The organism is Dermacoccus sp. NHGro5, assembly GCF_017565385.1.
Lineage (GTDB): Bacteria > Actinomycetota > Actinomycetes > Actinomycetales > Dermatophilaceae > Dermacoccus > Dermacoccus nishinomiyaensis.
Map to the genome: position 1 here is coordinate 1 of NZ_JAGEKQ010000019.1, position 57,671 is coordinate 57,671.

Annotated in this window: 45 protein-coding genes, 1 pseudogene and 1 riboswitch (1 of these 47 running past the window's edge); of the genes and pseudogenes, 16 read left to right on the plus strand and 30 right to left on the minus strand. The window is 69.8% G+C overall.

Annotation, left to right across the window (positions count from 1 at the left end; all coding sequences use genetic code 11):
• Window positions 1–108 precede the first annotated feature (108 nt).
• From J4Z35_RS09360 to J4Z35_RS09380, 5 genes and pseudogenes are all read left to right on the plus strand, one after another.
• Window positions 109–690, plus strand: coding sequence for a DUF3000 domain-containing protein (locus J4Z35_RS09360; protein ID WP_006945278.1), 582 nt, complete (start codon window positions 109–111; stop codon window positions 688–690).
• Window positions 691–693: 3 nt separating this feature from the next.
• Window positions 694–2,073, plus strand: coding sequence for an HRDC domain-containing protein (locus J4Z35_RS09365; protein WP_006945306.1), 1,380 nt, complete (start codon window positions 694–696; stop codon window positions 2,071–2,073).
• A gap of 227 nt (window positions 2,074–2,300) precedes the next feature.
• On the plus strand, window positions 2,301–3,518 hold the full coding sequence (locus tag J4Z35_RS09370) for a thiolase family protein (protein WP_006945282.1): 1,218 nt from the start codon (window positions 2,301–2,303) through the stop codon (window positions 3,516–3,518).
• Window positions 3,518–5,647, plus strand: a complete 2,130-nt coding sequence (locus J4Z35_RS09375; protein WP_074039205.1) for a 3-hydroxyacyl-CoA dehydrogenase NAD-binding domain-containing protein — start codon at window positions 3,518–3,520, stop codon at window positions 5,645–5,647. Before J4Z35_RS09370 ends, J4Z35_RS09375 begins: the two co-directional genes overlap by 1 nt.
• Window positions 5,648–5,953: 306 nt before the next feature.
• A pseudogene (locus J4Z35_RS09380) lies at window positions 5,954–7,300 on the plus strand (UDP-N-acetylglucosamine 1-carboxyvinyltransferase); the annotation flags it as partial.
• Window positions 7,301–7,389: 89 nt separating this feature from the next.
• On the opposite strand, the gene hutI reads toward J4Z35_RS09380, so the two are convergent.
• From hutI to hutH, 5 genes are all read right to left on the minus strand, one after another.
• Complete coding sequence (gene hutI / locus J4Z35_RS09385; RefSeq protein ID WP_074039203.1) at window positions 7,390–8,565, minus strand: imidazolonepropionase; 1,176 nt, start codon at window positions 8,563–8,565, stop codon at window positions 7,390–7,392.
• Complete coding sequence (locus J4Z35_RS09390; RefSeq protein WP_074039202.1) at window positions 8,562–9,977, minus strand: formimidoylglutamate deiminase; 1,416 nt, start codon at window positions 9,975–9,977, stop codon at window positions 8,562–8,564. Before J4Z35_RS09390 ends, hutI begins: the two co-directional genes overlap by 4 nt.
• The gene (locus J4Z35_RS09395; protein ID WP_074039201.1) at window positions 9,974–11,215 is read right to left on the minus strand and encodes an allantoate amidohydrolase; all 1,242 of its coding nucleotides are present in this window, start codon (window positions 11,213–11,215) and stop codon (window positions 9,974–9,976) included. The genes J4Z35_RS09390 and J4Z35_RS09395 overlap by 4 nt, the downstream gene beginning before the upstream one ends.
• Before the next feature lie 100 nt (window positions 11,216–11,315).
• Window positions 11,316–12,971 (minus strand): urocanate hydratase, encoded by a 1,656-nt coding sequence (gene hutU, locus J4Z35_RS09400; RefSeq protein ID WP_074039200.1) that lies wholly within the window; start codon window positions 12,969–12,971, stop codon window positions 11,316–11,318.
• Window positions 12,972–13,073: 102 nt separating this feature from the next.
• A complete protein-coding gene (gene hutH, locus J4Z35_RS09405) occupies window positions 13,074–14,636 on the minus strand; it encodes a histidine ammonia-lyase (protein WP_074039514.1) in 1,563 nt (520 codons plus the stop codon).
• Window positions 14,637–14,789: 153 nt separating this feature from the next.
• On the opposite strand from hutH, the gene J4Z35_RS09410 reads away from it, so the two are divergent.
• The gene (locus J4Z35_RS09410; RefSeq protein ID WP_074039199.1) at window positions 14,790–15,572 is read left to right on the plus strand and encodes an IclR family transcriptional regulator; all 783 of its coding nucleotides are present in this window, start codon (window positions 14,790–14,792) and stop codon (window positions 15,570–15,572) included.
• A gap of 76 nt (window positions 15,573–15,648) precedes the next feature.
• Here the strand turns inward: J4Z35_RS09410 and J4Z35_RS09415 are convergent, their stop codons facing one another.
• On the minus strand, window positions 15,649–17,577 hold the full coding sequence (locus tag J4Z35_RS09415; protein ID WP_074039198.1) for a BCCT family transporter: 1,929 nt from the start codon (window positions 17,575–17,577) through the stop codon (window positions 15,649–15,651).
• Between the two features lie 276 nt (window positions 17,578–17,853).
• Here J4Z35_RS09415 and J4Z35_RS09420 point away from each other — a divergent pair, with 276 nt between their 5' ends.
• Window positions 17,854–18,639: a glycerophosphodiester phosphodiesterase gene (locus J4Z35_RS09420; protein WP_074039197.1), complete on the plus strand. Its 786-nt coding sequence runs from the start codon at window positions 17,854–17,856 to the stop codon at window positions 18,637–18,639.
• A gap of 231 nt (window positions 18,640–18,870) precedes the next feature.
• Complete coding sequence (locus J4Z35_RS09425) at window positions 18,871–19,263, plus strand: VOC family protein (RefSeq protein ID WP_074039196.1); 393 nt, start codon at window positions 18,871–18,873, stop codon at window positions 19,261–19,263.
• A gap of 20 nt (window positions 19,264–19,283) precedes the next feature.
• On the opposite strand, the gene J4Z35_RS09430 is transcribed toward J4Z35_RS09425, so the two are convergent.
• The 3 genes from J4Z35_RS09430 to J4Z35_RS09440 form a co-directional block, all read right to left on the minus strand.
• A complete protein-coding gene (locus J4Z35_RS09430; RefSeq protein ID WP_260852921.1) occupies window positions 19,284–20,303 on the minus strand; it encodes an aminoglycoside phosphotransferase family protein in 1,020 nt (339 codons plus the stop codon).
• A 16-nt stretch (window positions 20,304–20,319) separates the two neighbouring features.
• Window positions 20,320–22,356: a 1-deoxy-D-xylulose-5-phosphate synthase gene (gene dxs / locus J4Z35_RS09435; protein ID WP_074039194.1), complete on the minus strand. Its 2,037-nt coding sequence runs from the start codon at window positions 22,354–22,356 to the stop codon at window positions 20,320–20,322.
• Window positions 22,357–22,528: 172 nt separating this feature from the next.
• A complete protein-coding gene (locus J4Z35_RS09440) occupies window positions 22,529–22,906 on the minus strand; it encodes a hypothetical protein (protein ID WP_074039193.1) in 378 nt (125 codons plus the stop codon).
• Window positions 22,907–23,018: 112 nt separating this feature from the next.
• Window positions 23,019–23,124: riboswitch (TPP riboswitch) on the plus strand.
• On the opposite strand from J4Z35_RS09440, the gene J4Z35_RS09445 reads away from it, so the two are divergent.
• From J4Z35_RS09445 to J4Z35_RS09465, 5 genes are all read left to right on the plus strand, one after another.
• Window positions 23,118–24,446 (plus strand): MFS transporter, encoded by a 1,329-nt coding sequence (locus J4Z35_RS09445; protein WP_171969808.1) that lies wholly within the window; start codon window positions 23,118–23,120, stop codon window positions 24,444–24,446. It overlaps the preceding riboswitch by 7 nt.
• An 89-nt stretch (window positions 24,447–24,535) precedes the next feature.
• On the plus strand, window positions 24,536–25,168 hold the full coding sequence (locus J4Z35_RS14535; protein ID WP_006945283.1) for a hypothetical protein: 633 nt from the start codon (window positions 24,536–24,538) through the stop codon (window positions 25,166–25,168).
• A 1,226-nt stretch (window positions 25,169–26,394) separates the two neighbouring features.
• A complete protein-coding gene (locus J4Z35_RS09455) occupies window positions 26,395–27,102 on the plus strand; it encodes a phenylalanine--tRNA ligase beta subunit-related protein (protein WP_074039191.1) in 708 nt (235 codons plus the stop codon).
• 179 nt (window positions 27,103–27,281) lie between these two features.
• Window positions 27,282–28,781, plus strand: coding sequence for an AMP-binding protein (locus J4Z35_RS09460; RefSeq protein ID WP_074039190.1), 1,500 nt, complete (start codon window positions 27,282–27,284; stop codon window positions 28,779–28,781).
• The gene (locus J4Z35_RS09465; protein WP_074039189.1) at window positions 28,778–29,737 is read left to right on the plus strand and encodes a phosphotriesterase; all 960 of its coding nucleotides are present in this window, start codon (window positions 28,778–28,780) and stop codon (window positions 29,735–29,737) included. The genes J4Z35_RS09460 and J4Z35_RS09465 overlap by 4 nt, the downstream gene beginning before the upstream one ends.
• Before the next feature lie 121 nt (window positions 29,738–29,858).
• On the opposite strand, the gene J4Z35_RS09470 is transcribed toward J4Z35_RS09465, so the two are convergent.
• From J4Z35_RS09470 to J4Z35_RS09485, 4 genes are all read right to left on the minus strand, one after another.
• A complete protein-coding gene (locus tag J4Z35_RS09470) occupies window positions 29,859–30,602 on the minus strand; it encodes a VOC family protein (RefSeq protein ID WP_074039188.1) in 744 nt (247 codons plus the stop codon).
• Window positions 30,599–30,751: a CopG family transcriptional regulator gene (locus tag J4Z35_RS09475; protein ID WP_062255911.1), complete on the minus strand. Its 153-nt coding sequence runs from the start codon at window positions 30,749–30,751 to the stop codon at window positions 30,599–30,601. Before J4Z35_RS09475 ends, J4Z35_RS09470 begins: the two co-directional genes overlap by 4 nt.
• 145 nt (window positions 30,752–30,896) lie before the next feature.
• A complete protein-coding gene (acnA, locus tag J4Z35_RS09480; RefSeq protein ID WP_074039187.1) occupies window positions 30,897–33,701 on the minus strand; it encodes an aconitate hydratase AcnA in 2,805 nt (934 codons plus the stop codon).
• 253 nt (window positions 33,702–33,954) lie between these two features.
• Complete coding sequence (locus tag J4Z35_RS09485; protein WP_074039186.1) at window positions 33,955–35,238, minus strand: class I SAM-dependent RNA methyltransferase; 1,284 nt, start codon at window positions 35,236–35,238, stop codon at window positions 33,955–33,957.
• Window positions 35,239–35,322: 84 nt separating this feature from the next.
• On the opposite strand from J4Z35_RS09485, the gene J4Z35_RS09490 reads away from it, so the two are divergent.
• Window positions 35,323–36,063, plus strand: coding sequence for a TrkA family potassium uptake protein (locus tag J4Z35_RS09490; protein WP_074039185.1), 741 nt, complete (start codon window positions 35,323–35,325; stop codon window positions 36,061–36,063).
• A 41-nt stretch (window positions 36,064–36,104) separates the two neighbouring features.
• Window positions 36,105–36,806 carry a TrkA family potassium uptake protein gene (locus J4Z35_RS09495; RefSeq protein WP_074039184.1) on the plus strand — a complete coding sequence of 234 codons (702 nt, stop codon included), beginning with the start codon at window positions 36,105–36,107 and terminating at the stop codon, window positions 36,804–36,806.
• Window positions 36,807–36,837: 31 nt separating this feature from the next.
• Here the strand turns inward: J4Z35_RS09495 and J4Z35_RS09500 are convergent, their stop codons facing one another.
• The 8 genes from J4Z35_RS09500 to J4Z35_RS09535 form a co-directional block, all read right to left on the minus strand.
• On the minus strand, window positions 36,838–37,611 hold the full coding sequence (locus J4Z35_RS09500) for a DUF3159 domain-containing protein (protein ID WP_074039183.1): 774 nt from the start codon (window positions 37,609–37,611) through the stop codon (window positions 36,838–36,840).
• On the minus strand, window positions 37,608–38,006 hold the full coding sequence (locus J4Z35_RS09505; protein ID WP_074039182.1) for an OB-fold nucleic acid binding domain-containing protein: 399 nt from the start codon (window positions 38,004–38,006) through the stop codon (window positions 37,608–37,610). The genes J4Z35_RS09500 and J4Z35_RS09505 overlap by 4 nt, the downstream gene beginning before the upstream one ends.
• Entirely contained in the window at window positions 38,006–38,851 is an 846-nt protein-coding gene (locus tag J4Z35_RS09510) for a DUF3710 domain-containing protein (RefSeq protein WP_074039181.1), read from the minus strand. The genes J4Z35_RS09505 and J4Z35_RS09510 overlap by 1 nt, the downstream gene beginning before the upstream one ends.
• Before the next feature lie 2 nt (window positions 38,852–38,853).
• The gene (dut, locus tag J4Z35_RS09515) at window positions 38,854–39,339 is read right to left on the minus strand and encodes a dUTP diphosphatase (RefSeq protein ID WP_074039180.1); all 486 of its coding nucleotides are present in this window, start codon (window positions 39,337–39,339) and stop codon (window positions 38,854–38,856) included.
• A 2-nt stretch (window positions 39,340–39,341) separates the two neighbouring features.
• A complete protein-coding gene (locus tag J4Z35_RS09520) occupies window positions 39,342–39,638 on the minus strand; it encodes a DUF4193 domain-containing protein (RefSeq protein WP_006945221.1) in 297 nt (98 codons plus the stop codon).
• A 99-nt stretch (window positions 39,639–39,737) separates the two neighbouring features.
• A complete protein-coding gene (locus J4Z35_RS09525; protein ID WP_074039179.1) occupies window positions 39,738–40,616 on the minus strand; it encodes an inositol monophosphatase family protein in 879 nt (292 codons plus the stop codon).
• 4 nt (window positions 40,617–40,620) lie between these two features.
• Window positions 40,621–41,739, minus strand: coding sequence for a ferrochelatase (locus tag J4Z35_RS09530; protein WP_074039178.1), 1,119 nt, complete (start codon window positions 41,737–41,739; stop codon window positions 40,621–40,623).
• On the minus strand, window positions 41,736–42,374 hold the full coding sequence (locus tag J4Z35_RS09535) for a trimeric intracellular cation channel family protein (RefSeq protein ID WP_038567845.1): 639 nt from the start codon (window positions 42,372–42,374) through the stop codon (window positions 41,736–41,738). Before J4Z35_RS09535 ends, J4Z35_RS09530 begins: the two co-directional genes overlap by 4 nt.
• 87 nt (window positions 42,375–42,461) lie before the next feature.
• Here J4Z35_RS09535 and sepH point away from each other — a divergent pair, with 87 nt between their 5' ends.
• A complete protein-coding gene (gene sepH / locus J4Z35_RS09540) occupies window positions 42,462–44,177 on the plus strand; it encodes a septation protein SepH (protein ID WP_074039177.1) in 1,716 nt (571 codons plus the stop codon).
• Here the strand turns inward: sepH and J4Z35_RS09545 are convergent.
• The 9 genes in view from J4Z35_RS09545 to J4Z35_RS09585 are tightly spaced (at most 41 nt apart) and all read right to left on the minus strand, a layout consistent with a single transcriptional unit that may run on beyond the window.
• Entirely contained in the window at window positions 44,146–45,765 is a 1,620-nt protein-coding gene (locus J4Z35_RS09545) for an MFS transporter (RefSeq protein ID WP_006946905.1), read from the minus strand. The genes sepH and J4Z35_RS09545 overlap by 32 nt on opposite strands.
• Before the next feature lie 6 nt (window positions 45,766–45,771).
• Window positions 45,772–46,497 (minus strand): thymidine kinase, encoded by a 726-nt coding sequence (locus J4Z35_RS09550; RefSeq protein WP_062255883.1) that lies wholly within the window; start codon window positions 46,495–46,497, stop codon window positions 45,772–45,774.
• 11 nt (window positions 46,498–46,508) lie between these two features.
• A complete protein-coding gene (locus tag J4Z35_RS09555; protein ID WP_074039176.1) occupies window positions 46,509–47,627 on the minus strand; it encodes a nucleotide pyrophosphatase/phosphodiesterase family protein in 1,119 nt (372 codons plus the stop codon).
• Between the two features lie 8 nt (window positions 47,628–47,635).
• Window positions 47,636–48,238, minus strand: a complete 603-nt coding sequence (locus tag J4Z35_RS09560) for a DUF5998 family protein (protein WP_074039510.1) — start codon at window positions 48,236–48,238, stop codon at window positions 47,636–47,638.
• Between the two features lie 41 nt (window positions 48,239–48,279).
• A complete protein-coding gene (locus J4Z35_RS09565) occupies window positions 48,280–50,952 on the minus strand; it encodes a bifunctional GNAT family N-acetyltransferase/acetate--CoA ligase family protein (RefSeq protein ID WP_208065537.1) in 2,673 nt (890 codons plus the stop codon).
• Window positions 50,953–50,964: 12 nt separating this feature from the next.
• Entirely contained in the window at window positions 50,965–52,314 is a 1,350-nt protein-coding gene (locus J4Z35_RS09570) for a sialidase family protein (protein WP_144693946.1), read from the minus strand.
• On the minus strand, window positions 52,311–55,319 hold the full coding sequence (locus J4Z35_RS09575) for a DEAD/DEAH box helicase family protein (protein ID WP_144693944.1): 3,009 nt from the start codon (window positions 55,317–55,319) through the stop codon (window positions 52,311–52,313). The genes J4Z35_RS09570 and J4Z35_RS09575 overlap by 4 nt, the downstream gene beginning before the upstream one ends.
• On the minus strand, window positions 55,316–56,578 hold the full coding sequence (locus J4Z35_RS09580) for a hypothetical protein (protein ID WP_144693942.1): 1,263 nt from the start codon (window positions 56,576–56,578) through the stop codon (window positions 55,316–55,318). Before J4Z35_RS09580 ends, J4Z35_RS09575 begins: the two co-directional genes overlap by 4 nt.
• Window positions 56,575–57,671: the 3' portion of a class I SAM-dependent DNA methyltransferase gene (locus tag J4Z35_RS09585; protein ID WP_144693940.1), read on the minus strand. 856 nt of this gene lie beyond the right edge of the window; the window shows 1,097 of its 1,953 coding nt (coding positions 857–1,953); the start codon falls outside the window, past its right edge; its stop codon occupies window positions 56,575–56,577. Before J4Z35_RS09585 ends, J4Z35_RS09580 begins: the two co-directional genes overlap by 4 nt.

Genomic DNA, 57,671 nt, shown 5'->3' on the forward strand with positions numbered 1-57,671 from the left:
AAATCGCAGATGGGGACAGGAATCGCCGATGGGTCCGGGCGGGGCCCTTGACGACCCGCGCGGCGTGGCTCCCAGGTTTCGCGTGATAACGCCCCTAGGGTTACCGCCATGGGCATGCACACGTTGAGGCACGATGACGCGACGTATTTCGCCGACGTCGTCGAAACGGTCAAGGCCGCCGCCGTGCGCCCGCAGGTGCACCTCACCGAGGTGCCCGCGCCGCGTCGCATCGCCCCGCACGCCGTCGCGTTCTCGGCGGAGGTCGTCGACCCCAAGAACGCTGACGACGTCCTCGGCACCGGCCGTTTCGTCCTGCTGCACGACCCCGCCTCCCCCGAGGCGTGGCACGGTACCTGGCGCATCGTGACGTTCGCGCGCGCCGAACTCGAATCCGAGATGGCGACCGACCCTGCGCTCGGCGCCGTCGGTTGGGACTGGCTCCTCGAATCGCTCAAGGACGCAGACGCGACCTACTCCGCGGAGGCCGGCACTGTCACCCGTGTCGTCAACGAGAGCTTCGGCGGTCTCGGCGAGCGCCCCTCCAGCGTCGAACTCGAGGTCCGTGCGTCATGGACGCCCGACGAGTCGAACATCGCCGCGCACCTGCTCGGCTGGTCGAACCTCATGTGCACCGTCGCCGGTCTGCCCCCCGTTCCGGAAGGTGTGACGGCGCTTCCCGGGCGCTTCTGATCCATGAACGACTCCCCCACCTCACGACCCGCGGCGCACCGCGACGAAGCCCCGCCAGCGCGGCGAGCGAGCGCCGAGCCTGTATCGGCCCGCTCTTCCTCGAGTGAATCCCCGGAACCGCAGGAAACGCCTGCGTACCCCCTCCTCGAAGCACCGGCGGACGGCGTCCCGGACGTCATCACGACCGCTGCTCAACTCAAGGAATGCTGCGCCGCCATTCGTGCTGGCCACGGCCCGGTCGCCATCGACGCCGAGCGCGCCTCGGGTTTCCGCTACGGCAACGACGCCTATCTCGTGCAGTTGCGCCGCGAGGGCGCGGGTACGTGGCTCATCGACCCCGTCCCGCTCAACGATCTGAGCAGCCTCAACACCGCGATCGGCAGTGCCGAGTGGGTGCTGCACGCCGCGACGCAGGATCTGCCGTGCCTCAAGGCCCTCGGTCTGCGCCCGCGCAAGCTGTTCGACACCGAACTCGGCTCACGTCTCGCGGGTCTGCCGCGCGTCGGCCTCGCCGCCGTCACCGAGCACTTCGTCGGTGTGACGCTCGCGAAGGAGCACTCGGCGGTCGACTGGTCGACGCGCCCCCTGCCGCACGATTGGCTCGTCTATGCGGCGCTCGACGTGGAGCGGCTCGTCGAGGTGCGTGACGCGCTCGCCGCTGACCTCGAGGCGCAGGGCAAGGCCGAGTGGGCGCGTCAGGAGTTCGAGGCACTGCTCGACTTCGAGGGCCCGACGCCGAAGAAGGAGCCGTGGCGACGCACGTCCGGCCTGCACGCCCTGCGTGATCTGCGTCAGCTCGCCCGCGTTCGCGCCCTGTGGCAGACGCGCGAGGACATCGCGCAACGCCGCGACACGACGCCCGGGCGCGTTTTGCCCGACGCCCTCATCATCGACCTCGCACGACGCAACCCGCACGACACCTCCGGCCTCGTCGGCCCGCCCGCCATCCGCCCGCGCGTCGGTGACGGTTCCGCGCGACGCCGCCGTCCGCGTCCTGCGCACCGGGGTCTCGCGCGCTACGGCGAGCGTTGGCTCGCGGCGCTGAAGGCCGCCGACGCCTTGCCGAACCGCGAGCTGCCGACGGCGACGCAGCGAACCTCGGCTCCCCCGCCGATCCGCGCGTGGCATGACAAGAACCCGGCAGCGGCCGGGCGTCTTGACGACGTCCGTTACGGCTTGCAGCGCTTCAGCGAGGAGCGTCGCGTACCCGTCGAGAATCTCGTGACGCCCGATCTGCTGCGCCGCGTCATCTGGTCACCGCCCGCCGACACGAGCGAGGACGGCTGGCACGCGGCGCTGAGCGCCGGCGGAGCTCGCCCGTGGCAGTGCGACATCGTCGCTCCGCTGCTCGCCGAGGCGGCTCTCGACCACCCGTCGCGCTGACGCCCTGCACGCCCGGCCCACGGGTCCCCGCCGTGCCTGCACGCCCACCGAACGCCCGCTGCAGCTGCGTCACGTGCCGCTGCGTGCGGTCAGTCAGGACTGACGCACGCAGCGCCGGGTGACTCACCCAGCCCCCTCCCGTGCACGAATCCACCCCCTTTCGTACTCAGCGGTAACAAAGCGCGTTAGCCTGGGCACGTCAGCTTCGTCTAGCTTCGGGAGGCATCGTGCCCCGCACGCTCCATGAGGTCGTCTTCGTCGACGGTGTTCGCACGCCGTTCGGCAAGGCCGGTGAGAAGGGCATGTACGCCCAGACCCGCGCCGACGACCTGGTCATCAAGTGCATTCGTGAACTCATGCGCCGTCAGCCGAACCTGCCGCCGGAGCGCGTCGACGAGGTCGCCATCGCGGCCACGACGCAGATCGGCGACCAGGGTCTGACGATCGGGCGCATGGCTGCTCTGTTGTCGGGCCTGCCCAAGTCGGTGCCCGGTTACGCCATCGACCGCATGTGCGCGGGCGCGATGACGGCCGTGACGACGTCCGCGTCCGGCATCGCGTTCGGCGCGTACGACGTCGTCATCGCCGGTGGTGTCGAGCACATGGGCCGTCACCCCATGGGTGAGGGCACCGACCCGAACCCGCGCATCGTCGCCGAGAAGCTCGTCGACCCGAGCGCCCTGGTCATGGGCAAGACGGCCGAGAACCTGCACGACCGTTACCCGGCGATCACGAAGGAGCGCTGCGACGCGTTCGCCGTCGCCAGCCAGAACAAGCTCGCGAAGGCGTACGCGGAGGGCAAGATCCAGCAGGATCTCGTTCCCGTCGCGACGCGCAACGTCGAGAAGGGCTGGGGCCTGGCCACGGCCGACGAGCCGCCGCGCCCCGGCACGACCGTCGAGGAACTGGCCAAGCTGAAGACGCCGTTCCGTGCGCACGGCAACGTGACGGCCGGTAACGCGGCTGGTCTCAACGACGGTGCGACGGCGTGCATCCTCGCCTCCGAGGAGAGCGCGCAGGAGCTCGGCCTGCCCGTCGGCATGCGCCTGGTCGACTTCGCGTTCGTCGGCGTCGACCCCGAGGTCATGGGCATCGGCCCCGTCCCGGCCACCGAGAAGGCTCTCGCCAAGGCGGGCCTGACGATCGACGACATCGACCTGTTCGAACTCAACGAGGCCTTCGCCGTGCAGGTGCTGGCCTTCCTCGACCACTTCGGCATCGACGCCGACGACGAGCGCGTCAACGCCTACGGCGGCGCCATCGCGACGGGTCACCCGCTCGCGAGCTCCGGCGTGCGTCTCATGACGCAGCTGTCGCGCCAGTTCGCCGAGCACCCCGAGGCGCGCTACGGCGTCACCGCGATGTGCATCGGCATCGGCATGGGTGGCTGTGTCATCTGGGAGAACCCCAACCACCCTGACTACGGCAAGGAGAAGACGGCCTGATGAGCGACAACCAGACTCAGTCGAGCGCCGAGAACGCGCGCGCCGAGGTCGTCACGCACGCCCTCAGCCAGGACATCACGCTGCCGTCGACCGACGGCAAGGGCGCCGGGACGTTCGTGCTCGTCACCCTCGACAACGGCTTCGACCACACGAAGCCGAACAGCTTTGGCCCACAGGGCCTCGCGGAGCTGGAGAAGGCCGTCGACGCCGCCGCCGAGCGCGCCGCGAAGGGCGAGATCGTCGGTTTCGGTGTGACGGGCAAGCCGTTCATCATGGCCGTCGGCGCCGACCTCATGGCGTTGCCGTCGATCACCGACCGTGAGCAGGCCGTCGACATCGCCGAGCAGGGTCACCGCGTCTTCTCGAAGATCGCCGACCTCGACGTGCCGACGTTCGCGTTCGTCAACGGCGCATCGATGGGTGGTGGCGTCGAGATCGGTCTCTACTGCGACTACCGCACGATGAGCGCCGACGTGCCCGCCTACTCGCTGCCCGAGTGCTTCCTCGGCCTCGTGCCCGGCTGGGGCGGCACGTACCTGCTGCCGAACCTCATCGGCGTGGAGAACGCGCTGCAGCTCATCATCACGAACCCGCTGAGCAACAACAAGATGGCGACGGGTGCCCAGGCGTTCAAGCTGGGTGTCGCCGACGAGCTGCTCGCCCCCGTCACGTTCCTCGAGGACTCCCTCGCCTTCGCGGCCGCCGTCATCAGCGGCGAGAAGAAGGTCGAGCGCCCGGAGGTCAACAAGGACGAGGCCGCGTGGAAGGCCGCGTGCGACAAGGCCCGCGCCTTCACGATGCAGAAGACCGGTGGCGCCGCCCCCGCTCCGCTGCGCGCCATCGACCTCGTCGAGGCCGCCCGCACGAACACGCGGGCGCAGGGCTTCGCCGGTGAGGACCAGGCGCTCGGCGACCTCATCATGAGCGACGAACTGCGCGCCGGTCTGTACGCGTTCAACCTCGTCCAGAAGCGTGCGAAGCGACCCGCTGGTGCGCCGGACAAGGCGCTCGCGCGCAAGGTGACGAAGGTCGGCGTCGTCGGCGCCGGTCTCATGGCCAGCCAGATGGCGCTGCTGTTCATCCGCCGCCTCGACGTGCCCGTCATCATGACGGACCTCGACCAGGCACGCGTCGACAAGGGTGTCGGCTACGTCCACGACGAGATCGACAAGCTGCTCGCCAAGGGCCGCATCTCGCAGGACAAGGCGAACCGTCTCAAGGGCCTCATCACGGGTTCGACGAGCAAGGACGGCTTCGCGGACGCCGACTTCGTCATCGAGGCCGTCTTCGAAGAGATGGGTGTCAAGAAGAGCGTCTGGGCCGAGGTCGAGCAGATCGTCACGCCCGAGTGCGTCCTCGCGACGAACACCTCCTCGCTGTCGATCACCGAGATGGCAGCGGACCTGAAGCACCCCGAGCGGGTCGTCGGGTTCCACTTCTTCAACCCCGTCGCCGTCATGCCGCTGCTGGAGATCATCCGCGGCGAGAAGACGGACGACGCGACGCTCGCCACGGCGTTCGCCACCGGCAAGTCGCTGAAGAAGACGTGCATCCTCGTGAAGAACTCCCCCTCGTTCGTCGTGAACCGCCTCCTCGGCCGGTTCATGGGCGAGGCGGGCAAGATCGTCGATGAGGGCACGCCCGTCGAGGTCGTCGAGAAGGCGTTCGCCGGTGTCACCCCGATGCCGCCGTTCATGCTCATCTCGCTCGTCGGCCCCGCCATCGCGCTGCACAACTCGGAGACGCTGCACGGCGCCTTCCCGGAGCGCTTCTACGTCTCGCCGAACCTCGCGAAGGTCGTCGAGGAGAAGATCCCGAGCTTCTACGGCGCCGACGGCAAGCTCGACGACTCGATCTTCGAGAAGTTCAGCAAGCCGGCGGACGCGAAGGTGCTCACCGAGGAGCAGGTGCGCGAGCAGGCCCTGTCGGCACTGGCCGACGAGACCCGTCGCATGCTCGACGAGGAGGTCGTCGCGGCCCCGATGGACATCGACCTCGCGATGATCACCGGCGCCGGCTTCCCGTTCTGGAACGGTGGCGTGACGCCGCTGCTCGACCGCACCGGCATCGCCGAGAAGGTCACCGGTCAGCGCTTCCTGCCGAAGGGCGCCGCGAGCGTCGCCCGCTGATCGCGGTCCTGACGGCGGCGTGAGCCGCCCACGCGGGGCGTACCTCTTGACGGGGTGCGCCCCGCGCCCGCGTCTCGACACGCCGACCGCGATGATTCGGGGCGCTCGCGGCGGTGGCATACCATCGTTGAATCGCTGCGCATCGGCGAACCGCGACCGGCCACAGGGCCCGGTCGGCCGGCTCGCACCGGTGCGCGTGGGAATGACGGGGTGAACCGCAGTGTTCTTCCCGCCGACGCGTGACGTGCCCCCGGGTCGCGTCGCCGCTCGTCACACCTCGGCGTGATGGGTTCATCTGCACCAACTGATTCGGAGATTGTCACTGTGTCCAGCAACGCGCCCCTGAACCTTCGGATCATCGGCGGCAAGCAGCTGTCCGGGTCTATCGACGTGCGCACGAGCAAGAACGCCGCCGTCGCCTGCCTGTGCGCCGCGATGCTGAACAAGGGGCGCACGACGCTGCGCAACCTCGCGCGCATCGAAGAGGTCAACCGCATCACCGAGGTGCTCGACTCCATCGGCGTGCAGACGCGCTGGCTGCCGGGCACGAGCGACCTCGAGATCACGCCGCCCGCCAAGATCGACCTGTCGACGATCGACGAGGTCGCGGCGCGCCGCACCCGCACGATCCTCATGTTCCTCGGCCCGCTCATGCACGAGTTCGACTCGTTCGAGCTGCCCAACGCCGGCGGGTGCGACCTCGGTGCGCGCACCGTCGAGCCGCACCTGCACGCGCTGCGCGCGTTCGGCATGGAGGTCGTCGCGAAGGACGGGTACTACAACGTCGAGGTCAACAACTCGATCCGCCCGACGAAGCCGATCGTCCTCATCGAGCGCGGCGACACCGTCACCGAGAACGCCCTGTTCGCCGCAGCCCGCTACGAGGGCACGACGATCATCCGCAACGCCTCGAGCAACTACATGGTCCAGGATCTGTGCTTCTTCCTCGAGAAGCTCGGCGTGACGATCGAGGGCATCGGCACGACGACGCTCAAGATCACCGGCGTCGCCGAGATCAACGAGGACGTCGAGTACTTCCCGAGCGAGGACCCGATCGAGGCGATGAGCCTCATCGCAGCCGCCATCGTCACGAAGTCCGAGATCACGATCAAGCGCGTGCCGATCGAGTTCATGGAGATCGAACTGGCCATCCTCGAGGAGATGGGCTTCCAGTACGAGATGAGCGACGAGTACACCTCGGACAACGGCTTCACGCGCCTCGTCGACATCACGACGAAGCCGGGCCCGCTCAAGGCGCCGACGGACAAGATCCACCCGCTGCCCTTCCCCGGCCTCAACATCGACAACCTGCCGTTCTTCGCCGTCATCGCTGCGTGCGCCGAGGGCAAGACGCTCATCCACGACTGGGTGTACGAGAACCGCGCGATCTACCTCAACGAGCTGACGAAGATCGGTGCGACGGTGCACCTCATGGACCCGCACCGGGTCATGATCGAAGGCCCCGCCAAGTGGCGCGCCGCCGAGGTCATGTGCCCGCCCGCGCTGCGCCCCGGCGTCGTCATCCTGCTCGGCATGCTCGCCTGCCCCGGCACCTCGACGCTGCGCAACATCTATGTCATCAACCGTGGCTACGAGGAGCTCGACGAGCGTCTCAACGCCCTCGGCGCCGACATCACGAGCTTCCAGGACTAATGCTCGACGGCTGCCTGCGCGGTATGCCATGACGAAGCCCGCCCGGTCGCGTACCGGGCGGGCTTCGTCATGTCTGGGGCCGGCGTTCCTCAGACCTCCAGCGTCCGCGCGATCGGCACGCCCGGTCGGTAGCAGAGGTGACGGTGGCTGGGCGCGTCGAGAACGGCGAGGTCGGCGCGCGCACCGGGGCGGATGACGCCCACGTCGTCGCGCCACAGCGCCTGCGCGCCGCCGGCCGTCGCAGCCCACACGGCTTCGGCGGCGCTCATGCCCATCTCGCGCACGGCGAGGGCGATCATGAACGGCATCGAGTCGGAGTAGCACGTGCCCGGGTTGCAGTCGGTCGCGATGGCGACGCTGACGCCCGCGTCGATGAGGCGCCGCGCATCCGGGTAGGGCGAACGGGTCGAGAACTCGACGCCCGGCAGAAGTGTCGCGACGGTCGACGAATCGGCCAGTGCCGCAACGTCACTCGCCGACAGATAGGTGCAGTGGTCGACGCTCGCCGCACCGAGCTCGACGGCGAGTTGGACGCCCGGTCCCTCGCCGAGCTGGCCGCCGTGGACACGCAGTTCGAGCCCCGCGTCTCGACAGGCCCGCAGGATCGTCGCGCTCTCGTCGCCGTCGAAGGCGTGAGCACTGCCCGGCTCGCAGAACACGTCGGCCCAGCGAGCGTACGGGCGGCACGCCTCGAGCATCTCGCCGCAGACGAGGTCGACGTAGGCGGCACGATCGCTGCCGCTCGGCACGACGTGGGCACCGAGATAGGTCGTCTCCGGCGTGAACTCGCGGGCGATGCGCAGCGCTCGTGCCTCGTCCTCGACCGTCAGCCCGTAGCCCGACTTCACCTCGACGCACGTCGTGCCCTGCGCGCGCATCTCGGCGATGCGCCGCGCGACCAGCGCGGTGAGGCGGTCGTCGTCAGCGTCGCGGGTGGCGGCCACCGTGGTGGCGATCCCGCCCCCGTCGTAGCGCTCGCCCACCATGCGGGCGGCGAACTCGGCCGAGCGGTCGCCGTCGAAGACGAGGTGTGCGTGGCTGTCGACGAAGCCGGGCATCAGTGCGGCGCCGTCGACGTCGACGCGGCGGTCGGCGTCCGGCGCTCGGCGCGACTCGCCGACCCAGGCGATGCGGTCGTCTTCGACGACGATCGCCGCGTCGGTGAGGAGACCGAGCAGGCGCTCGTCCTCGCTCGCGCCAGCGCGGGCCTGCTGCGGGTCGTTCGTCACGAGTTCGGCGATGCCGGTGACGAGCGTCGTCGTCATGTCTGCCTCCAGAAGGGGTCGATGGCGTCGTGCAGGAGCCGCCCGATGCCGCCGGGCGCGAGCGTCTCTTCGAGGCGGTGGCACCCGCCGCGCACGACGACGCGTCCGTCGACGATGACGTCCGTGACGTCCTGCGCAATCGCGGCGAGCAGGATCTGGTCAGGCGAACAGCCTGCGGTGCGCGGGGATTCGGCATTGACGGCGACGAGGTCGGCGCGTGCGCCGATGACGATCTCGCCGGCGTCCGCCCAGCCGATGCTCGCCTGCCGCGTCGCCGCCGAGAGCAGGTCGCGCGGGCTCAGGCGGCCGCGCTCGTTGCTCGTCAGCCGCTCGTGCATCTCGAGGCCGCGGGCTTCTTCGAACATGTCGATGACGGCGTGCTGGTCGCTGCCGAGGCTGAGCCGCGCGCCCGCGTCGTACAGTGCAACGGCCGGCCCGATGCCGTCGGCAAGGTCGCGTTCGGTCGTCGGGCAGAAGCAGGCCGTCGCGCCCGCGCGGGCGAGCGTCGAGACGTCGTCGTCGCTCAGATGCGTCGCATGGACGGCGGAGAAGCGCTCGCTCAGTGCGCCGGCCTCGTGGAGCAGACCCACGGGCGTGCGCTGGTAGTGGGCCAGTGCCGCGGCGTTCTCCGCAGGCTGTTCGGAGACATGGGCGTGGAGGATCTCCCCCGGCGTCGCGGCGACGACGTCCGCCAGTTCGTCGCGAGCGACAGCGCGCACCGAGTGAACGGCCGCGCCGACCACGGTGTTCTCGTCACTGAGTGCGTCCTCCCGCAACTGCGCGTGACGCCGCGCCCAGGCTTCGACGGAGTCGTCGCTGAAGCGCTGCTGCTCAGCGCTCATCGCGGCGTGGCCATCGGTGTCGAGGCCTCCGTGGAGGTAACACGTGTCGAGCAGCGTGAGCCGGATGCCGGCCTCGCGGGCCGCTTGACGCAGCGCAGAACCCATGGCATTCGGGTCGTCGTAGGGCGTGCCGTCGGGGCGGTGGTGGACGTAGTGGAACTCCCCCACCGCCGTGACGCCGGCCAGCGCCATCTCGGCGTACACGGCGCGCGCCAGTGCGAGGTATGTCGACGGATCGAGCTGCGCCGCAACGCGGTACATACGTTCACGCCAGGTCCAGAACGTGCCGCCATCGTCATGCGTGCGCCCCCGCAATGCGCGGTGGAACGCATGGCTGTGGCAGTTCGCGAAACCGGGGAGTGCGACCCCTTCGAGCCTGATCACGTCGTCCGAGGATGCGTCGTCAGCGGACACGCCACTCGGCGCCCCACCCGTCGATCCACCCGACAGCCCATCTCTCGGTGACGCATTCGCCGTCACCTCGACCCATCGCCCGTCCTCCTCGACGAGTCGGACGTCGCGCGCGAGGCCGTCGGGCAGGTGCGCGAACGGCACGTGGTAGATGGTCATGACGCGAGATCCTCGAGCACGCGGACGAGTGCGTCGACGCCGCGCAGGCAGTCGTCGGTCTGCGCGAACTCCTCGGGCGAGTGCGACGTGCCCGTCGGGTTGCGCACGAACAACATGACGCTGGGGATGCCGTGGTTGGCGAGGATGCCGGCGTCGTGGCCGGCGCCGGTGCCGAGCATCGGCACACCCTCACCGAGCGTGCGGTGCACGCGCGCGACGAGGTCGGCGTCGAACGGGGTCGTCGGCGTCCATGACTCCTCCCGCCATTCGCCACCGAGTTCCGCTGCGCGACCTGCGATCTCGTCGATCGCGGCGCGCACGTCGTCCTCGCAGACGCCGCGAGCGTCGACCCACGCCGTCACGTGGGAGGCGATGGCGTTGATGCCGCCGGGCGTGACGTCGAGCTTTCCGACGGTCGCGACGACGCGGCGCGCGGCACCGTCGTCACGCGAGGTGGCCGCCGCCCGCACCTGCTCGATGAACCGGGCGGCCTTGACCAGCGCGTCGTCGCGGTCGCCGAGCGCCGTCGTCCCGGCGTGGTCGGCGCGCCCGGGCAGGTCGGCGCGAAACCGTCCGTGCGGCCAGATGTCGGTGCCGACCGCTGCGGCGGCGCCGAACGGATCGCCCGCTGCGTCACGGGGCAGGTCGACGAGGGCCCGCCCCTGTTCGACGTGCACCTCGACGAAGCACGCGAGGCGCGCGAGGGCCGCGTCGTCCCGCCCGAGATCCGACGGCTCACGCCCAGCGCGCTCCCACGCCTGTGCCATCGTGACACCGTCGGTGTCGCGCAGGCCGAGGGCGCGCTCGGCCGTCAGCGCTCCGGTGATGAGGCGCGAGCCCGCGCAGGCGACGCCGAAGCGCGCGCCCTCCTCGTCGACGAAGTTGACGACACCGATCGGGCGCGCGGGCGCGAACCGCGACTCCTTGAGTCGGCGCACCGCGAGCAATGACGAGACGACGCCCAGGGGTCCGTCGAACGCTCCGCCGTCGGGCACCGAGTCGAGGTGCGATCCGGTGGCGACGCCAGGCGTCCGATCCGGGTCGCCCCACCACGCCCACTGGTTGCCTGCGCGGTCCTCGACGACGTCGAGACCGAGCGCTTCACACTCGCCGCCGAACCATTCGCGGAGCGTGGAATCCTCACGGCTCCAGGCGAATCGGCGGTATCCGCCACTGTGCTTGTCGCGCCCCACCGGGGCGAGGTCGGCCCACAGGCCCTCGAACGTGCGCTCGGTCATCGAAATCCTCCGGGTCCTCGTCGTCATCGGACATGTCCGGCTCGGAAGCGGGGCGGGGCATGCCGAGCACGCCACGCCCCCGCGTCCGACGTCGTGCCGCTCAGCCCTCGCTCATCGGGATGCGTACGCCGCGCTCGGCGGCGATGTTCTCGGCGATGTCGTAGCCGGCGTCGACGTGGCGGATGACACCCATGCCGGGGTCGTTCGTCAGCACGCGCGCGAGCTTCTGCGCGGCCAGCGGCGTGCCGTCCGCGACGGAGACCTGCCCCGCGTGCATCGAGCGTCCGATGCCGACACCGCCGCCGTGGTGCAGCGAGACCCAGCTCGCGCCGCTCGCCGTGTTGACGAGGGCGTTGAGCAGCGGCCAGTCGGCGATGGCGTCGGAGCCATCCTGCATGGCCTCCGTCTCGCGGTAGGGCGAGGCGACAGAGCCGCAGTCGAGGTGGTCGCGCCCGATGACGATGGGGGCGCTCACCTCGCCGTTCGCGACCATGTCGTTGAAGCGCAGGCCGGCCTTGTCGCGTTCGCCGTAGCCGAGCCAGCAGATGCGCGCCGGCAGGCCCTCGAAGTGCACCTTCTCGCGGGCGCCCTTGATCCAGCGGTGCAGGCGCTCGTTGTCCGGGAACAGGTCGAGCACCGCCTCGTCCGTCGCGTAGATGTCCTTCGGGTCGCCCGAGAGCGCCACCCAGCGGAACGGGCCCTTGCCCTCGCAGAACAGCGGGCGGATGTACTTCGGCACGAAGCCCTCGAACTCGAACGCGCGGCCGTAACCGCCCTGGCGCGCCTCGTCGCGGATCGAGTTGCCGTAGTCGAACACCTCGACGCCCTTGTCCTGGAAACCGACCATCGCCTCGACGTGACGCGCCATCGACTCCTGCGCTCGCTCGGTGAACTCCTCGGGCTTCTTCGCGGCGTACTCGAACCAGTCGGCGACGTCGATGCCGATCGGCAGGTAGCTCAGCGGGTCGTGCGCGCTCGTCTGGTCGGTGACGATGTCGATGGGCACGTCGCGGCGCAGCAGCTCCGGGAAGACCTCGGCGGCGTTGCCGACGACGCCGATTGACACGGCCTTCTTCGCGTTCTTAGCGGCGACGGCGCGGTCGATGGCGTCGTCCAGATCGTCGGCGATCTCGTCGAGATAGCGGTGCTCGACGCGGCGGTGAAGACGCGCCGGGTCGACGTCGACGATGAGGCACGTGCCACCGTTCAGCGTGACGGCGAGGGGCTGGGCGCCGCCCATGCCGCCGCAGCCGCCGGTGAGCGTCAGCGTGCCCGCGAGGGTGCCGCCGAACGTGCGCTCGGCGATCGCCGCGAAGCACTCGTACGTGCCCTGCAGGATGCCCTGGGTGCCGATGTAGATCCACGACCCGGCCGTCATCTGGCCGTACATCGTGAGACCCATCTGCTCGAGGCGGCGGAACTCGGGCCACGTAGCCCAGTCGCCGACGAGGTTCGAGTTCGCGATGAGCACGCGCGGCGCCCACTCGTGCGTCCGCATGACGCCGACGGGCCGGCCCGATTGCACGAGCATCGTCTCGTCGGCCTTCAACGTCTCGAGTGTGCGCACCATCGCGTCGAAGCTGCGCCAGTCACGTGCGGCGCGGCCGGTGCCGCCGTAGACGACGAGGTCGTCGGGGCGCTCGGCGACCTCCGGGTCGAGGTTGTTCATGAGCATGCGCAAGGGGGCCTCGGTGGCCCAGCTGCGAGCGTTCAACTGGGTGCCGCGGGGTGCGCGGACGGGACGGGCGCCTTCCATGGGGTGCTCCTCGGTCTGATTCGGCGGAACTGCGGGTGGGTCGATGCGGAGGGCGGAGGGACGATCGCCCGCTGGTGTGCGTGAGCAACCGTCCAGGACGCGTCAGTCGAGCGAGCCCGCGGCTCGGGCGGCGGCGTCACGGACGGCGCCACTCTTGACGAGCGCGACGGCGCGTTCGATCTCCGGCGAGAGGTAGCGATCCCGCCCCGGCATGCCGGCGGGCTGGCCACCCTCGTCCGTCAGCGCGTCGATGACGGCGGCCGCGACCGGCCCGGGCGTCAACGGTGCGCGCAGCTGGATGCCGCGCGTCGCCGTCAGCGTCTCGATGGCGAGGACGCGGGCGAGACCGTCGACGGCCCGACGCAGCTTGCGGGCGCCGGCCCAGCCCATCGAGACGTGATCCTCCTGCATCGCGCTGCTCGGGATCGAGTCGACGCTCGCGGGGCTCGCGAGCCGCTTGAGTTCGCTGACGATGCCCGCGGCCGTGTACTGCGCGATCATGAGGCCCGAGTCGGTGCCCGGGTCGTCGGCGAGGAACGGCGGCAGGCCGTGGTTGCGGGCGACGTCGAGGAAGCGGTCGGTGCGGCGCTCACTCATCGACGCGACGTCGGCGATGACGATGGCGAGGAAGTCGAGGACGTACGCGACGGGTGCTCCGTGAAAGTTGCCGTTCGACTCGACGCGGCCGTCGAGCGTCACGACGGGGTTGTCGACGGCGGCCGCGAGCTCGCGGTTCGCGACGGTCGTCGCGTGCTCGAGGGTGTCGCGGGCCGCGCCGATGACCTGTGGCGAGCAGCGCAGCGAATAGGCGTCCTGCACGCGGGTGCAGGCGCCCGGTTCACGGTGGGATTCGCGGATGCCGCTGCCCGCGAGCACCTTGCGCAGGTTCGCTGCCGAGCGCGCCTGGCCGGGGTGCGGGCGCAGCTGCTGCAGGTCGTCGGCGAAGACGGCGTCCGAGCCGAGCAGGCCCTCGACGCTGAGGCCGGCGGCGACGTCGGCGCTCGTCAAGAGCATGCGCAGATCGGCGATGGCGAGGCACAGCATGCCGAGCATGCCGTCGGTGCCGTTGATGAGCGCCAGGCCCTCCTTCTCCTGCAGCTGGACGGGCTCGACGCCGGCGGCGCGCAGCGCGTTCTCGGCGTTCGTCAGGTGGCCGGCGGCGTCGACGACCTCGCCCTCGCCCATGAGCGCGAGCGCACAGTGCGCGAGCGGCGCGAGGTCGCCGGAACAACCGAGCGAGCCGTACTCGCGCACGACCGGGGTGATGCCGGCGTTGAGCATCGCGACATACGCGTCGAGCGTCTCGGGACGGATGCCGGTGCGCCCGGTCGCGAGCGTCGAGATGCGCAGGAGCATGAGCGCGCGCACGACCTCGCACTCGACCGGTTCACCGCTGCCCGCGGCGTGCGAGGCGACGAGGCTGCGCTGCAGCTGCTGACGCTTCTCGAGCGGGATGTGCTGCGTCGCGAGCGCACCGAAACCGGTCGAGATGCCGTAGTGCGGCACCGGGTCGTTGGCGAGGGCGTCGATGATCGCGCGGCTCTTCGCGACCTCCGCGCGACTCGCCTCGCTGAGCACGATGCGCGCGTCATGGCGGGCGACGGCGACGACGTCGTCGATGCTGAGGGCGCCGATGCCGACCTCGACCTCGCAGGCAGCGCTCATGTCAGGGGGCGTGACGCCGGCGCCGGGCGTCGCGGCGGGGTCGTGGTGGTGCTGAGGCATCGAGGCGTTCGTCATGACACCACCTTCGCCCGTGACCACACTCGTGCGTGACCCAGGACGCGCTTTTTGTCTCGGATACGAGACACTGGGCGCATGTCGTCGTACGTCCCCGCCGCCGAGCACGTCCTCGCGCTCTTGCAGCGCATCGCCGCGCGCCCCTCGCCCGCACCGGCGGCGGCTCTCGCCCGTGAGCTCGACCTGCCCCGCTCGTCCGTCTACAAGTTGCTCGGCGTGCTGCGCGCCGCAGGGTTCGTCACGCACGACGAGGGGACACGACGCTGGGGGTTGGGGCCAGCCGCGCACGAGCTTGGCTCGGCCTACCGGCGTCAGGCGCCGCTGCAGCGCGCGGCGCAGAGCATCGTCACCGACCTCGCGGAGCGGACGGGGGCCTGCGCGCACCTCGCCGTCCTGCACGGGCGCGACGTCGTGTACGTGCTCGAGGAGCGACCGCTCGGGGTGCCGCCACTCGTCACCGACGTCGGCGTGCGGCTGCCCGCGACCGTGACGGCGAGTGGCCTTGCGATTCTCGCGGCCCTGCCCGCTGCGCAGGTGCGTGCGCTGTTTCCGCGCAGCGACGACCTCGTCCGACGCCGTGAGAACGGCAATGCGCCGGGGACGCTCAAGGAGCTGCGCTCACAACTCACGCAGGTGCGCCAACGCGGCCATGCCTGGGAGAACGGCTCGGTGACGGAGGGCTTTGCGTCCGTGGGGTGCGCGGTGCTAGACCACAACGAGCTACCGGCCGCGAGCCTCGCGGTGACGTGGGACGAGGGGCGTCTCGCGCGCCACGGCGAGGATCCGGCCGAGCGACACGATCGGTTCGTCGCGGCGTGTCGAGTGAGCGCGCAGGCCCTCACTCGCCGATTGAACGGGTGAATGATTGCGGGGCTGAACGCCGCGAGGCCCCCGTGGAGGTGAACTCCACGGGGGCCTCGGGCGAACGGCGCGCTGCTCAGGAGCGCCCGTCGTCCTTGGCGTGCTTGCCGCCGCGCCACGGGCCCGTCGTTCGACTGATGCGGTAGTCGATGCGGTTGTCGACGCGGTGGTCGACCTGGCGGCCGAAGTGCTCGTCGAAGTTCGACTGCAACTCCTGACGCACGTACTCGACGCGACCGAGGAACTCCTTCTCCTCACGACGGCGGTAGTCATAGCGCACCGCCTTGAACGTCGCGACGCACATAAGCACGAGCACGACGCTGAACGGCAATGCCGTCGCGAGAGACGCCGCCTGCAGCGCCTTGAGCCCGCCGGCGAGGAGCAGGCCGATGGCGATGGCACCTTCCATGAGGGCCCACAGCACACGCGACCACGTCGGCGGGTTGGGGTGACCACCGGAGGCGAGCATGTCAACGACGAGTGAACCCGAGTCGGAGGAGGTGATGAAGAAGACGGCGACGAGCAGGATCGCGATGACGGACAGCACTTGCCCGAGCGGCAGGTCCTGCAGCACCGTGAACAGCACCTTCTCCGCGACGACACCGTCGGTCTTGTCGACGAGACCGCCGTCACCGAAGAGCTGACGGTGGATGCCGGCGCCGCCCATGACGGCGAACCAGACGAACCCGACGAGCGTGGGCACGAGAAGCGTGCCGGCGATGAACTCGCGGATCGTGCGCCCGCGGGAGATGCGGGCGATGAAGACGCCGACGAACGGCGCCCAGCTGATCCACCAGCCCCAGTAGAAGATCGTCCACGCAGAGTTCCAGTCAGCGCCCTTCTCCCCCGTGTAGGCACCGACGTCGAAGGTCATGCCGAGCACGTTGGCGAGGTAGACGCCGAGCGCCTCGGTGAGGTTCTGGAACAGGAACAGCGTCGGGCCGAGCAGCAGCACCGAGATGAGCAGCAGACCGGCGAGGCTGAGGTTGATGTTCGACAGCCACTTGATCCCCTTGCCGAGGCCGGAGACACACGACAGCGTCGACAGGAACGTGATGCACACGATGAGGATGACGAGGATCGTGTTGTCCGTGCTGTCGAGGATGCCGATGGACTTCAGACCGGAGGCGATCTGTTGCACGCCGAGACCCAGCGACGTCGCGACACCGAACACGGTGCCGAAGATGGCCAGGATGTCGACGAGGTCGCCCATCCAACCCTTGACGCGCTCGCCCAGGATCGGCTCGAGAGCCCACCGGATCGAGATGGGGCGGCCGCGACGGTGGATCGCGTACGCGAGGGCCAGCCCGATGACGGCGTAGATCGCCCACGGGTGCAGACCCCAGTGGACGAAGGTCTGCGCCATCGCGAGCTGTGAACGCTCGGCCTCGCCTTCGGGCCAGCCGGGCTTCGGCATCGTCGTCGCGTAGGTGAGTGGCTCACCGACGCCGTAGAAGACCAGGCCGATGCCCATGCCCGCGGCGAACAGCATCGCGAACCAGGAGAAGACCCCGAACTCGGGCTTCTCGTCGTCGTTGCCGAGCTTGATCGAGCCGTAGCGGCTGAGACCCATGAAGGCGGCGAAGGCGATGAACCCGCCGATGACGAGCATGTAGTACCAGCCGAAGTTCGTGACGATCCACGACTGCATGTTCGTCAGCACCTCACCGGTGCCGTCGGGGAAGGCGACGCCGAGCACGGCCACCGCCAGGATGACGATGAGTGCCGGCCAGAAGACGCGTGGCGCGACTCCGCCCTTGCCGAGGCGCACGCCCTGGCGTCGCAACTTCTCTGCGATGACCTCATCGTCGTCGTCCTCGGCGATCTGCGCGGCGTCAGACAGATCGGAGGGCAGCGGGTCCGACGACTCGCCCTCGTGGCGCGCCGCTTCCTCGGGTGTCTGCGGGGTTGCGGCCTCCGTCTCCGGCGCAGCGCTGTCGTCGGTGATCGCCGTTGCCGGGGTGGCGCCCGGCGGGCCGTCGGCCTTCGGTTCTTCGTCTTGCATGCGATGTCCTCCCTGGTGTCCATCGTGCGGTCGGAAGTCACGACTCTTCCGGATCGCAGGCCACATCTCAAGTTGTTACTGGCCGGTACCCGGTCGGATCTGCTCGCGATCGAGTTCGGTCCGCGGTGGTCTGCCGCGACCGTGCGTGCTGGACGATGCCGCCTGTCGACCGAACACTGCTGATGCCCGCGATGCCGAATGAGCGCCCCGGACGCCTGACTGTGGCACGATGCGGGAACCCGTTTCGTCTCCCGTCGCACGTGAGGACCGCTGCTCATGACCAAGGCAACCTCGCATCTCGCGTCGGGGCCCGTCGCCCTGGCCCACCGCGGTTTCTCCGGTGGCACCTCGCATGCGCTGGAGAACTCGATGGCGGCGTTCCGCGCTGCCGCCGAGCTCGGCTACCGGTGGGTTGAGACCGACGTGCACGCGACCGTCGAAGGGGTGCTCGTCGCCTTCCACGACACGACCCTCGACCGCACGAGCGACGGGGCCGGCGCGATCGCGCACCTGCCATGGGAGGTGGTCGCACGGGCGCGCATCGCCGGGCACGAGCCGATCCCGCGACTCGAGGAATTGCTGACGCAACTGCCGCAGGTGTGCGTCAACATCGACGTGAAATCGGCCGGCGCGGTCACACCGCTCATCGAGTGCATCGAACGGTGCGGCGCGCACGATCGCGTCCGCATCGCCTCCTTCTCCGACGCGCGGCGCCGAGCCGTCCTCGCCGGCCTGACGCGACCGGTCCGTTCATCGCCAGGGCAGTCGCGCACCACCGCGCTGTGGCTCGCGGCGCACCTGCCGGTGCTCGGTTCGCCCCTCGTCGCGCGCCTTGCGCACGGCATCGACGCCGTGCAGATCCCCGAACGTCAGGGCCGCCTGCGCGTGCTGACGCCGAGACTCCTGCGCGTCCTGCACGGCGCCGGGCTCGACGTCCACGTGTGGACGGTCAACGAGCGCGCCGACATGGAGCGTCTGCTCGACCTCGGCGTCGACGGCCTCATCACCGACCGCGCCGACGTGCTCAAGGACGTCCTCGTCGAACGGGGTGGATGGGGCTGAGCAGAGCGGCTCGACGGGCGATCGCCTGGTTTCGTCAGCCTGCAGCGCGGACCTCGTCTTTGATGGCGTGGCCGTGCAGAGGCCAGGTGCGGTGTGCTGGACGCACGTGGTTGGGAGTGCGCCGAAGTGGCGAGGCGCGATCGCTGAGTCGCGACCGTCGAGAATCGTTGACACGGCGGGTATCCGGCGAAAGTATCTTTACGTCAAGATACTTTCACCGGAAGGCGCCTCATGCTCACGTTGCATCATGTCCAGGTCTCGATGCCCGAGGGTCGCGAGGACGACGCCCGACGTTTCTACCGCGATGCCCTCGGCCTCGACGAGGTCGCCAAACCCGGCGTGCTCGCACAGCGCGGCGGCGCGTGGTTCCGCGCGTTCGCTGCCGACGGCGCCGTCGCCGCCGAGATCCACCTCGGGATCGACGAACCGTTCGTCCCCGCCAAGAAGGCCCACCCCGCCCTCGTCGTCGAATCGACAGCTGCCCTGGAGGCCCTTGCCGCGCGCATCGAGGACGCCGGTTTCGACGTGAACTGGGCCGAGCGCCACACCCTCGACGGCTACGAACGCTTCCACTGCCGCGACGCGTTCGGCAACCGCGTCGAGGTGCTGACGCCCGAGCCCTGACGGCTCGCGAGCGCGATGCGTCAGTCGTGCGACGGCTCGGGCGCATGCCCGAGGGAACGGTTGATCTCGGCGATCAACCGGCGTCCGTGCACACCCCACGCGTGCCGCTCGTCGGCGCTCGCGCGCGTCAGGGCGCGCTGCCACGTGAAGACGCGCCCGACCCGGGCGATGAGCAGGGCGTCGTCGACGGCTGCGCTCAGCGCAGTGCTCGAGACGACGTCGCTCCACACGCTGAGGTAGGCGCGCATGATGCGCTCACGGGCTGCGCGGGCGGCGTCGTCGTCGAGGCCCTCGCAGATGCGCTCGAGCGGGACGAGCAGCGAGCACAGCGGGTTGCCGACGCTCGCGTCACCCCAGTCGAAGATGCGCGCGTCGTGAGCGCCCGCCGAGGTGCCGTCGGCAAAGACGTTGCCGGCGTGCAGGTCGTCGTGCTGAATGGTGAGCGGCAACCCGACGGCGTCGAGCCGCTGAGCGGCGCGGCGCACCTCACGTGTCGTGTCGGGTTTGAGCCCAAGGCGTTGCCACCGGCGAGCCGATTCGCGCGGCGACATGTCGGGCACGCCCGCGTCGCGCAGTTGATCGAGGACCCGCGTCGACGAGCGTTGCAGTCGCGCGTAGCGTCGCACCACGGACGACATGAGGCTGACGGCGTCGTCGTCACGCTGGACGTCACGCAGCACCGGGCCCTGATCGGGCATGAGCAGCCAGCCGCGCTCGGGGTCGTCGGCCCACACGACCGGAACCGCGTCGGGCGCGACGGAACGCAACGCGCGCAGGATGGCGGCCTCGGGGCTCATCTCCGGGCTCGTCGCCTTGAACCACACGCGCCCTTGATCGGTCGTCTCGGCGACGAGCAACGTCGACCAGGGACGCACCCGCGGCTGCAACGGCGTCGTCGGCACACGTTCGAGACCGCGCCGCGCGAGGGCCGCGTCCATCCAGCGCACGGCCTCCCAGCGCCACGTCTCACTGCTCCAGATCGCGCTCGCGGGCGCGACCTGATCAGAGCCGGGGAGAACAGGAAGCTCGGGTGACTTCACCACGTCGTTCGGCCGCTCAGTCGATGTCGGCGTGAGCGGCGACCGGCATGGCGTCCCCGAGATCACCCGTCGCACCGGCATCACGTCCCGCGGCCGGCGTGCCTGCGTCACCGTCGCGGGTGCTTGCACCGCCGTCAGGCGCGTGTGCACCACCGTCGTACGCATCGGCGCGCGTGAGTCCTGCGTCGTCGCGCCCGAGAGCGTCGACGATGTCGGCGGCCGTCAGCCCCACGGTCGCGAGCACCTCGCCGCGCGAGGCGTGGACGAGGAACTCCTTGGGAATGCCGAACGTGTCGAGCGGCGTGCGCACACCGGCTTCACGCAGGCGTCGCGCGACGGCGCTGCCGACGCCCGCCTCGACGAGGTTGTCCTCGATGACGACGACCCGGCCCGCGGCGCGGGCGAGGTCGACGAGTTCGTCGGCCACCGGGTAGGTCCAGCGCGGGTCGATGACCTGGACGCGACGGCCCCGATCGGTGAGCAGATCGGCGACGCCGAGTGCCGTCGAGACCATCGACCCGACACCGACGACCAGCACGTCCACGCCGTCGCCGCCGTCGGGTTCACGCATGACGTCGAGGCGACCGAGACGTCTCTCGGCGACGAGCGGGTCGGCGACGTCGCCCTTGGGGAAGCGGATGACGCTCGGCGCGTCGTCGATGTCGACGGCCTCGCGCAGCAGTTCGCGCACCTGTGCGCCGTCGCGCGGGGCGGCGAGGTGCAGGCCGGGCACGATCGAGCAGATCGACATGTCCCACATGCCGTTGTGCGAGGCGCCGTCGGAGCCGGTGACGCCGGCACGGTCGAGCACGAACGTCACGCCCTGACGGTGCAGTGCGGTGTCCATGAGCAGCTGGTCGAACGCGCGGTTGAGGAACGTCGCGTAGACGGCGACGACGGGGTGCAGGCCGCCGTACGACAACCCGGACGCCATCGTGACGGCGTGCTGCTCGGCGATGCCGACGTCGAACACGCGCTCGGGGTACTTCTTCGCGAACCCGTCGAGCCCGACGGGGATGAGCATGGCAGCCGTGATGGCGACGATGTCGTCGCGCTCGGCGCCGAGGGCGACCATCTCGTCGCTGAACTCGTCGGTCCAGATGCGGCCACTCACCTCGAACGGCAGGCCCGTCTCGGGGTTGAACTTGCCGATGCCGTGCCACTGGTCGGCCTCGTCGGAGAACGCGGGCTCGTAGCCGCGGCCCTTCTGCGTGATGACGTGCACGAGGGTCGGCCGGCCGTAGTCGCGAGCGCGGCGCAGCGCGGCCTCGACCGCCGCCTCGTCATGTCCGTCGATCGGGCCGAGGTACTTGATGCCGAGGCTCTCGAAGACGCCCGTGTCGGGGTAGACGATGTCCTTGAGACCACGCTTCACGCCGTGCAGCGCCTCGTACATCTTCGTCCCGACCTTCGGCGTCGCCTGCAGGCGGTTCTTGCCCCAGTCGAGCACCTGGTCGTAGGTGTGCATCGTGCGCATCGTCGCGAGGTGGTGCGCCATCCCGCCGATCGTCGGGGCATAGGAGCGCTCGTTGTCGTTGAGGACGATGACGAGCGGCAGGTCGGCGTCGGCGGAGATGTTGTTGAGCGCCTCCCACGCCATGCCGCCGGTCAGGGCGCCGTCACCGATGACGGCGACGGTGTGACGGTCGCTCTCACCCTTGAGGCGGCGCGCCTTGGCGATGCCCTCGGCCCAGCTCAGCGACGTCGAGGCGTGCGAGTTCTCGACGACGTCGTGCTCGGACTCCTCGCGGCTCGGGTAACCCGACAATCCGCCGGATTTCTTGAGCTTGCTGAAGTCGTGACGCCCCGTCAGCAGCTTGTGGACGTAACTCTGGTGGCCGGTGTCGAAGACGAACGTGTCCTTCGGCGAGTCGAAGACGCGGTGCATCGCGATGCTCAACTCGACGACACCCAGGTTGGGGCCCAGGTGCCCGCCCGTCTTGGAGACGGATTCTACGAGGAACTGACGGATCTCGGCGGCGAGCGCGTCGAGCTCCTCGGCGGGGATTCGCTTGAGATCGTCCGGACCCGAGATGGTTTCCAGCAGCGTCACGTCTCACTCAGCCTTTCGAAAGTGCAGTCTCCTGAGTCTAGGTCGTCGACCGCGCAGCCGCCATGCGGGCGGGGGCACCCTCCCGTCGCACCCCCGTCGGAGCCGGTAGCGCCGTCGGAGTTCAAAGGCCGGGACTCTGCCCGCCCACGCACCCGCCCCGAACGCCGGCGCATCACAGCCGAGGGACGAACGTCTTGCCGCGCATCGCCTCGTGCACGAGACGGACGGCGCGCGCCGTGGCACGCAACCGCAGCCCCTCCGCGGACAGGTGCTCCATCACCTGCGGCACCGCGCGCGGTGGCAGCTCGTCGGCGAGGTCGACGCGGATGCGGCGATATGACTCGCGCATCGCGCCGAGTTGAGCGTCGACATGCCACGTCGCCACCCAAGCGAGCGCCACCGGGTGACGGCGCCATGCGTCGTAGGCGCGAAAATCCGAGGGGCACTGATCGAGCAGCCACTGCGTCGCCGCCTCCTGCCACCCCGGCGCACCCGGCGGCGGCACACCTCTCGGCCAGCCCGGAGGGCCGGTGTTCACCTCGTCCGACATGACCCCAGCGTACCCCATTGTTCGAACACGTGTTCTATTTGATGACCGCCCCACGAGACCCGCAGACCGGCGCGAGACACGCCCCCGAAGCCGGGTGCTCTGTGGCATGCTGAGCCCGTCACACGGGAGCCCGAGGCGCGGGCTGAGAGGGCATCGCCATGCCGACCGTCCAACCTGATGCGGTTCATGCCGCCGTAGGGAGTGTTCGATCGTGTCTACCCTGACGCCTGCCCCTTCCCCTGCCCACGACGATGCGCCGCGCCTGGCGCCGGCCGCCGCCACCCCAGAACGGCGCGAGGCCCGCCGCAGCGCCCTCGTCGGAAACTTCGTCGACCAGTTCGACATCTTCCTGCCCGTCATTGCGCTGGGTGGGGTGCTGTCGACGCGTTCGACGATTCCCGACGGCCTCGTCTTCGCCGCGACACTCCTGGGCCGCCCCCTCGGGGCGTTCATCCTCGGCACCCTGGCCGATCGTCGCGGACGAGCCCGCGTGTCACGCGGCGCACTGCTCGGCCTGAGCGTGTGCACCGGCCTCATGGTGACGCTCCCCCTGCACACCTCGACGTGGGCCGTGGCCGCTCTCCTGGCGTTGCGCTTCGCCGCCGGATTCTTCCTCGGCGGGCAGTACTCCGCGGCCATCCCCCGCGCCCTCGCGCTCACAGAGCCGCAACGACGCGGCCACCTGAGCGGCCTCGTCATGGCGATGTCACCCCTCGCGAACGCCACCATCGCCGCCGCCACGATGATGCTGACGGCCTCACTCGGCGGCGCGTACACCACGTGGGGGTGGCGCCTGCTGTTCGTCGTCGGCGCACTGCTGCCGTTGATCCTGGCCCTCACCTCGAGGTCAGCGCACGCCGGGCCGGCAGGTCACAGCCCCTCTTCCCACGAATCCGACAAGCGCGATCCCGCCGCGCACGACGCGACCGACGACGAGGAAGAGCGCGTGACGGGCCGTGTCGTGGCCGCATTGTTCACCCTCATGACGGGACTGTGGTTGTTCACGATGATGGGGGTCTCGGTGCTGACGAGTTCGCTGCGCCCGCACTTCTCCCCCCATGACGTCGGGCTCGTCATGCTCGTCGCGACGGCCGTCAGTGCGCCGACGATGGCCGCGGCGGGTGCCGTCTCGACGCGTGTGGGCCGTTCACGCTTCTTCATGGCGTTCGGAGCACTGGCCTGCATCGCCGCCCCCGCCGCCTATCTCGCGGCGATGCATGCGGCGTCATCGGGCAGCATCGTCGCCACGACGATCGCCGCCGCGGCCGTCCAGATCGTCACCGTCTCCGCCTACGGCCCGGTCGGCGCCTACCTCGCCGAACACTTCCCCGAGTCGCGACGTTCGCGCGGTTACGGCAGCGTCTATTCGGCGTCGATCGTGCTGCCCGGCCTGTACCCGTTCTGGCTGCCCACCGTGACGCAGTGGCTCGGCCGTTCGGCCGCCGTCCCGCTCGTGCTGTGCGTCGCGGGCCTCCTCGTCACTCTTGCCCCCGCGTGGATACGCGGAAGTAACGTTGGTGGTTACGAAAAAGTAAGTTGAGTGGGTGAAATCAGCTCGAACCGGTGGCGACGCCGTGATGATCTTGTTAACGTCGTGACTCGGTTCACATCGACTATCGAAGGATGAGCATGTTCACCACACGCCGTACCGCCAAGATCGCCCTCGTCGCCACCGCCGTGGCCGGCACCGTCACGATGGCTGCGCCCGGCGCGCAGGCCGCGACGAGCGACACGACGAAGGACACCATCTGGAACCTCGGCTACGACACGTCGGCGACGACGACGATCAAGAAGTCCGGGCAGTCCTCGACGACGACCGGCTTCACCTTCTCCACCCTCCACGTCGAGAAGGGCGACCTGAGCTCCGACATCATGCTCAAGGACTTCAAGATGCCGGTGAAGCTCGGCAAGCTGCAGATCGCCATCGCGACGATCTCGCAGGAACCCGTCGGCAAGGCCGTCGGAACGATCGACCCGAACACGCACAAGATCGTGCAGACCCAGAAGGTCAACCTCCACATCAAGGATGTCTCGGCCACGGGTAAGGGCCTCATCAACCTCGTCGGCAAGAACTGCCGCACGAGCAGCCCCATCACGCTGACCGTGACGGGCAAGCAGGGTGGCTTGTTCGACCCGATCAACCTCTCGGGCACGTTCACCATCCCGAACTTCGCCAACTGTGGCCTGTCGACGAGCCTGGTCAACAGCCAGGTGGCCGGCCCCGGCAACACGATCAACATGACGCTGACGCCGCACGGCTGATCGCGACCAGCCTCACACGCATCATCTCGGCCGCCGGTACCCCACGGGTGCTGGCGGCCGACGCGTGTCGACTGACGGCAACCGCCACCCGCCCCGATAGCCGCTCGACCATTACGCGTCTGCAAGACGAATGTACGGCGCATTCCTCGTGCAGACGCGTAATCGTCGAGCAACTGATGGCCTGCGCGGTTCACCCAGCGGTTGCAACCTCCGTCACCGTCGTCACCCGACGAAGTTGTAGTGCCACCACTCGGGGTTGGACCGCGCCGATCCATGTAGTCGGGGCGGTCGAATCCCCAGCGCTTGGAGTTGGCCGTCAGCCACACGTCGTAAGAACGCCCGAAGTACAGAGGCGAGTTGATCGCGTTCGTGCGGGCGATGCCGAAGTCGATCGCGTTGCCCAACCCGTGGTTCGAGGTGCCAGGGACGGCCGCGCGGGGGTAGCCGAGAGTGCGGTAGAGCAGCTGCTGACGGTTCAGGGTGCGGTAGGCCTCGGTGATCGTCAGCGCCACACCGAAACGAGCCTTGAAAGCCGCGGCCAGTCCGAGATATCCGACGGCCGCCGCGCGCGAGAGATACCGCGGCTCGTGCGGCAGGTTGCTGACGTTGACGCTCCAGCTCGGCAGTCGTGTGACGGCCGACATCGGTAGACGGCCGTTCACCGCGCGCGCCGTCGTCGCGACGAGGACTGCGGACGTCACCCACCGCCCCTTGAACGCACCCTCGGCGATGCGGAACCACAGGCCGCTCGCGTCGTAAGAGCCTGTCAGCGTCGTGGTGCTCGCCAGCGTCCCGACGATCCGGGCGCGCGGTTCCAGCGTGGGCTGATCGCGCACGTTGACACGGTAGGAAAGCGTCGCGGTCGTCCGTCGCACGAGGACCGACGTTGCCCCCGCACGGGCCACCTGCCTCGACGCAGGAACCGCTGCGAAAGCCTGCGGCGCCCCGTCGATCACGAGGGCCGTCGTCGCCGCAGCGAGGCCGGCGTGTCGAATCGCGCCACGTCGCGTCAGTGTCTCCATCGCAGAATTCCCCCGTCACTCGTCGGCGCGCTGCCCGCCCCGCCATCAGCCTCTTGAGTGTGACACACATCACCGCGGCGCGGGAGATCGTGCGTCACGCCCGTGAACAGGGGCGCTGCGGCAGCACCGGTGCGGCCACCGCCTCGAGACACAGCCCCACCCGGGGGCACCCACGCGTCGTGCCGTCCGCGCGAGAATGGGCCCATGACTTCTTTCGACGCCTGGCTCGAAGCCGCTTCCATCGATGACTCCGTGCGCGAACTGCGCCCCGATTACCGTGCCGTTCTCGTCGTCGCGCGGGGCCTGCACGGCGGTGCGTCGAACGAGGAGAGCGAGACGCTGCTGTTCGCCGCCGAGGAGCACGTACGCGGCATGCTCGAGCACACCCCTCCCGAGGAACTGCCGCACATCGCGGCCTGGCGCGACGCCTACCGCGCGTTCGGCGCGAAACCGCAGCGCACACGCAACTCGGCGGAGGCGCTGCTGCGCCGAGCCGACGCCCTCCCCCGCGTCAACGCGCTGACGGATGCCTACAACGCGGTGTCCGTGCGTCACCAGACGCCCCTCGGCGGTGAGGATCTCGACGCCTACGACGGTCCGCTGCGCCTCACGCGCGCCACCGGCGACGAGGAGTTTTCGACGATGTCCTCGGGCGCCGAGACGATCGAGCACCCCGACGCCGGCGAAGTCGTCTGGCGGGACGACGCCGGCGTCACCTGCCGCCGTTGGAACTGGCGTCAGTGCTATCGCACGCGTCTGACGGACGACACGACGAACGCCATCTTCATCTGCGACATCCTCGACGTCGAGCCCGGCGACGGCGAGCAGCGCGCCACCGAGGTGCGCGACGCCCTGTGCGAGGCGCTCGAGGCCGTCAGCCCCGGAGTGACGCTGACGAGCCGCATCCTCTGATCCATCGGCGGCGCCGATGTTGCCCGGGTTTCGCGACATCGGCGCCCCGTTTCCCGGGCAACATCGGGGCGGGCGACGTCACGTCGCGCGCCTGCCGACTCACTAGAACTGCCGAATAACGCCCAAGAGTCGCCTCTCACCTCTACCGTGATTCACATCACGACGACATGAGGTGACGCATGCCGAACATGGCCGACCCGATCTGGACGCACGCGACGAGCGCACCCGAGCGCCCCGCGCTTCGCAGCCCGAGCACGACCTGGAACTACGCCACGCTGAGGGACAAGGTGGCCGCGTTCGCGGGGCATCTGCGTGACCGCGGCATCAGCCAGGGCGACCGAGTCCTGCTCATCGCCCCCTCCGTTCCGGAGTTCGCCGTCGCCTACTACGCCGCGCAGGCCGTCGGGGCGATTGCGGTGACTCTCAACACGATGTCCACTCCCGCAGAGATCGAATACGTGGCGACGGACTCGGGCGCTCGGCACATCGTCGCGTGGCACGCGAGCGCCGCGGCTGGCGAACGCGTCGCGAGCAAGCTGACGATGGACCTCGTCATCCTCGATGCCGGCGCCGACGCCGCCACGCGGGCCCCGCTCGACGAACCCGTCGAGCGCGCTGACGACGACACCGCCATCCTGCTGTACACCTCCGGCACGACCGGCCGCCCCAAGGGGGTGCAGCTGACGGTGGCGAACCTGTTCGCTGTGGCGAGCGCGTTCATCACGCAGCTGAACTTCGCATCGACGGAGAAGTTCGGCACCGCGCTCCCCCTGTTCCACGTCTTCGGTCAGTGCGTGTGCATGAACACCGTCATGCTGGCCGGCGGGTCGTTCTCGGTGCTCTCTCCCTTCGAACCGCGCGCGATGTTGGCGATGATCCGCGACCACGAGATCAACGTCGTCGCGGGTGTGCCGACGATGTGGAACTACCTCGTCCACGTCGAGGGCGACTTCGGGCCGAAGGACTGCCCCGACCTGCGCCTCGCGGCCTCCGGCGGTGCGAGCCTGCCCGTCGAGGTCATCGCCGCCTTCGAGCGTCGCTTCGCCTGCACCATCCTCGAGGGGTACGGCCTGACGGAGACGACGGGCGCCGCGAGCTACCACCGCGACGGCATCGAGCAGCGCGCCGGCACCGTCGGCGTCGCGCTGCCCGACACCGAGATCGTCATCGAGAGCCTCGACGGGGGCCGCGCGCCCGTCGGTGAGGTCGGACAGGTGCTCGTCAAGGGCCCGACGGTCATGAAGGGGTACTGGAACAACGAGGCGGCCACCGCCGCGGATCTGAGCGACGGCTGGCTGCGCACCGGCGACCTGGGGCGTCTCGATGGGGACGGCTACCTGGCGATCGTCGACCGGGCGAAGGACCTCATCATCCGCGGTGGGTACAACGTCTACCCCCGCGAGGTCGAGGAGGTGCTCTACAGCCACCCCGACGTCGTCGAGGCAGCCGTCATCGGTGTGCCGGACGAGCGCTACGGCGAGGAAGTCGCAGCCGTCGTCGTCCTGGCGCCGGGGCGCGAACAGAGCGCCGACGAGCTGCGCGCGTGGCTCAAGGAGCAGCTGTCCGCGTACAAGGTGCCCCACCTCATCCGCTTCGACGACGCACTGCCCAAGGGCGCCACCGGAAAGATCCTCAAGCGCGCCATCGAGTGGACCACCGACGAAGGAGCAACACCATGACGCAGGTCCAGACCGTCACCGGCCCCATCGACGTCGAGCAGATGGGTGCGACTCTCGTCCACGAGCACATCTTCGTGATGAACGAGGAATACCGTCTCAACTATGCCGAGTGGGACGAGCAGGCCCAGATCGCCGATGCCGTCGAGCAGCTGACGCAGCTCGAGGGGCTCGGCATCGACACGATCATGGATCCCACCGTGCTGGGGCTCGGGCGCTACATCCCCCGGGTGCAGCGCATCGCGCAGCAGGTGAAGCTGAACATCATCGTCGCGACGGGCGTCTACACCTACAACGAGGTGCCGTTCCAGTTCCACCACAGCGGGCCGGGGCTGCTGTTCGACCAGCCCGAGCCGATGGTGCAGCTCTTCCTGAAGGACCTCAACGACGGCATCGCCGACACCGGAGTGCGTGCCGCATTCCTCAAGTGCGCCATCGAGGAGCAGGGCCTGACGCCCGGCGTCGAACGCGTCATGCGTGCCGTCGGCGCGACGAGCGCGCAGAGCGGCGCGCCGATCACGGTGCACACGCACGCCGCGAGCGAATCGGGGCTCGTCGCGCAACGCGTGCTGGCGGAGGAAGGCGCCGACCTGAGCCGGGTCATCATCGGTCACAGCGGCGACTCGACGGACCTCGACTACCTGTGCCGCCTCGCCGACGCAGGCAGCTACCTCGGCATGGACCGCTTCGGCCTCGACGTGCTGCTGCCCTTCGAAGAACGCGTCGACACCGTCGCGGAATTGTGCCGACGTGGGTACACCGAGCGCGTCGTCCTCGCGCATGACGCGTCGTGTTCCATCGACTGGTTTCCCGCCGAGGCACGCAAGGCGGCCGTGCCGAACTGGAACTACCGCCACATCAGCGAGGACGTCCTGCCGGCCCTGCGTGAGCGCGGCGTCGAGGATGCTCAGATCACGACGATGCTCGTCGACAACCCGCGCCGCCACTTCGGCGGCTGACCCTGGCGTCGAGCACTCCGGCACCTGCGTCCGCACGAAACCCGCCCGAAGGTTGAGGTGATTCGTGCCTCATGGAGCGCGAATCACCTCAACCTCCCGCGCCGCCGAGGGGCCCGCGGCCTCAGACGGACGCAGCGTCGGCGAGTCGTTCGTAGCCGTAGAAGTCGCGCTGGCGTTCGTTCACCCAGACGCGAGGCCCGTCGGGGGCGCTGATGAGCGCGGTGCGCCCATAGGTCTCGTCGACGATCTCGACTTCCACCCCGGCCTCGCGGCACAGGCGCTCGAGATCGTCGAGCGCGTCGATCTGGAACGACAGTGCGGCACCGCCCTCCCCCTCGTGGACGAGCACCTCGCCGCCGCCCGCCGCGACCATCTCGACGAAGGTGCCCGCGTCACTGCGCAGGACCGGGTGGAGACCCAACGCCTCGAACGCCGTGACGGTCGTGTCAATCTCGCCGACCAACGACAGCGGCGTCACCATGAGCGCACCCGGTCGTCGCGGCCCCGTCGGCACCCGTCCTTCGACGACGGCGACGTCCGGCCCCGCAGGGCCGCGGTGCACGTCGAGCACGCGGCCGAAGTCCTCCGTCACCACCGGTCCGCCAACCCCCACCGCGGCCAGGGCGCCGCGCGCGGCATCGCGATCGGCGACGACGACCTGCAACGCGCAGGAGCCGGTCGGCGCCTCGTCGGAGGCGGCATGCACGCCCAGCAACCCACCGCCCGACATCTCGAACTCGGCGTACTCGGGCGAGGTCACGACCGGGTCGCCTCCCAAGGCCCGCGCCAGGTCACTCCATCGCTCGACATAGCCGGTGAACACGATCTGCCTCACCGCCACGCGCTGCGTGCCCTGCTCTTTCATCGCTTCTCCTCGAGGTAGTCGCTCATGACGTGCTCGACGAAGGCGGACAGGCTCAGCCCCTCGTCGATGCTGCGGTGCTTGATCTCTCGAACCAGGTCCGCAGGTAGGTAGACGTTGAACTGTGCCTTTTTCGGACGATTCTCGACCATCACCCCTCCTTGTTAGCTTGCTAGCAATTTAGCATGGACGACGGCGTTACCGCGCCAGAAGCAGGAAGGTGCTCGACACGACGACGCGGCCCGGCTCCCCGAAGGGGAACCGGGCCGCGTCGCTCGTGCAGGTGGGTCAGATCGCTCAGGCGGCGTTCTTCACCAGGTTGCGCAGCACGTACTGCAGGATGCCGTCATTGCGGTAGTAGTCGGCCTCACCGGGGGTGTCGATGCGAACGACCGCGTCGAACTCGATCGGCTCGCCGCCGTCCTTCGACGCGACGACCTTGACCGTCTTCGGCGTCGTGCCCTCGTTGAGCGCCTCGATGCCGGTGATCTCGAACGTCTCGGTGCCGTCGAGGCCCAGGTCGTCCGCGGTCTTGCCGGCCGGGAACTGCAGCGGCAGCACGCCCATGCCGATGAGGTTCGAGCGGTGGATGCGCTCGAACGACTCGGCGATGACGGCCTTGACGCCGAGCAGACGCGTGCCCTTGGCAGCCCAGTCGCGCGAGCTACCCGAGCCGTACTCCTTGCCACCGAGGACGACGAGCGGAACCCCGGCCTCCTGGTAGGCCTCGGACGCCTCGAAGATCGTCGTCTGCTCACCACCGTTGAGGAAGTTGCGCGTGAAGCCGCCCTCGACGCCGTCGAGGAGCTGGTTCTTCAGACGGATGTTCGCGAACGTACCGCGCACCATGACCTCGTGGTTGCCGCGACGCGAGCCGTAGGAGTTGAAGTCCTTGCGCTCGACGCCACGCTCGGCGAGGTACTTGCCCGCCGGGCTGTCGGCCTTGATGTTGCCGGCCGGGCTGATGTGGTCGGTCGTGACGGAGTCGCCGAGCTTCGCGAGCACGCGAGCGCCCGTGATGTCGGTGACCGGCGTCGTCTCCATCTTCATGCCGTCGAAGTAGTTCGGCTTGCGCACGTACGTCGACTTCTCGTCCCACGCGAAGGTCTTGCCCTCGGGCGTCTGCAGGCTCTGCCAGCGCTCGTCACCGGCGAAGACGTCGGCGTACTCCTTCGTGAACAGGTCCTTCTTGATCGCGCCCTTGATCGCGGCGTCGACCTCCTCGGCGGACGGCCAGATGTCCTCGAGGAACACATCGTTGCCGTCGTCGTCCTTGCCGATGGCGTCGTTCTCGAAGTCGAAGTCCATCGTGCCGGCCAGCGCGTAGGCGATGACGAGCGGCGGGGAGGCGAGGTAGTTCATCTTGACGTCGGGGCTGATGCGGCCCTCGAAGTTGCGGTTACCCGACAGGACGGCCGTCGCGGTGATGTCGTTCGCGTTGATCGCGTCCGAGATCTCCTGCTCGAGCGGACCCGAGTTACCGATGCAGGTCGCGCAGCCGTAACCGACGAGGTAGAAGCCGACCTTCTCAAGGCTCTCCCACAGACCTGCGGCGTCGTAGTACGCGGTGACGACCTTCGAACCGGGCGCCATCGACGTCTTGACCCACGGCTTGCGCGTCAGACCCTTGTCGGCGGCCTTCTTCGCGAGCAGACCGGCGGCCATCATGACCGACGGGTTCGACGTGTTCGTGCACGACGTGATCGAGGCGATCGCCACGTGACCGTGGTCGAGCGTGAACGAGCGACCGTCGTTCATCTTCACCTCGACCGGCTTCGAGACACGGCCCTCGGCCGACGGCACCGCGGCCTCGACGGGCGTGACGGGCGTGGAGTTGTCGGCCTGCTCGTCGCTGCCCGGCTGCACCGGGTCGGAGGCCGGGAACGTCGTGCCCTCGACGCCGTTGCCCTCGACACCCGAGGTGTAGCTCGGCAGCTGCTCACGGAACGTCTTCTTCGACTCGGACAGGATGATGCGGTCCTGCGGGCGCTTCGGGCCGGCGATCGACGGGACGACGTCGCCGAGGTCGAGCTCGAGGTACTCGGAGAAGCGGGGCTCGTTGCTCGGGTCGTGCCACAGGCCCTGCTCCTTGGCGTAGGCCTCGACGAGAGCGACCTGCTCGTCGTCACGGCCCGTCAGGCGCAGGTAGTCGAGCGTGACGTCGTCGATCGGGAAGATCGCACACGTCGAACCGAACTCGGGGCTCATGTTGCCGATCGTCGCGCGGTTGGCGAGCGGAACCTCGGCGACACCGTCGCCGTAGAACTCGACGAACTTGCCGACGACGCCGTGCTTGCGCAGCATCTCGGTGATCGTGAGGACGACGTCCGTGGCGGTGACGCCCGGCTTCGTCGAGCCCGTCAGCTTGAAGCCGACGACGCGCGGGATGAGCATGGAGACGGGCTGGCCGAGCATGGCCGCCTCGGCCTCGATACCGCCCACGCCCCAGCCGAGCACGCCGAGGCCGTTGACCATCGTCGTGTGCGAGTCGGTGCCGACGCAGCTGTCGGGGTAGGCCTTGCCCTCGCGCACCATGACGGTGCGGGCGAGGCGCTCGATGTTGACCTGGTGGACGATGCCCGTGTCCGGCGGGACGACCGCGAACTCGTTGAACGCCGTCTGGCCCCAGCGCAGGAACTGGTATCGCTCCTCGTTGCGCTGGTACTCGATCTCGATGTTCTTCTCGAACGCCTGCGGGTTGCCGAAGTCCTCGATGATGACGGAGTGGTCGATGACCATCTCGGCCGGGGCGAGGGGGTTGATCTTCGCCGGGTCGCCGCCGAGGTCGCCGACGGCCTCACGCATCGTGGCGAGGTCGACGACGCAGGGAACACCGGTGAAGTCCTGCATGATCACGCGCGCCGGCGTGAACTGGATCTCGGTGTCGGGGTCGGCGTTCTCGTCCCAGTTGCCCAGAGCAGCGATCTGCTCCTTCGTGACGTTCGCGCCGTCCTCGGTGCGCAGCAGGTTCTCGAGGAGAACCTTGAGGCTGTACGGGAGGTTCTTGCTGCCCTCGACCGTGTTGATGCGGTAGATCTCGTAGCTGTTCGAGCCAACCTCAAGGCTGCCCTTTGCTCCGAAGCTGTCCGTGCTCTGACTCACGCCGACTCCTTCGTCTGTTGCCTGGGCACGCACCCCTCGGGCACGCGTCCCGCGTCATTTATCTTGACGTCAAGATAATCAAATCACACGCCGGGAACGGGCCTCAGCAAAGGCATGCCTAACTTCGACAGCCCCGTCGTGACGCCGCTCTCACGATCGATCGTAGGCCGATCCGACGCGCCTGTCTGCCCGTGCGCACACTTGGTCGCGCCTGTTCCTGCTCACTGCGTGCGCGCCGAAGAACGGTTGACGATCAACCCCGCGGACGCAGCGTCGCGATGCACTCGACGTGCTGCGTCATCGGGAACGCGTCGAAGCCGCGCAGGTTCGTCAGCTCGTACCCGTGCGACGCGAAGTAGCCGAGGTCGCGCGCGAGTGCCGCCGGGTCGCACGCCACGTACGTGACGACGCGCGGTGCGAGGCCGACGATCGTCGCCACGACATCGCGTCCGGCACCGGCGCGCGGCGGGTCGAGGACGACGACGTCGGCACGCTCCAGCGGCAGGCGCGCCTTCTCCACGGGTGAGGTGACGAGGTCGACGTGGCGCGCACCGCCCATGTTGGTGCGCGCGTGGTCGACTGCGTCCGCGTCGGCTTCGACACCGACGACGCGCCCGTCAGGCCCGACGAGGTCGGCGAGCGCCCGCGTGAACAGGCCGACACCGCAGTACAGATCGAGGGCGCTCTCCCCCGGCTGCGGGTCGGTCTCGTCGATGACGGCGTCGAGGAACGTCGCCGCGGCGCCCGGGTGCACCTGCCAGAAACCGCGGGCACTGACGTCGAACTCCGCACTGCCGTGCGCCGATTCGACGACCTCGCGGACGGTCGGCGTCGCCTCACCCTTCGGCTGGGGCAGTTCGATGCCGATGATGTCGTCGCCGCCACTCGGGCGCACCAGGTCGAACCCGGTGACGCCGGCGTCGAAGCGTTCGTGCAGGGCGGGCGTGAACCCGGCATCAGCGATGAGGCAGTCGTCGATCTCGACGAGGCGGTGCGAGCGGTGCTCACGCAGTCCGGCCACGCCACCGTCGACGGCGAGTTCCAGGCGGGTGCGCCAGCGCAGACCTTCGGCTATTGGGCCGTCACCGGGCAGGGCCTCGACGGTGAGGTCGGGGAAGCCTGCGTCGACATCGAGCTTCGCGATGCGGGCGAGCTGTTCGCGCACGACGTCGGCCTTGAGGCGGCGCTGCGCGTCGAGACTCGCGTGCTGCCAGTCGCAGCCCCCACACAGGCCCGGCCCGGAGAACGGGCACGGCGGCGTCACCCGATCCGGTGAGGCGCCGAGGATCTCGATGGCGTCGGCGCGCAGGAACTTGGACTCGCTCGTGCCGTCCGTGATGCGCGCGACGACGCGCTCCCCCGGCAGCGCGTGACGCACGAACACGACGCGCCCGTCGTGACGCGCGACGCAGTGACCACCGTGCGCGACGTTCTCGACGTCGAGCTCGAGGCGCTGCCCCTCCATCGCAGTGCCCTTGCGGGTGCGTCGACGGTTCTGCGCGCTGCGGCGCCCGGGTGCGGTGCGAGAGGTTGCCATACGCCCCAGGGTTCCTGTCGTCGCCGCGAAACGCAACGAAGGTGGGCTTGGCTCGGATGGACACAGCTTCGATAAGGTCGAAGCGTGCACTACGTCATCATGGGTTGCGGCCGCGTCGGCTCCTACCTCGCGCGCAACCTCCAGGACGCCGGCCACTCCGTCGCCGTCGTCGACCGCGACGAGGCGGCGTTCCGTCGCCTGCCGAGCTCGTTCGAGGGCAGGCGTGTCGTCGGCATCGGTTTCGACCGCGACACCCTCGTCGCCGCGGGCATCGAGCAGGCGTATGCGTTCGCCGCCGTGTCCAGCGGCGACAACTCGAACATCCTCGCCGCACGCGTCGCGCGCGAGACGTACGGCGTCGACCACGTCGTCGCCCGTATCTACGACCCGGGCCGCGCCGAGATCTACGAGCGCCTCGGCATCCCCACCGTCGCGACGGTGCGCTGGGCCGCCGACCAGGTGATGCGGCGGCTCGTACCGCAGCAGGCCGTCACGGTCCACCAGGACCGCACGGGCAGCGTCAGCATCGTCGACATGCCCGTGGACGCCGCGTGGATTGGAACCCGTTACCGCGACCTCGAAGCCGCGACGGGCACGCGCGTCGCGTACGTCGCGCGCACCGGCACGGCGCTGTTGCCACGCGAGGATCTCGTGCATCAGGACGGCGACACCGTGCATCTCGTCCTCGCCACCCGCGACGTCGAGCGTGTCGAGGCCGTGCTCGCGGCAGCGCCGTCGAGCATCACGGGTGTGCGCCCTGCGTCATCCGGAACCGCGTCGTCCGGACACGCAGAAGCGTCCAACCCGACGACCCGCCAGCCCTGAGTCGACCCGCCGCCCGTCCGATCCGAACCGAAAGGCCCAGCATGCGCGTCGTCCTCGTCGGAGCAGGCAGCGTCGGACGTTCCATCGCCCGCGAACTACTGCTCAACCACCACCAGGTGCTACTCATCGACAAGTACGCTCGCGAGTCCCGCGTGCAGTCGATTCCGGAGGCCACCTGGCTGCTCGCCGACGCGTGCGAGGTCACGACGCTGCACGAGGCCCAGCTCGAGGCAGCCGACGTCGTCGTCTGCGCGACCGGTGACGACAAGGTCAATCTCGTCGTCTCTCTGCTCGCCAAGACCGAGTTCGGCGTGCCGCGCACCGTCGCACGCGTCAACAACCCGAAGAACGAGTGGATGTTCGACGACGGCTGGGGCGTCGACGTCGCCGTCTCGACGCCGCGGCTCATGACGGCGCTCGTCGAGGAGGCCGTCAGCGTCGGTGACCTCGTGCGCCTGTTCGAGTTCCAGCAGGGCAAGGCGACGATGGTCGAGCTGACGCTGCCCGCTCACGCGCCGTTCGTCGGCAGCCGCGTCGACGAGGTGCACCTGCCCGCCGACTGCGTGCTCGTCGGCATCATCCGCGACCAGCTGCCCATCGCACCGAGCCCCCACGACACCCTGCATGCCCTCGACGAACTGCTGTTCCTCGCGACCCCGTCGGCCGAGCGCGAGCTCGCGGCGACGCTGACGGGCCGGCGCCCCGAGGAGATCTCGACGGTGCACTCCGGCCCGCAGGCCTGAGGCCGCTCTGGGCTCGCGGCAGCGACGTTCGTCAGCGACCCTCGTCGACCTCGGCGGGCCGGATGTTCCTCCCGCGCCCGAGGTTCTCCTCACGGGCGATGTCTTCGACGTGCTCGGCGTGTTCAAGGCGCTCGTGGCCCTCGGGGTCGTCGTGCAGCAGCGGGTCGTGCGACTCGAGCGGCGTCTCACCCTTGACGAGCAGCAGCACCATGAGCCCGAGCGCCGCGAGGTACAGCGGCCATCCGAGCACGATCTTGCAGACGCCGAGCGCGGTGACGTCGTCGGCGAGGTACAGCGGCACCATGACGGCGAGACGGATGGCGAACAGCGCGGCGAACACCCACGTCAGGCGCGTGCAGACGCGCACCATCGAGTGGCTGCGCTGCCATGCCGTCGGGTCGTCCTTGAGGTTCGGGTCGCCGCCCGCGACGATGAAGCCCACGAGCGGCCAGCGCACGGCGATCGACAGCACGCTGATCGCGAGCATGACGCCGCCCTGGATGAGCCCAGGCAGGAACACGTCGGAGGCCTGCCCGGAGCGCTTCGCGAGGAACGCCGCGAGGGCCGTCGCGAACGCCGCCATGAGCACGAACCTCAGCGTCTGACGCTGCACGAGACGCAGCAGCGCGGCGAGGACAAGAACGGCGCCGGCGGCCAGCAACGCGGCGTTGAGGTTCTTCGTCGCCGTCCACACGATGACGAAGGCGACGGTCGGCAGCGCGGCCTCACAGGAACCGCGCCAGCCGCCCATCGCGGTTGACAACCGCTCGCGGATGACGGCCTCGACGGTGTTCGGTGCGTTCACGGCTGCTCCTCGGTGCGTGGGCTCGGCACCAGTTCGTACGCGGGGTTGAAGATGGCAGGCCGGGTGCGGTGCGTCGCGGCGAGACCGCGCGCCCGCACGGCGACACCGGGCTCGATACCGCCGATGTGGCGTCGCCCCAACCACACGAGCGCGACCTCGTCGCCGTCCGCCTCACGGACCTGGGCGACGACGGCGGGCACGTGACCGTCCGCGGCTCGCTCGTCGACGGAGGCGATGACGCCCTCGACGACGCGCGGTGTGCGCACCGGCGCGAGGCCCGGCATCGACGCCGGTTCGCGTTCCGGTGGCGAGTCGAGGCGGTGCGAGCCTCGCCGACGCTCGACGCGGCGTCGCAACCCGGTGGGCGCGACGCGACGCGCGAGCCACGGACGCATCAGCGGGTCTCCGTGATCTCCGGGCCGCGCTCGAGGGGGCCGACGGTGGGGGCGTCGGTGTGCTGCTCGTGCTCCTGCGCGCTCGCCTGAGCCTGCGCCATGAGCTCGGGCGGCAACGCCAGTTCGAGCAGTTCGCGCGGGGCGCGCGGGTCGGAACCACGGTGCACGACGACGGTGCGGACGAACTCCATCGCGCGGGCTGCGGCCTCGTCGTCAATGGCTGCGTCACCGGAGAGGACGGCGCGCAGGAACCAGCGCGGGCCGTCGACGCCGACGAACCGAGCCGGCGAGAACGTCGTGCGTCCGTCGGGTCCCTGGCTGGGCATCCGCACGCGCAGTTCCGTGCCGAGCGGCCCGTCGACCTCCTCGGCCGTGCCTCCGCCGGCGACGATCGCCTCGGCGATCTCGCGCCGGATGCCGTACCAGACGCCCGTCGTCTTGGGCGCGGCGAACACCTGCAACTGCACCGCAGACGTGCCGGCCTCGCCGAAGACGGCCGTCAGGCCCGTGAGGGTCTGGGACGTCTCGTCGACGTCGAGACGCAGCTCGATGTCCGCGGTCGGCACGAGGCGCAGCGAACCGAAGTCCATCTCATCGCGCGTCGGGGCCGAGGCGGAGTCGTAGGGGCCGTCGCTCAGGTCGACCTCCTCCCGCGGACGCAGCTTCGAACGCCGTCGGCGCGCAGCCTCGTCGTCCTCGGCGCTCGGCTCGTCGAGGTCGAAATCGTCGAGGTCATCAACGTCCGTGGAAGCGTCGTCAGCGGGCGTGGTCGGTTCGACCTCTTCGATCGTCGCAGCGTCCTTCGCCGCGTCGGCGCCCTTCTTGCGTCGTCCGAAAACGGCCATGTTCACTTTCCCTCTCGCTGGGGCGCGCGCCCCGTGTCGAAACCACCGCTGGAGCCGTGGCCGGATTCACCGCGTTGCGTACTCGTCAGCGATTCCACGTGCTCGAACACCACGTGCTCGACGCGCTGGATGACGAGCTGGGCGATGCGATCGCCGCGTGAGATCGTGAAGGGCTCGCGCGCGTCGGTGTTGATGAGGCTGACCTGGATCTCGCCGCGATACCCCGAGTCGACGACGCCCGGTGCGTTGAGCACCGTGATGCCGTGGCGCGCCGCGAGCCCCGAGCGGGGGTGCACGAAACCGGCCCAGCCAGGCGGCAGTGCGAGCGCGACGCCCGTCGGGACGAGCGCACGGTGGCCGGGCGCGAGCGTCAGGCCGATGCGGGCACGCAGGTCCGCGCCCGCATCGCCGTCGTAGGCGTACGCGAGCGGCTCGAGACCGGCGTCGAGCTGGAGCACCTCGACGTGCAGGGCTTCGGCGGCACTCATCCTCAGGCGCAGTCGCTGCAGACCGGCAGGCCGCCGTCTTCCTCGGCGAGCTGGCTGCGGTGGTGGACGAGGAAGCACTTGCTGCAGGTGAACTCGTCGGCCTGACGCGGCAGGACGCGGACGGAAAGCTCTTCGCCGGACAGGTCGGCTCCCGGCAGCTCGAAGCCTTCGGCGTGCTCGGTCTCGTCGACGTCGACGCTGCCGGACGACTTGTCGGTGCGCCGGGACTTCAGCTCCTCGATCGAATCCTCGTTGACGTCGTCGTCGTTCTTGCGGGGGGCATCGTAATCAGTTGCCATCAGTGTTCTTTCTTCGCTGCGTGCGTGAGGGTGGGCGAAGCGCCCCCATCACTTGATTCCCCGCTGTAACGCGCGGCTGAGCCATTTTGTGCCCGCATACTAACGCGCCGCGGGGAAAAGGCAACCGCGAAGCGCCTCGTGAATCTTCGGGGTCGACGCGACGGCCATGGTCTTACCCGCGGGTAGCCCGGGCATGCCGCTCATGAGAGCGCCCGCCTCGGTTGCGATGACCTGGCCGGCGGCCTGATCCCAGGCGTTGATCCCCGACTCGTAGTACGCGTCGAGAATGCCCTCCGCGACGAAGCACAGGTCGATGGCGGCCGCGCCGGCGCGACGCACGTCACGCACCTGCGGCAGCAACGATGCGAGCATCTGCCCCTGCGCGCGGCGTTTGTCGGCCTCGTAGCCGAACCCTGTGCCGACGAGTGCAAGCTCGAGCCGCTTGCACCCGCTGACGGCGAGTGGGCGTCGCCGTCCCGCCCGGTCGACGACCTCGGCGCCCTGACCGTGGCCCGCTACGTACGTGCGATCCAGCTCCGGCACCGCGACGGCGCCCGCGACCGGCAGCCACGCACCCTCGCGGGCGGTGTCGCCGACGCACACGGCGACGGAGACGGCGTAGAACGGGTGGCCGTAGAGGTAGTTGACGGTGCCGTCGATCGGGTCGATGACCCACGTCAGCCCGGACGTGCCGGCGCTCGCTCCGTCCTCCTCACCGAGGATGGCGTCGTCGGGGCGCGCCGCGGCGATGCGCGCGCGCAGCAGTTCTTCACTGCGGCGGTCCATGACGGTGACGACGTCGACCTCGCTCGACTTCGTGTCGGCGACGCCGAGCGCGTCGGGGCGTTCGTCGACGATGAGCTCGCCCGCCTCGCGCGCGAGGTCGAACGCGAGATCGCGCAACACGCGCACCGTCGCGTCATCCGGCACGAGGTGCGTCAGCGCGCCGAGGCCGTGCCCGCCGGCCTGTTCGCTCACCGCGTCAGTCCCGGCCGCACAGCGCGGGCTTCGCGGCGCGCAGGTTGGGGCAGCAGCCGGGTTCGCAGACGCTGGGTCGCGCCTCGCCGGGCCACGCGGGGTGCTCGGGCGATTCGCCGCGTGTCTCCGCGGCGCGTTCCTCGAGCAGGTCGACGAGGCCATGGACGAACTCGGGGTCGACGCCGACCGTCGGCACGCGACGCATCGTCAGCCCCAGGCGCTCGGCGGTCTCGGCGGCCTCGGTGTCGAGGTCGAACGCGACCTCCATGTGGTCGGAGACGAACCCGATCGGCGCGACGACGACGTGCGTCACGCCGCGCTCGGCGAGGTTCTCGAGGTGGTCGTTGATGTCCGGTTCGAGCCACGGCTGCGACGGCGGGCCCGAACGCGAGCAGTACACGAGCGCACCTTCGAGCTCGCGTGACAGCGTCGCGTTGGCCTCCGAGAGGATCGCCGCGCCCAGCTCGTCGTGCTGCTGCCAGTACAGGTTGCCGTCGCCGTCACCGGGGCCGGAGGTGTCGTCCATCGCGAGCGGGATCGAGTGGGTGACGAACACGACCTGCACCTGCTCGTCGGGAACGCCCGCGAACTCACGCAGGGCGTCCGTCACGAGGCGCGTGTTGGTGCGCGCGAAGCTCGGGTGCGTCGCGAACTGACGCACCTTGTCGATGCTCAAGGCGCCCTCGGGGACGCTGCCGTCCTCGGACAGCTCGTGCGAGGCCGCCGCGAGATCCTCGCGGTACTGACGGCACGAACTGTAGGAGGAGTAGGCACTCGTCGTCAGCGTGACGACGCGGCGCGCGCCGTCGGCGTACGCCTCGCGCAGCGTGTCAGCGAGGAACGGCTCGGAGTTGCGGTTGCCCCACACGATCGGCGTCGTGATGCCGCGACGCTCGAACTCGGCGCGCAGCGCCGCGATGAGGGCACGGTTCTGATCGTTGATGGGGCTGCGCCCGCCCATGATCTCGTAGTGGTGCGCGACGTCGGCGAGCCGCTCGTCGGGGATGCCGCGCCCGGCCGTCACGCGGCGCAGGAACGGCATGATCTCGTCGGCCTTCTCGGGGCCGCCGAACGACGCGAGCAGCACCGCGTCGTAGGGCTCGAGGGCGTTCGCTTCGGTCATGGGCGATCTCCTGTTCGAAGGGGCTGCGGCGCGTTGAGGTCGAGGATGACGGCCACGATGCGCAGCACGAAGACGATGACGACGCAGCACCACAGTACGGGCACGCTGTAGTGGTGGCTCTCGTGGGCCACGACGACGAGGGACGAACCGAGCAGCGCCGGCACCGCGTACAACTCGCGGCGCAGCACCTCGGGGACCTGGCCGACGATGACGTCACGCATGAGCCCGCCGCCGACGGCCGTCAGCACGCCGACGAAGATCGACGTCGTCGCACCCATCCCGTACGACAGCGCCTTGATCGATCCGGCGACGCAGAACAGGGCCAGGCCCGCGGCGTCGAGGATGCGCACGAGGCGCGCGATGCGGCTCACCTCGGGGTGCAGGACGAACGCACAGATGCCGGCGAGCAGGCAGACGCCCATGAGGCGCCAGTCGCTGACGCCGACGGGCGGCGTCTGGCCGATGAGCAGGTCGCGCAGCACCCCACCGCCGAGGCCTGACATGCCGGCGAGGACGATGACGCCGAGTACGTCGAGGCGTTTGCGCACCCCGACGAGCCCGCCCGACAGGGCGAAGACGAAGACGCCGACGAGGTCGAGGACGAGCTGCAACGAGTGGCTTTGCGTGAGCACCATGGCAGGCGACACGCTACCGCGGGCGGGGCGGCCTCCCGGAATCGTTCGTGGGAGCATGGCAGGGTAACGCCCAAGGTCTGGTTACGGATGGAGTTCGTCGTGCAGGAATTGCGTTTGGTGGGGGTCGCGGAAGACGGGGCGAACCTCCTGCTCGCCGACGGTGACGGCGGGCGCTTCACCCTCGCCATCACCGACGAGTTGCGCACGACGATCCGGCGCGATCGTCGTGAGCCGGCCAGCGCCGACCGCCAGGCCAAGCAGGAGAACCCGCTGCGTCCGCGCGACGTGCAGGGCCTCATTCGCGGCGGCGTGCCGCTCGAGGAGATCGCCGAGCGCGCCGGCTGGTCGCTCGAGAAGGTGCAGCGCTACGAGGGCCCGATCCGCGCCGAGCGCGACTACGTTTCCGAACTTGCCCAGAGGGTGCAACTGTTCGGTCGCGGTGAGACGACGACGCTGCGCGAGCGCGCTGACCGCCGTCTCGCCGAACGCGGCGTCGAGGCCGAGCGCGTCGTGTGGGACAGCTGGAAGAACGACGACACGCACTGGACCGTCATCGTGCGTTTCCCCGCAGGCGGCCGTCAGCGCGAGGCGACGTGGCTGTTCGACCCGGTCAACCGCGCTCTGCGCACCGTCGACGACGAGGCCCGCTGGCTCGGCGGCGACGAGATCGCCGCGGCCGACGAGGACTCGCCGGAGCGTCAGAAGGCCGCCGCCCGCAAGGGCGGCGCCCGCACGCACCGTGACGCGCCCGTCTACGACGTCGAGGCCGAAGGTGGCCTCGCCGATGCCCAGGACCCGCACCTCGGTGCGCGCCTGTCACCCTCCGACCCGCGCGCCGGCGCCGGTGACCTCACCGCGTCGATGCGTGCACGTCAGGCCAGCCGCGGCCGTGGCCGCTCGTCGTCGCAGCGTTCGAGCGGCGGCGCGGGCACGACGTCGGCGACGTCACGGGCCACCCAGTTGCCGGCGTCGATGGCACCGACCGAACGCACCGAGCGCATCGACGTGGGCACGACTCCCCCGCCGCTGCCCTCTCACCCGCGTCCCGAAGAACTCACCGAATCCGGCGAGGAGTCGCGTGAGGCGCCCGTGAATACCGCTGGGGGCGAACGTGATTCGTCGGGTCGTGACGGCGACGCCGTCACGAGCGATGCGGTGACGACGAGTGCCGCGGGTTCTGGTGCCGACGCTCGGGGCGTGACCGGCGCGAGCGACGACGACTCGCACGCCGGCGCGCAGAGTGACGACACGAACAGCGAGACGTCGCGCCATGAAGACGTCGACGAGGCGTCCGGCAAGGCCGCGCGCGGCTCCCGTCGTCGCAAGTCGCGCCGCCCGCGCGCCCGCGTCGAACAGGCATCTGTGCGTGGCGCACTGCGCGATGACGACGACGAGCACGACGAGTCGCTCTTCGGCGAACTGCCCGGCCACCACGACGGTGGCGACGTCTACGACGACGATGCCATCGGCGCGGAGCACGACGGCGAACACGAGTTCGATGACGTCGCGACCGACTCGTCCGCGGTATTCGACGAGGAGGTAGCGGCACAGGCCGAGAACGAGTCTTCCGACGATGTCGAGAAGAGCGCGTCGGCGGCCGACGAGGAGACCTCCGGCACCGACACCCGCGAAGCTGCGCCGACGAAGAACGACACCACGTCGAGGGACGCGTCGTCGAAGGGCACCTCGAAGGGCGCCTCGCCCGCGGTGCCGCCGCGCGCGAGTCAGAGCCGCAAGAGCTCGCGTCCGAGCGTGCCGAGCTGGGACGACATCATGTTCGGGGGCCGCGGCCCCAAGAAGTGAGGCGCGGACCGCGCCCTGCGTTCCATGCGACGACGAGTGCGGTCCACGTCAGCAGCACGACCGCGGCGGCGTACATGCCGATCGTCGCGTCGGTCGGGATGATGCAGGCGAAGATGCCGCCGAGCACCCACGCGAGCTGCAGCACCGTCTCCGATCGCGCGAAGGCGCTGGTGCGCACGGCCTCGGCGAGATGATCCTGGATCAGCGTGTCGAGCGCCAGTTTGCCGAGCGCCTGCCCGAGGCCGGCGACGAGCCCGACGATGACGGCCGTCATGAGATCGAAGTGCACCGCGGCGACGACGACGGCCGCGGTGTCCGCGAGCAGGCACGCGAGGATGACGACGCGCGGCGCGAGCGCGCGCACGACAGCTCCGGCAACGGAACCGAGCGCGTTGCCGATGGCGGCGGCGCCGACGACGATGGCGAGCAGCGTCGTCACCTTGTCCTCCCACCCGGGCAGCGGATGGGTCTTCATGAGGAACGCCATGAACATCGTGAGGAAGCCGCTGACCCAGCGCAGCCCGGTGTTCGTGCGCAGCGCAGCGACGACGGCGGGCGGCATCGTCAGCTTCGGGGCACGCAGTGAACCGTCGTGGCGGTCGGAGTCGATGTTCGCCGGCAGCAGGATTGCGAGGATGGTGCCGAACACGAACAGCAGGAACGCGGCGCGGAACGCCCACGTCGCCCCGAACAGCGCGGCCGCGCCACCGGCGAGCGGGCCACCGATCGTCGCGCCCGTGACGCCCGCGAGGCTCATGCGGCTGTTGGCGCGCACGAGGGTCATCCCGTCGGGCAGCAAACGCGGCGTCGCCGATGATCGGGTGACGATGTAGGCCTTGCTCGCGACGAGGATGGCGAGCGCCGCGGGGAACTGCCAGACGGAGTCGCGTTCGATCGCGTCGGCGAGCACCCAGCACAGGAAGCCGCGCAGCGCGAACGTCGCACCCATCGCCCACCGACGGCCGTGACGATAGCGGTCGAGCAGCGGCCCGACGAGGGGCGCGACGATGGCGAACGGCAGCATCGTGAGCACGAGGAAGAGCACGACGTGGCTCTTCGCCTCCCCCGGCTGCGCGGAGATGAACAGCGTCCCGGCGAGTCCGACGGTGACGGCGGCGTCCCCCGCGTTCGACAGCGCGTGCACCTCCATGAGGCGCCCCAGGCCGCTCTCGCCGGCGCCCTGGGCGTTGCTCGCGCGCCGGGCGGCGCGCAGGGACGCCTTCGTCGCCCCCGCGCTCAGGCGAGCAGCACCACGCACGCCCTGGCCGGCGAGGCGCCCCGCGGCGAGTGCACCACCGGCCATGCGTCGGGCGTTGTCGGATGCGGACGTTCCGGCCGTGCCCTGGGTGGCGTCAGGCGCCGGGCCGTCTGTCTCGTCGCCTCGATTCGATGCAGCCGCGCGTGCGAGCTCGCGCGTCTCGTCCAGCTCGCGGGCGTCACCGCGCGCGGTCGTCTCGTCCCACCCGCGGGTGTCATCGTCCGCGGCGGGTCGTCCGGCGCGCCAATTCGGAGCGTACGAACCGCGCGCCCAGTACGGCGTCGTGTCGTCGGCGTCGTCGTCTCGAGGGCCGGAGCCTGGCGTGGACATGGCGACTCAGGGGCCTTCGTGTGCCGTCGACGATTCGCCCGCAGGCTCGGACGCGACGAACGTCGAGGCGGGCACCGGGCAGACGTCGAGGTCGAACGGCATCTGCTGCGCCCCGATCGTGCGCGCGGCATGTGACGTCATGCGACGCATGAAGTGGCGCCGGCACAGTACCTCGTACTCGACGAGTGGCGTCTCGCCCTGGTCGCCGGTGTCGCCGACGACGACCTGCTCGCCCTCGACGACCATCGTGCCGTCGACGACGCGGGCGTTGTGCGTCGCGCGCTTGCCGCACCAGCACAACGCCTCGACCTGCAGCAGCTGTGTGCGGTCGGCGAGTTCGAACAGGCGACGCGAGCCGGGGAACAGTTGGGTCTTGAAGTCGGCGGTGATGCCGAACGCGAAGACGTCGACGTCGAGTTCGTCGACGACGCGCGCGAGCTGATCGATCTGCTCGGGCTCGTAGAACTGCACCTCGTCGGCGATGACGTAGTCGAGCTCGCCGAGGGTGACGCGCGCGGAGACGGCGAGATCCCACAGGTCGAGGCCGGCGTTCACCTCGAGGGCCTCGCGGCGCAGGCCGAGGCGGGAGGAGATGACGGCCTCACCGGCGCGGTCGTGCTGGGTGAGGACGATGCCGCGACGGCCGCGCGCGGCATGGTTGTGATCCATCTGCAGCGCCAGCGTCGACTTGCCGCAATCCATCGTTCCGGTGAAAAACACGAGCTCAGCCACGGTCAGTCACCCTAGCGCGCGCCGAGGTGGAGGAACGGCACGTCGAGTTCGTCGGGCGTCATCGCACCGTGCTGGCCGAGCAGCGTGAGCACGCGGTCGCTCATGACACGCGAGTCGACGTACCCGCGCGCGCTCGTGACGGAGACGACGACGTCGCCGAAGCGTCCGGCGGTGGCGGGATCGAGCGCGCCGACCCAGCCGGCGTCGGCGAGCTGTTCGCGGGTGAAGACGTGTCCGTGCGCGCCGATCTCGGCGCGCCAACGCGATCCGACGTCCGCGAGCGCCCCCGGCTCGACGTACAGGTGCAGCGCGCGCATCTCTCCCCCGACGCGTCGGACGCCGTCGCGCAGGTGCGGCGTCGTCGCGATGTCGACGCGCGCGTCGAGGGGGACGTCGACCATGCCGTGGTCGGCGGTCAGCGTGAGAGACGTGCCCGCGGGGCGCCCGAAGTCGAGGCGCGCCATCGCGTCGTCGAACACGGCGAGCTCGTGCGCCCACTGCGGCGAGCCGACGCCGTGGACGTGGCCGGCCTTGTCGATCTCGCCCCAGTAGAGGTAGACGAGTCGGTGACCGCGCCGGGTGGCGGCCAGCGCCGCGTCGACGCGGTCGTCGAGCCCCTCGGCCGGGTAGAACGTCGCGCCGCGCAGGGCGGCGTTCGTCAGGCCCGAGCCGTCGAAGTAGCCGGGTCCGATCATGGCGGGACGCAGCCCGGCGGCGTCGGCGCGTTCGAACACCGTCGGGTTCGGTTGCCACGCCTGCGGATTCGGCCCGTCCTTCCACGTCAGCTCGTTGAACACGCGCCCCGTCGCGGGGTCGACGACGAGGTAGCCGGCCAGGCCGTGCGCGCCGGGGGGCAGGCCGGTGCCGAACGTGCCCATCGACGTCGCCGTCGTCGTCGGGAAGCCCGCGGCGAGGGTCTGCATCCGCTCGAGGTGCTCGCGCAGGAACGGTGCGTGCGCGCTCTGGCGGCGCAGCAGCCGCGCGCCCAGCCCGTCGGCGAGGACGACGATCGCCGCGCGCGCCTGCGGCAGCTTGCGCCCGGCCCCCGCGAACGCGACGGGGTCGAGGCTGCGTGCCACGGACGGCAGCACACCGGCGAGCCCGTCGGCGTCATAGCGGGGAGCCTTCATCGCGGGCGTCAGCGGGCCGTGGAGCCGACGACGGCCGACAGGGCGTGCGCGAACGTCATCGCCTGCTGCAGGTGACCCTCTCCCTCGGCGTCGGCGGAGATGCGCAGGCTGATGTCGTCGCCGGTGATCGTGCCGTCGTAGCCGTGGTCCGCGTCGCAGTTCGGGTCGCCGCACGTCGCGGGCAGCAGGTCGATGCGGCTGATCGTGCCCCAGCCGATCGTCAGCGTCACCTCGCGCCCGAGGCTGCCGGAGCGGTAGCGCTCCGGGGAAGTGACGACGTGCGTCAGCGTCACGCCGCGCACGAACGACAGCGCGACCGTCTCCGATGTCGCCGTCACGGCCTGACGCGTCGAGCGCACACCCCCGGCGGCTGAGTCGTCGTGGTCGTCGGCGTGAACGATGACGAGCTTCGTCGGCGTCAGCACGAGCACCGTGATGTGACGCAGCAGTTCGTCCTGCTCGAAGGTCGTCTCCACGTGCACGAGGTGCTGGCGCACCTCGTCACCGGCGAGCGCGGTGGCCACGACGTCGCGCACGAGCGCGGGAAAATAGCCAGCCTCGTCGATGGCACGAGCGAGGTCGGTGGGAAGGTTCTGAGCCATGCCTGCCATCATCCCATCCTGCGGCCCGCGCTCGCCTCTGGAGGGCGACCTCACGTCATGGCCCGTCGGCCCGAGTCCTGACGCAGCGACGCGGGCGCCAGCGTGATGCGCGCGCCGAGGACGTCGAGGCCGCCGGGGTGCGTGCTCACCGGGTTGAGTTCGAGGTGGGCGATCTCGGGGTTCTCGTCGGCGAGCACCGACACCCGCGCCACGAGATCCTCGATGGCGGCGCGGTCGATGCCGCGCCCGCGACTGCCGTCGAGCAGCGGCCACGCCTTGATCGAGCTGACGAGTTCGCTCACGTCACCGGTCGTCAGCGGCGGGTTGCGGTAACCGACGTCGTCGAGCAGGTCGGTCGGCGGGCCGGAGACGGAGAACGAGACGACGGGACCGAACAGCGGATCCTCGACGCTCGTGACGGAGCAGCCGATGCCGGGGGTCGCCATCTTCTGCACGACGAACTGGTCGGGGCCGTACTCCTCGAGACGCTCCGCGAGCGCCTCGTAAGCCTCGACGACGGCGAGCGGCGAGCGCAGGTCGGCGCGCAGCGCGCTCGCGACCTGGTGACGCACCTGCGGCGCGATCGACTTGACGACGACGGGGAAGCCCAGCTCCTCGGCCGCGTCGACCGCCTCCTTGGGCGAGCGCGCCGGAACGGAGGGCCACACCGAGATCTTGGCGAGCGCGAGCAGCTGCGCGGTCTCGTCGGCGGTGAGCTCCCGCCCGTCGGGCGACTCGGCCATGATCGAGCGCACCATCTCGTGCACGCCCTTGCGGTCGATGCCGAGCGGCGCCACGGGTTCACCGCGATCGCGCCCGCGCCACTCGGCGTAGTTCGTCGCGGCGGCGAGCGCTCGCACGCCGTCCTCGGGCATCGGGTAGGAAGGCACGATGCGCGTCGAGCCGTCGGGCGCGGACGCCGACAGGTCGTCGCTCACACCGTCGATGCCGAGGAACGTCGTGACGCAGGGCTTGTCGTACTGCGCGCTGACGGCGGCGACGGTGCGCGCGACGTCACGCCCGCCCGTGATGAGCGGCGGGATGAAGCTCGCGACGACCGAGTCGACGTTCTCGTCCTCGAACGCGGCGACGAGCGCGTCACGGAACGCGTCCTCACTCGCGTCCGCGGCGACGGCGACGGGGCCGCGGGTGACGTCGAGCTTCCAGCTCAGCGCCGCGTCACCGCACAGCGCGCCGAGCGCGTCGGAGTTGGCGACGACGGCGACGCGCCGCCCCTTCGGCAGCGGCTGGTTGACGACGAGCTGCGCGACGTCGAAGAGTTGGTGGACGTTGCCGACGCGGATGACGCCGCTCTGGCGCAGCATCTCGCGGAAGGCACGCGGAGGCGTCCGTGTCTCCCGGACGCGGTGCCCGGGCGGGCGTCCGAACGCGGAGACCTCGGACTTCACGACGACGACGGGTTTGCGCAGCGCGAGCTGCCGCGCGATACGCGTGAACTTGCGCGGGTTGCCGACCGATTCGAGGTAGAGGCCGACGGCGTGGGTGTCGTCGTCGTCGATCCAGTACTGCATGAGGTCGTTGCCGGAGACGTCGATGCGGTTGCCGGCGGAAGCGAAATCCGACAGGCCGAGGCCACGCCGTCCGGCGCTCGCGAGCACGGCGATGCCGAGCGCGCCGCTCTGCGCGAACAGCCCGAGGTGGCCGGCGGGCGGCATCTCGTAGGCGATGGAGGCGTTGAGGCGCGTGTCCTCGCGCGTGTTGATGAGCCCGAAACTGTTCGGCCCGACGACGCGCATGCCGTGTCGGCGGGCCAGCGCGAGCAGCTGGGCCTGACGCTCGGCGCCCTCGGGGCCCGACTCGGCGAACCCTGCGGAGACGACGAGCAGCGCTCGCACGCCCGCGCCGCCGCACTCGGCGACGACGTCGAGCACCTTCGGAGCCGGCACGGCGATGACGACGAGATCGACCGGTTTCCCGATCGCGCTGATCGAGGGCACTGTCGGCAGGCCCTCGATCGTCTCCGCCTCGGGGTGCACGACGTGGAGCGTGCCGCGGTAGCCGCCCTCGACGAGGTTGGCGAGCACACGACCGCCGACGGAGCGTCCGTCGCGCGAGACGCCGACGACGGCGATCGACGACGGGTTGAGCAGCGCACGCACCGACTGCGACTCGGCGCGCTGCTCGCGCGCGAGGCGCACGGCCTGCGACTTCTCGTTGGGCTCGATCTCGAAGCGCACGGAGATGACGCCGTCGTCGAAGTTGCGGCTGACGTCGTAGCCGGCCTCGGTGAAGACCTGGATCATCTTGCGGTTCTGCGGCAGCACGTCGGCGACGAACTCGGCGACGCCGCTCTCGGCGCCGATCGCCGCGAGATGCTCGAGCATGACGGAGCCGACGCCACGGCCCTGGAAACTGTCGGCGATGTTGAACGCGACCTCGGCGCTCGTCGCGTCGCGCCCTCCGAGGCGGTCGTAGCGGCCGATGCCGATGATGTCGTCGCCAACGGTCGCGACGAGGGCGACACGTTCGACGTAGTCGACGTGCGTGAAGCGGCGCACGTCACGATCGCTCAGGCGCTTGATCGGGGCGAAGAAGCGCAGGTAGATCGATTCCTCGCTCTGCGCGGCGTGGAAGCGGTGGATGCGTTCGGCGTCGTCGGGGCGGATGGGGCGCACGTGGGCCACCGAACCGTCGCGCAGGACGACGTCGGCCTCCCACTCGCGGGGGTAGTCGGCCGGGATGCTGGGCTCCACATCGCTCATGTCGTCATTCAATCACCGTGCGCCGACAGCGTGGCGTGACCAGTGCACGCCGTCGTCGGCGGAGGTCCAGATGTCGCCGTCATGGCGCGTGACGGCGGCGACGCCGGGCTGGCTCGCCTGCAGGGAGTCGAACCCTCCCGGGCTGGGGCGCGACGTCGGGGAACCCTCCGTCCACGACGCGCCGCCGTCCTTGCTCGCGGCGACGGCGATGTCGCTGAGCGATCGCGTCGTGCCGTCGAGGGCTTCGCGTGGGCCGCCGCTGACGGCGACGACGTGTGTCGGATCCTTCGCGGCGATCGTCACGTGTCCCTGCGTGGGCAGTGTGAGGTTGCCGGCGCCGACGAGCTGCCACGTCGCGCCGCCGTCGACGCTCGTGACGGTGGAGTAGCTCGTCGAGCGGGATGTGACGACGGCGTCGCAGACGGCGACCATCCGTGACGTCGCGCCGAGGCCGGTCGCCGCTTCGATCGTCTTGCCGTTGCACGCGGGCGGGGTCGACAGCGGCGTGAGGGCGTCGCCCGTGAGTCGCCACGCGCCGGAGGCTTCGCCGCCGCTGCGTTCGGCGTGCGCGAGGACGAGCAGGTTCTCGCCGGCCGTCACGATGCCGGCGTCGCTCACCTCGCCGGGCGGCGTGACGCCCGCGACGGCGTCGGTGACAGCGGGCGTGCGGCCGGTGCCGATGCGGGCGACCTCGAGGCGTCCGGTGCAGCCACCTTGGATGCAGCTCGCGGCGGTGAGGGCGTGGGCCTGGCCGTCGTGCACGGCGACGTCGAGAACGCTGACGCCGGGGTGCTGCACCTGCGTGAAGCTGCGACCACCGTCGTGGGTGACCCACAGGTCGGAGCCGAACAGGTACCCGGTGCGCGCGTCGAGGAAGCGCAAGTCGCTGATCGCGCCGGCGGGTTGGATGAGGGGTTGCGCGTCGCCCTGCGCGGACGACACGTCGGCCTGCGTGAAGGAGTGCACCTGCTGCCAGGTGCGGCCGCCGTCCTGGGTGCGCAGCAGGGCCGGGCAGTGTGTGCCCGCGCACGTCGTCTGCGCGAGCGCGAACTGGGTTTGGCCGAAGCGCGCTGACAGCGCCCACACGATCGACGACGTCGACGCCGGCGTCGCGGCCTGCGCGGTCTCGACGTTCGGCGACGAGCCGGACGACGGCTCGGCCGCCACGCCCCCGCCGACCGGCTCGCCGGCGCGAACGGTGCCCGGGCGCAGCGGGTCGCGGACGATGGCGCGCGCGCCGTAGATGACCGCAACGACGCCCAGGGCCGCAAGCACGAGCGCGAGCGCCGCCCGCATGCTCGGCGAGCGGCGCAGTCGATGCCACCGGTCCGCCGTGGACGGGCGCCGGCCTTGCCCGCTCACCCCACCATCTCCCGTCGGAACTCGTCGTACGTGCCGGCGAGGTGGCCGATCAGCGCCCGCTTGAGGCCCGGCTTCTCGAAGTAGGAGTTGACGAACTGCTCGTTCGCGTCGTGCCGTTCGAGCATGACGTCGGCGAGCAGTTGTTCGAGCACCAGCTCGAAGGCGGAGCGGTCGTTGTGCTGCGCGACGACGCGCAGGCGGTCGTTGTCGATGACGGCGGCCCATTGCTGGTCGATCCAGATGCGGTCGCCCTCGCCCAGGTCGGCGCCGAACTTATCGTTCATCGCCTCGATGAGCGCCGAGAGCTTGTCCTTCTCCGGCTCGTTCTGCGAGCCCTTGCCCTCACCGGGCAGTGCGACGCCCGCCTCGTCGCTCGCCTCGAGCCCGATGTCACCCTCGTGCGAGACCGACAGCCGCAGGTGCGTGAGCTGGACGGCCTTCGACAGCTGAGGCATCGGGTCGCTCTCGCGCTGCGGCAGGTCGGCGAGCAGCAGCTTGCCGTAGAGGAACAGCCGCTCCAGCGTCGCGTCGACCCACGGCATGACCTGCGCGAGAAACGCGTACGCGCGCACGAACTGTTCGAGCGTGCTGCGAAACTCTTCGGCCGCGTCATCGTCGAGGGCGATGAATCGCCCGACGGCCGCGCCCACGTTCGCGTAGATGGCGGGCTGTTTCGCGTCCGCCCCGTCGAGCAGGGCGATGACGGCCGCTTCCATCTCGGGGAGCGACAGCACGCCCGCCGATTCGAGGTCGTGCTGCAGCGTGTAGAGGATGTTCGGGTCGGTCGGCGCCGCGAACGACTGCTCGTAGAACGGCGCGAACGCGTCGCGGATCTCGTCGGCGGTGTTCGCGAAGTCGAGCACGAAGGTGTCCTGCTTGCCCGGTCGCGTGCGGTTGAGCCGCGACAGCGTCTGCACCGCCTTCACCCCGGCGAGTTTCTTGTCGACGTACATCGTGTGCAGCAGCGGCTCGTCGAACCCGGTCTGGTACTTCTCGGCGACGACGAGGAACTTCGCGTCGTCGTCCTCCTTGAACCGCTTGGGGAGCTGCGACTCGGCGAAGCCGTTGATCGACGCCTCGGTGAGCACGACGTCGGGCGCCGCGTCCTCGGTGACGGTGCCGGAGAACGCGACGAGCGCGCGCAGCGGGCGAGCGCCCGTGTCGTAGCCCATGCGTTCGATGTAGCGCGCGATGGCCTCCTGCGTGCGCACCGCGTGCAGCCGTGAGCGCGTCACGACCATGGCCTTGGCCCGGCCGTCGATCTTGTTCATCGTCTTGGCGCGGAAGTGCTCGACGATGATCTCGGCCTTCGCGTCGAGTTCGTACGGGTGCAGCGACGCGAACCGGGCGAGCGCGGCGCGGCCCTTGCGGGTGTCGAGATCGATGTCGTCGCGCGGCTCGGTGTTGGCGAGGCGGTAGTAGACGTCGTACGTCGTGTAGGAGGCGAGCACGTCGAGGATGAAGCCCTCGTCGATGGCCTGGCGCATCGAGTACGTGTGGAACGGGCGGTAGTCGCCGTCGGCGTCCTTCTCCCCGAACTGTTCGAGCGTCTTCGGTTTCGGCGTGGCCGTGAACGCGAAGAACGACAGGTTCGTGCTCTTGCCCCGTTGCTTCGCGGAGGCGAGCAACGCATCGTTCGCCTCTTCGGCTTCTTCCGCTTCGGCCTGTGCGGCTTCCTCGGCCTCGAGCCGGTCGTCGCCGCGCAGGACGCCCTTGAGCTTCTTCATGCCGTCGCCGCCGGTGGAGCTGTGCGCCTCGTCGACGATGACGGCGAACCGCTTGCCGGCCACATCGCTCGTCTCCCCCTCGGCGGCGGCCTTCTTCGCGAGTTCGACGACGACGGGGAACTTCTGCAGCGTCGTGATGATGACGCGCGCGGCGTTGCCTTCGAGCGCGTCCTTGAGCTGCGCGGAGTTCTTGTCGATGCGCACGATCGTGCCGGGCGTGTGTTCGAGCCCGGCGACGGTCTCCTGCAGCTGGCGGTCGAGCACCGTGCGGTCGGTGATGACGACGACCTTGTCGAAGATCGGCGTGTCGTCCTCGCCGTGCAGCCGCGAGAGCGAGTGCGCCGTCCACGCGATGGTGTTCGACTTCCCCGAGCCTGCCGAGTGCTGGATGAGCCGGTCGACGCCTGCACCGTCGCGGCGGGTTGCGTCGAGGATCGAACGCACGGCGTGCCACTGGTGGAAACGCGGGAACAGCACCGTGCCGTCGCTGACGTGGAGGAACGTGCCGAGCAGATCGAGCCACGCGTCGCGCTGCCACACCTGCTCCCACAGGTAGGCGCTCTGATACGCGCCGCTCGCGGGGTCGACGGGCGGGTTGCCGGCGCTGCCGGGGTGGCCAGGGCCCGCGGAGCCCTGGTTGAAGGGCAGGAAGCGTGTCGCCGCGCCGGCGAGACGCGTCGTGATCGCCACGGCGTGCGGGTCGACCGCGAAGTGCACGAGCATGCGACCGGCGAAGACGAGGTCGACCGGGTTGCGGTCGCTGCGGTACTGCGCCATCGCGTGCTCGATGCCCTGCCCGCTCAGCGGATTCTTCAGCTCGGCGGACGCGACGGGCAGGCCGTTGGCGACGAGCGCGAGGTCGAGCGAATCGCGCGGGTTCGACTCGGAGTGATGCAGCTGACGCACGACGCCGAGCCGGTTCGCGTCGTACCTGCGCTGCATCTCGTCGTTGAGCCCCGAGGCGGGCTTGAAGTAGCACAGCTTCACCGGCACGCCGGAATCCTTGACGCCATTGCGGAGGACGTCGAGCGTGCCCCGGTGGTCGACCTGCTGCTGCACCACGGTGACGAACTTCTCCCGCGCCGCAGGCTCACCGCCGTGACGCGTGACGAGCTGCGCCCACGCCTTCGGCTGCGACGCCTCGACGAACGCGATCACCTCCTCGGGAAACAGGCCGCGCTTGCGGTCGTACGTCGTCGGATCGACGCTCACCCACCCCGCACTGAGCAGGTGCGCCTCGATGTTCGCCTCGAACGCCTTCTCCTGCGTGACGGTCATGCGTGCTCCCCAGGGATCTTCGTGGATGCCGTCGTCACGTCGAACTCACCCGTGACGGCGGCCGTGATGAGGGAATGCTTGTATTCGGTGAGAAGTTCGATGCTGCGCGTGGTCCCGGCCTCGAAGTTACGGTCAGCTTGTTGCCGCGCAGCCAGACGTTCCACCACTTCGCCCTGCCCTCTCAGGCTCAGCTGCGGCACCCGCAGCCCGCGAATGACGCGCGACGGCAGGTTGTTCGCCATGCCTTCCGCGCCACTGATCCCCAAACGTATGCGTTCCCGATTCTCATGAGCACGGAGCATGCCCACGACGAAGTCCGCAGACCACCCCGGGAACAGCGTAAGGCGATAGAGCTTGTCCGGAAGAAGCAGCTTGGGTCGCACATCCTGCGGTACGACGGCGACGCTACCGATCAGCTCAGGCGATCCACTCGCTCGCGACATGAGGATGTCGCCCCCATGGATTTCGTACTCGGCGCGCGGTTCCAATCCCTCGGGAAGCGCCTTGTTGTCGACAGCACGAAAGAAACCGCCGTTGACAGAACCCGCGCGCATGACACCCCATTGGCCCGCCTCGGCAGGGGTCGCATCAGCCTGAGGGGACCAACCCTGTTCGAGATTGCTTAGCAGGTATCCGAGACGAGCTGTTCCACGCCCTACGGCGGCCGCGGTGAACTCGCCCTGTAGGTACGCAGCTCGATCCTGCTTGACAGAAGCCACTTGGGTTTTCCGCGCGGCGATGATCTGGTCGATGCGGGCGACGCGATCGTCGAGGAAGTCCGCAATTCGCCGTTGGTCTTCCGGTGTGTGGAGGGGAATGGGAGTCGCTCGCAAGTCGGCGAGCCCGAGACCATAGCGCGAGATACCGCGGGCAGCAGTTGAAAAGTAGTCCAGCACCGGGCGAGAACGCAGGGCCCATGTGAGATAGCGGGGGTAGCTGCCCGAGAGGGGTCGAGCGATCGCCAAGTGATACCCACACACGAAGTCATCGGCTTCGCTCGTAACCGTGGCGCTGATGCCGATATCGCCGGGGTCTTCGGAGTCCTTCGTTAGTACGGTGTCGCCGATAAGGAGTTTGTTTCGCGCGATCTGCGAGGCCGACGCCGTCGCCCACATGAGGTTCGGGTGTGGGGCGACTGTGTCGCCGTAGTACACATCGGTGTAGTTGCACAGCTGGACGGGCATTTCACCCTTGACCGCGTGCTTGTCCACATTGCTCGACCAGACGTCCGCGACTGCTCTGAGCGGTGCCGTTTTCACAGTCCCAGGTCCTTCATCCAGCCCTGGATCTGCGTTTCGAGGTCGCGGATCTCGGCGGCGATCTCCTCCACCGGGCGGGGCGGTTCGTAGACGTAGAACTGGCGGGTGAAGGGGATCTCGACGCCGATCTTCGTCTTCGTGTGGTCGATCCACGCGTCGGGAACGTAGGGGCGAATCTCGGATTCGAGGTGCGCCTCGGCCGTCTCGCGCAGCGCGGCGGTGCGCTCGTCGGGGGCTAGGGAGAACCACCCGTCGGGCAGGGGCACGTTCTCGGCGTCGCGCAGGTCGGGGTCGGGTTCGGGCTGTCCCTTCTTCATGACGATCGGCGCGTCGGGGTCGGCCACGGCGCACGCGGTGGCGAACTTCTTGCGCTGCGCCGCCGTCAGCTTCGCGATCGCGTCGGCCTCGGCGAGCAGTGCCTTCTCCGTCTCGAACCGCTGACCGGCCAGGGGCGCGAACACGTCGAACGGCGCATCCGCGACGGCCTCCGCCGTCACCTCCCAGCGGCGACGCATCGGGCGCTCCACCGTGATGCGCTGGAACCCGAAGGCCTCGCGCGGCAGTACCTTGACGCGCGCGTCGTCGTCCGCCTCGTCGAGGGCGCCGCCGTAGAGGCGCCCGATCTCGGCGATGGCGTCGGCCGTCAACTCCTTGCGCTTGTCGCCGAGCGACTTGCGCATCTTCGTGCCCATCGCACGGGCGTCGACGAGCTTGACGAGGCCGCGGTCGGCGTCGGCCTTGTCGTTCGTCAGGATCCACACGTACGTCGAGATACCGGTGTTGTAGAACATCTGGTCGGGCAGCGCGACGATGCCTTCGAGCCAGTCGTTCTCGAGGATCCACTGACGGATGCGCGACTCCCCCGAGTCGGCTGCGCCGGAGAACAGCGGCGAGCCGGAGAGCACGATGCCGACGCGCGAACCCGTCGGCTTCATCTTCGAGAGCATGTGCTGCAGGAACAGCAACGACCCGTCCGACGAGCGCGGCAGACCCGCGCCGAAGCGTCCGTTCATGCCCTGCTTGGCATGCTCCTCCTTGATGGGGGCGGCGTACCCGGCCCAGTTCACGCCGTAGGGCGGGTTGGCGAGGATGA

Bases quoted from the DNA above. Each gene is read 5' to 3' on its own strand.
- J4Z35_RS09495 (WP_074039184.1), top strand. From the start codon at position 36,105: ATGCGCGTCGTCCTCGTCGGAGCAGGCAGCGTCGGACGTTCCATCGCC.
- J4Z35_RS09365 (WP_006945306.1), top strand. From the start codon at position 694: ATGAACGACTCCCCCACCTCACGACCCGCGGCGCACCGCGACGAAGCC.
- J4Z35_RS09510 (WP_074039181.1), bottom strand. From the start codon at position 38,851: ATGGCCGTTTTCGGACGACGCAAGAAGGGCGCCGACGCGGCGAAGGAC.
- hutI (WP_074039203.1), bottom strand. From the start codon at position 8,565: ATGACGACGACGCTCGTCACCGGCATCGCCGAACTCGTGACGAACGAC.
- J4Z35_RS09555 (WP_074039176.1), bottom strand. From the start codon at position 47,627: ATGAAGGCTCCCCGCTATGACGCCGACGGGCTCGCCGGTGTGCTGCCG.
- J4Z35_RS09485 (WP_074039186.1), bottom strand. From the start codon at position 35,238: ATGGCAACCTCTCGCACCGCACCCGGGCGCCGCAGCGCGCAGAACCGT.
- J4Z35_RS09460 (WP_074039190.1), top strand. From the start codon at position 27,282: ATGCCGAACATGGCCGACCCGATCTGGACGCACGCGACGAGCGCACCC.
- J4Z35_RS09520 (WP_006945221.1), bottom strand. From the start codon at position 39,638: ATGGCAACTGATTACGATGCCCCCCGCAAGAACGACGACGACGTCAAC.
- J4Z35_RS09410 (WP_074039199.1), top strand. From the start codon at position 14,790: ATGTCGTCGTACGTCCCCGCCGCCGAGCACGTCCTCGCGCTCTTGCAG.
- J4Z35_RS09390 (WP_074039202.1), bottom strand. From the start codon at position 9,977: ATGACCATCTACCACGTGCCGTTCGCGCACCTGCCCGACGGCCTCGCG.
- dut (WP_074039180.1), bottom strand. From the start codon at position 39,339: ATGAGTGCCGCCGAAGCCCTGCACGTCGAGGTGCTCCAGCTCGACGCC.
- sepH (WP_074039177.1), top strand. From the start codon at position 42,462: ATGGAGTTCGTCGTGCAGGAATTGCGTTTGGTGGGGGTCGCGGAAGAC.
- J4Z35_RS09395 (WP_074039201.1), bottom strand. From the start codon at position 11,215: ATGACCGAGCGCACGTTCGAGGGCCTGTGGGCCGACCTCGCCCCGGTG.
- hutU (WP_074039200.1), bottom strand. From the start codon at position 12,971: ATGGAAGGCGCCCGTCCCGTCCGCGCACCCCGCGGCACCCAGTTGAAC.
- hutH (WP_074039514.1), bottom strand. From the start codon at position 14,636: ATGAGCGCTGCCTGCGAGGTCGAGGTCGGCATCGGCGCCCTCAGCATC.
- J4Z35_RS09425 (WP_074039196.1), top strand. From the start codon at position 18,871: ATGCTCACGTTGCATCATGTCCAGGTCTCGATGCCCGAGGGTCGCGAG.
- J4Z35_RS09560 (WP_074039510.1), bottom strand. From the start codon at position 48,238: ATGGCAGGCATGGCTCAGAACCTTCCCACCGACCTCGCTCGTGCCATC.
- J4Z35_RS09470 (WP_074039188.1), bottom strand. From the start codon at position 30,602: ATGAAAGAGCAGGGCACGCAGCGCGTGGCGGTGAGGCAGATCGTGTTC.
- J4Z35_RS09575 (WP_144693944.1), bottom strand. From the start codon at position 55,319: ATGACCGTCACGCAGGAGAAGGCGTTCGAGGCGAACATCGAGGCGCAC.
- J4Z35_RS09465 (WP_074039189.1), top strand. From the start codon at position 28,778: ATGACGCAGGTCCAGACCGTCACCGGCCCCATCGACGTCGAGCAGATG.
- J4Z35_RS09440 (WP_074039193.1), bottom strand. From the start codon at position 22,906: ATGTCGGACGAGGTGAACACCGGCCCTCCGGGCTGGCCGAGAGGTGTG.
- J4Z35_RS09415 (WP_074039198.1), bottom strand. From the start codon at position 17,577: ATGCAAGACGAAGAACCGAAGGCCGACGGCCCGCCGGGCGCCACCCCG.
- J4Z35_RS09455 (WP_074039191.1), top strand. From the start codon at position 26,395: ATGACTTCTTTCGACGCCTGGCTCGAAGCCGCTTCCATCGATGACTCC.
- J4Z35_RS09530 (WP_074039178.1), bottom strand. From the start codon at position 41,739: ATGACCGAAGCGAACGCCCTCGAGCCCTACGACGCGGTGCTGCTCGCG.
- J4Z35_RS09505 (WP_074039182.1), bottom strand. From the start codon at position 38,006: ATGCGTCCGTGGCTCGCGCGTCGCGTCGCGCCCACCGGGTTGCGACGC.
- J4Z35_RS09375 (WP_074039205.1), top strand. From the start codon at position 3,518: ATGAGCGACAACCAGACTCAGTCGAGCGCCGAGAACGCGCGCGCCGAG.
- J4Z35_RS09565 (WP_208065537.1), bottom strand. From the start codon at position 50,952: ATGAGCGATGTGGAGCCCAGCATCCCGGCCGACTACCCCCGCGAGTGG.
- J4Z35_RS09420 (WP_074039197.1), top strand. From the start codon at position 17,854: ATGACCAAGGCAACCTCGCATCTCGCGTCGGGGCCCGTCGCCCTGGCC.
- J4Z35_RS09545 (WP_006946905.1), bottom strand. From the start codon at position 45,765: ATGTCCACGCCAGGCTCCGGCCCTCGAGACGACGACGCCGACGACACG.
- J4Z35_RS09360 (WP_006945278.1), top strand. From the start codon at position 109: ATGGGCATGCACACGTTGAGGCACGATGACGCGACGTATTTCGCCGAC.
- J4Z35_RS09475 (WP_062255911.1), bottom strand. From the start codon at position 30,751: ATGGTCGAGAATCGTCCGAAAAAGGCACAGTTCAACGTCTACCTACCT.
- J4Z35_RS09535 (WP_038567845.1), bottom strand. From the start codon at position 42,374: ATGGTGCTCACGCAAAGCCACTCGTTGCAGCTCGTCCTCGACCTCGTC.
- J4Z35_RS14535 (WP_006945283.1), top strand. From the start codon at position 24,536: ATGTTCACCACACGCCGTACCGCCAAGATCGCCCTCGTCGCCACCGCC.